Source organism: Humitalea rosea, from assembly GCF_003253705.1.
Lineage (GTDB): Bacteria > Pseudomonadota > Alphaproteobacteria > Acetobacterales > Acetobacteraceae > Humitalea > Humitalea rosea.
The window spans coordinates 224,676-282,346 of record NZ_QKYU01000001.1; the positions used below are offsets into that span (position 1 = coordinate 224,676).

Annotated in this window: 39 protein-coding genes, 1 tRNA gene and 1 pseudogene (2 of these 41 cut by a window edge); 35 read left to right on the plus strand and 6 right to left on the minus strand. The window is 71.3% G+C overall.

Annotation, left to right across the window (positions count from 1 at the left end; translation table 11 throughout):
* From C8P66_RS01000 to C8P66_RS01085, 18 genes and pseudogenes are all read left to right on the plus strand, one after another.
* A protein-coding gene (locus C8P66_RS01000; RefSeq protein ID WP_111396267.1) for a ubiquinol-cytochrome C chaperone family protein crosses the window boundary here: on the plus strand, positions 1–114 show its 3' portion. It extends 438 nt beyond the left edge of the window; only the last 114 of its 552 coding nucleotides appear in the window; its start codon lies off the left edge, out of view; it ends in the stop codon at positions 112–114.
* On the plus strand, positions 111–608 hold the full coding sequence (locus tag C8P66_RS01005) for a YceD family protein (protein WP_111396268.1): 498 nt from the start codon (positions 111–113) through the stop codon (positions 606–608). Before C8P66_RS01000 ends, C8P66_RS01005 begins: the two co-directional genes overlap by 4 nt.
* Positions 609–704: 96 nt before the next feature.
* Complete coding sequence (gene rpmF / locus C8P66_RS01010) at positions 705–908, plus strand: 50S ribosomal protein L32 (RefSeq protein WP_111396269.1); 204 nt, start codon at positions 705–707, stop codon at positions 906–908.
* A 33-nt stretch (positions 909–941) separates the two neighbouring features.
* Positions 942–2,009, plus strand: coding sequence for a phosphate acyltransferase PlsX (gene plsX, locus C8P66_RS01015; protein ID WP_111396270.1), 1,068 nt, complete (start codon positions 942–944; stop codon positions 2,007–2,009).
* A complete protein-coding gene (locus C8P66_RS01020; RefSeq protein WP_111396271.1) occupies positions 2,006–2,971 on the plus strand; it encodes a beta-ketoacyl-ACP synthase III in 966 nt (321 codons plus the stop codon). The genes plsX and C8P66_RS01020 overlap by 4 nt, the downstream gene beginning before the upstream one ends.
* 129 nt (positions 2,972–3,100) lie before the next feature.
* Complete coding sequence (locus tag C8P66_RS01025) at positions 3,101–3,406, plus strand: integration host factor subunit alpha (protein WP_111396272.1); 306 nt, start codon at positions 3,101–3,103, stop codon at positions 3,404–3,406.
* Positions 3,403–3,763, plus strand: a pseudogene (locus tag C8P66_RS01030) (MerR family transcriptional regulator); the annotation flags it as partial. The gene C8P66_RS01025 and the pseudogene C8P66_RS01030, both read left to right, overlap by 4 nt.
* Positions 3,764–3,964: 201 nt before the next feature.
* A tRNA-Pro gene (locus tag C8P66_RS01035) sits at positions 3,965–4,041 on the plus strand.
* Positions 4,042–4,344: 303 nt separating this feature from the next.
* Positions 4,345–5,136, plus strand: coding sequence for a D-glutamate cyclase family protein (locus C8P66_RS01040; protein ID WP_158537049.1), 792 nt, complete (start codon positions 4,345–4,347; stop codon positions 5,134–5,136).
* Positions 5,137–5,255: 119 nt separating this feature from the next.
* On the plus strand, positions 5,256–7,274 hold the full coding sequence (locus C8P66_RS01045) for a type VI secretion system Vgr family protein (RefSeq protein WP_158537050.1): 2,019 nt from the start codon (positions 5,256–5,258) through the stop codon (positions 7,272–7,274).
* A gap of 1 nt (position 7,275) precedes the next feature.
* Complete coding sequence (locus C8P66_RS01050; protein WP_111396276.1) at positions 7,276–7,863, plus strand: DUF6931 family protein; 588 nt, start codon at positions 7,276–7,278, stop codon at positions 7,861–7,863.
* Positions 7,864–7,867: 4 nt separating this feature from the next.
* Positions 7,868–8,170 carry a PAAR domain-containing protein gene (locus tag C8P66_RS01055; protein WP_111396277.1) on the plus strand — a complete coding sequence of 101 codons (303 nt, stop codon included), beginning with the start codon at positions 7,868–7,870 and terminating at the stop codon, positions 8,168–8,170.
* A 45-nt stretch (positions 8,171–8,215) separates the two neighbouring features.
* Positions 8,216–9,739 carry a type VI secretion system-associated FHA domain protein TagH gene (tagH, locus tag C8P66_RS01060; RefSeq protein ID WP_158537051.1) on the plus strand — a complete coding sequence of 508 codons (1,524 nt, stop codon included), beginning with the start codon at positions 8,216–8,218 and terminating at the stop codon, positions 9,737–9,739.
* Positions 9,740–9,787: 48 nt separating this feature from the next.
* A complete protein-coding gene (gene tssK / locus C8P66_RS01065) occupies positions 9,788–11,125 on the plus strand; it encodes a type VI secretion system baseplate subunit TssK (protein WP_111396279.1) in 1,338 nt (445 codons plus the stop codon).
* The gene (tssL, locus tag C8P66_RS01070) at positions 11,122–12,498 is read left to right on the plus strand and encodes a type VI secretion system protein TssL, long form (RefSeq protein WP_111396280.1); all 1,377 of its coding nucleotides are present in this window, start codon (positions 11,122–11,124) and stop codon (positions 12,496–12,498) included. Before tssK ends, tssL begins: the two co-directional genes overlap by 4 nt.
* On the plus strand, positions 12,498–15,956 hold the full coding sequence (gene tssM / locus C8P66_RS01075; RefSeq protein WP_111396281.1) for a type VI secretion system membrane subunit TssM: 3,459 nt from the start codon (positions 12,498–12,500) through the stop codon (positions 15,954–15,956). Before tssL ends, tssM begins: the two co-directional genes overlap by 1 nt.
* A 3-nt stretch (positions 15,957–15,959) precedes the next feature.
* The gene (tagF, locus tag C8P66_RS01080; protein WP_111396282.1) at positions 15,960–16,484 is read left to right on the plus strand and encodes a type VI secretion system-associated protein TagF; all 525 of its coding nucleotides are present in this window, start codon (positions 15,960–15,962) and stop codon (positions 16,482–16,484) included.
* A complete protein-coding gene (locus tag C8P66_RS01085; RefSeq protein WP_111396283.1) occupies positions 16,481–17,176 on the plus strand; it encodes a PP2C family protein-serine/threonine phosphatase in 696 nt (231 codons plus the stop codon). The genes tagF and C8P66_RS01085 overlap by 4 nt, the downstream gene beginning before the upstream one ends.
* Positions 17,177–17,237: 61 nt before the next feature.
* On the opposite strand, the gene C8P66_RS01090 is transcribed toward C8P66_RS01085, so the two are convergent.
* Both C8P66_RS01090 and tssH read right to left on the minus strand, forming a co-directional pair.
* Positions 17,238–17,717, minus strand: a complete 480-nt coding sequence (locus tag C8P66_RS01090; protein ID WP_111396284.1) for an Hcp family type VI secretion system effector — start codon at positions 17,715–17,717, stop codon at positions 17,238–17,240.
* Between the two features lie 111 nt (positions 17,718–17,828).
* Positions 17,829–20,465: a type VI secretion system ATPase TssH gene (gene tssH, locus C8P66_RS01095; protein ID WP_111396285.1), complete on the minus strand. Its 2,637-nt coding sequence runs from the start codon at positions 20,463–20,465 to the stop codon at positions 17,829–17,831.
* A gap of 174 nt (positions 20,466–20,639) precedes the next feature.
* On the opposite strand from tssH, the gene tssA reads away from it, so the two are divergent.
* From tssA to C8P66_RS01150, 11 genes are all read left to right on the plus strand, one after another.
* A complete protein-coding gene (gene tssA, locus C8P66_RS01100; RefSeq protein ID WP_111396286.1) occupies positions 20,640–21,770 on the plus strand; it encodes a type VI secretion system protein TssA in 1,131 nt (376 codons plus the stop codon).
* Between the two features lie 172 nt (positions 21,771–21,942).
* Entirely contained in the window at positions 21,943–22,449 is a 507-nt protein-coding gene (gene tssB / locus C8P66_RS01105) for a type VI secretion system contractile sheath small subunit (protein WP_111396468.1), read from the plus strand.
* Positions 22,450–22,453: 4 nt separating this feature from the next.
* On the plus strand, positions 22,454–23,950 hold the full coding sequence (gene tssC / locus C8P66_RS01110) for a type VI secretion system contractile sheath large subunit (RefSeq protein WP_111396287.1): 1,497 nt from the start codon (positions 22,454–22,456) through the stop codon (positions 23,948–23,950).
* A 21-nt stretch (positions 23,951–23,971) separates the two neighbouring features.
* Positions 23,972–25,471: a type VI secretion system contractile sheath large subunit gene (gene tssC, locus C8P66_RS01115; protein WP_111396288.1), complete on the plus strand. Its 1,500-nt coding sequence runs from the start codon at positions 23,972–23,974 to the stop codon at positions 25,469–25,471.
* A gap of 16 nt (positions 25,472–25,487) precedes the next feature.
* Entirely contained in the window at positions 25,488–26,285 is a 798-nt protein-coding gene (locus tag C8P66_RS01120; protein WP_111396289.1) for a type VI secretion system accessory protein TagJ, read from the plus strand.
* A gap of 4 nt (positions 26,286–26,289) precedes the next feature.
* Positions 26,290–26,832, plus strand: coding sequence for a type VI secretion system baseplate subunit TssE (gene tssE / locus C8P66_RS01125; RefSeq protein ID WP_111396290.1), 543 nt, complete (start codon positions 26,290–26,292; stop codon positions 26,830–26,832).
* Positions 26,829–28,658 (plus strand): type VI secretion system baseplate subunit TssF, encoded by a 1,830-nt coding sequence (gene tssF / locus C8P66_RS01130; protein ID WP_111396291.1) that lies wholly within the window; start codon positions 26,829–26,831, stop codon positions 28,656–28,658. The genes tssE and tssF overlap by 4 nt, the downstream gene beginning before the upstream one ends.
* Positions 28,655–29,617, plus strand: a complete 963-nt coding sequence (tssG, locus tag C8P66_RS01135) for a type VI secretion system baseplate subunit TssG (RefSeq protein WP_158537052.1) — start codon at positions 28,655–28,657, stop codon at positions 29,615–29,617. The genes tssF and tssG overlap by 4 nt, the downstream gene beginning before the upstream one ends.
* Positions 29,618–29,672: 55 nt before the next feature.
* Positions 29,673–31,154, plus strand: coding sequence for a class I SAM-dependent methyltransferase (locus C8P66_RS24655; protein WP_158537053.1), 1,482 nt, complete (start codon positions 29,673–29,675; stop codon positions 31,152–31,154).
* 115 nt (positions 31,155–31,269) lie between these two features.
* Complete coding sequence (locus C8P66_RS01145; RefSeq protein WP_111396294.1) at positions 31,270–31,944, plus strand: OmpA family protein; 675 nt, start codon at positions 31,270–31,272, stop codon at positions 31,942–31,944.
* A gap of 68 nt (positions 31,945–32,012) precedes the next feature.
* Positions 32,013–33,017: a hypothetical protein gene (locus C8P66_RS01150; RefSeq protein ID WP_111396295.1), complete on the plus strand. Its 1,005-nt coding sequence runs from the start codon at positions 32,013–32,015 to the stop codon at positions 33,015–33,017.
* Between the two features lie 7 nt (positions 33,018–33,024).
* Here C8P66_RS01150 and C8P66_RS01155 read toward each other — a convergent pair whose 3' ends face one another.
* The 4 genes from C8P66_RS01155 to C8P66_RS01170 are packed head-to-tail and all read right to left on the minus strand — an operon-like array spanning position 33,025 to position 52,224.
* Positions 33,025–35,244, minus strand: a complete 2,220-nt coding sequence (locus C8P66_RS01155) for a serine/threonine-protein kinase (protein ID WP_111396296.1) — start codon at positions 35,242–35,244, stop codon at positions 33,025–33,027.
* A gap of 42 nt (positions 35,245–35,286) precedes the next feature.
* Positions 35,287–38,280, minus strand: coding sequence for a CHAT domain-containing protein (locus tag C8P66_RS01160; protein WP_111396297.1), 2,994 nt, complete (start codon positions 38,278–38,280; stop codon positions 35,287–35,289).
* Between the two features lie 3 nt (positions 38,281–38,283).
* Positions 38,284–50,424 (minus strand): two-partner secretion domain-containing protein, encoded by a 12,141-nt coding sequence (locus C8P66_RS01165; protein ID WP_111396298.1) that lies wholly within the window; start codon positions 50,422–50,424, stop codon positions 38,284–38,286.
* Positions 50,425–50,445: 21 nt separating this feature from the next.
* Complete coding sequence (locus C8P66_RS01170) at positions 50,446–52,224, minus strand: ShlB/FhaC/HecB family hemolysin secretion/activation protein (RefSeq protein ID WP_158537054.1); 1,779 nt, start codon at positions 52,222–52,224, stop codon at positions 50,446–50,448.
* A gap of 563 nt (positions 52,225–52,787) precedes the next feature.
* On the opposite strand from C8P66_RS01170, the gene C8P66_RS01175 reads away from it, so the two are divergent.
* From C8P66_RS01175 to C8P66_RS01200, 6 genes are all read left to right on the plus strand, one after another.
* Positions 52,788–53,609, plus strand: coding sequence for an ABC transporter ATP-binding protein (locus C8P66_RS01175; protein WP_245903141.1), 822 nt, complete (start codon positions 52,788–52,790; stop codon positions 53,607–53,609).
* Positions 53,602–54,321 carry an ABC transporter ATP-binding protein gene (locus tag C8P66_RS01180; protein ID WP_111396301.1) on the plus strand — a complete coding sequence of 240 codons (720 nt, stop codon included), beginning with the start codon at positions 53,602–53,604 and terminating at the stop codon, positions 54,319–54,321. The genes C8P66_RS01175 and C8P66_RS01180 overlap by 8 nt, the downstream gene beginning before the upstream one ends.
* Positions 54,322–54,342: 21 nt before the next feature.
* The gene (locus tag C8P66_RS01185; protein WP_111396302.1) at positions 54,343–55,584 is read left to right on the plus strand and encodes an ABC transporter substrate-binding protein; all 1,242 of its coding nucleotides are present in this window, start codon (positions 54,343–54,345) and stop codon (positions 55,582–55,584) included.
* Positions 55,585–55,658: 74 nt separating this feature from the next.
* Positions 55,659–56,525, plus strand: coding sequence for a branched-chain amino acid ABC transporter permease (locus tag C8P66_RS01190; RefSeq protein ID WP_456303627.1), 867 nt, complete (start codon positions 55,659–55,661; stop codon positions 56,523–56,525).
* Between the two features lie 3 nt (positions 56,526–56,528).
* Positions 56,529–57,512: a branched-chain amino acid ABC transporter permease gene (locus C8P66_RS01195; protein ID WP_111396303.1), complete on the plus strand. Its 984-nt coding sequence runs from the start codon at positions 56,529–56,531 to the stop codon at positions 57,510–57,512.
* Between the two features lie 99 nt (positions 57,513–57,611).
* Positions 57,612–57,671, plus strand: the 5' end (the start) of a protein-coding gene (locus C8P66_RS01200) for a DUF1028 domain-containing protein (protein WP_111396304.1). It continues 645 nt past the right edge of the window; 60 of the gene's 705 nt are visible here — the first part of the coding sequence; its start codon is at positions 57,612–57,614; its stop codon lies off the right edge, out of view.

The window sequence follows — 57,671 nt, forward strand, 5'->3', positions numbered from 1 at the left end:
GCGCTGGCGGCGTATGCCGAGGCCCTGGCCGCGGCACTGGCGGCACAGCCCCTGGCGGGGCTGCTGTCCGGCCAGCTGCGCTTCCCCCCAACCCCGGGAGACATTGTTCCATGAGCATCCCCGAATTCCACCGGCCGCTGCCCTTCGCCGCGGTCAAGCGCACGCCCTACGTGATTGAGCTGACCCCGAGCGAGGCGGAGCACGCGGCCCTGGCGAGCCGCCTCGGCCTGATCGAGCTGCCGGCCTTCACCGCGAAATGGGAGCTGCGCAGCCAGGCGGACGACACCGTGGCCGCGAAGCTCACCATCACCGCCGAGGTGGTGCAGGCCTGCGTCGTCACGCTGGAGCCGGTGCCGCAGACCGTCGCGGATACCGTGTCCCTGCGCTTCCTGCCGCCCGGCCGCGAGCCCAGCGACAACGACCCCGACACGCCCGACGACATCCCCTGCGAACATGAGGTGATGGACCTGGGCGAAGCTGCGGTGGAAACCCTGGCTTTGCTGCTAGACCCCTATCCTCGTGCCGAGGGGGCAAGTTTGCCCGACTCGGTCACGGACAAGGATCTCGGACCCTTCGGGGCCTTGGCGAAGTTGAACCGCCAGGGCTGAGACGGTTCCTCGGCTTGCACGACGGGGGTGTGGGTGCTAACCCGCGCCCCTTCCTGAATTTTCTCAAGTTACAGACGAAAGAAGAGGCCCGGCACCATGGCCGTTCCCAAGAAAAAGGTTTCGCCCTCCCGCCGCGGCATGCGCCAGAGCCATCAGGCGATCAGCCCCGAGGCGCATGTCGAATGCTCCAACTGCGGCGAGACGAAGCGCCCCCATCATATCTGCTCGCATTGCGGGCATTATGACGGGCGCGAAGTCGTCGCGGCGGGCAAGGCGCTCAAGGCGTCGGTCCGACTCTAAGCCGGGCGCCGGGTGACGACCCAGAGAACGGCCGTGCCCGACGGCAATGCGAGCACTGGCCTCGCCGCCGCGCCTTTCGCGCTGGCGGTCGATGCCATGGGTGGCGATAACGCTCCGGAATCGATCCTCGACGGGATTGAGCTGGCGGCCGAACGCCATCCGGCTGCGCGTTTCCTGCTGTGCGGCGATGCCGAACGGCTCAGGCCCCTGCTCGCCACGCGCAAGCGGGCGTCGCAGGCCTGCGAGATGCGGCATGCGGCGACCTCCATCCCAGGCGACATGAAGCCCACGCAGGCGCTGCGCGTGCGCGGCTCCTCCATGCGCGTCGCCATCGACGCGGTGGCGGGCGGCGAGGCGCAGGGCGTGGTTTCGGCCGGCAATACCGGCGCGCTGATGGCGCTGGCCAAGATCGTGGTGAAGACGCTGCCCGAGATCGACCGGCCGGCCCTGGCCGCGATCGGGCCCTCGGCGCGCGGCGATGTCGTGATGCTCGACCTCGGCGCCAATGTGCAATGCGATGCCCGCAACCTCGTGCAATTCGCCATCATGGGCGATGCCTTCGCCCGGGCGGTGCTCGGCCTGACCAACCCGACCTTCGGGCTGCTCAATGTCGGCTCCGAGGAGTTGAAGGGCGATGAGCGCGTGCGCGAGGCGGCCGAAATCCTGCGCGACAGCCATATCGCCAGCGGCTTCTACGGCTTCGTCGAGGGGCATGACATCACCGCCGGGACCGTCGATGTCGTCGTGACCGACGGCTTCACCGGCAATGTCGCGCTGAAGACGGGTGAGGGCGCCCTGAAGCTGATGCGCGAATTGCTGCGACAGGTCTTCACCAGCAGCGTGCCCGCCCGCGTCGGCTACCTTCTGGCCCGCCCGGCGCTCGACCGCCTGCGCGAATGGATGGACCCGCGCCGCTACAATGGCGCGGTGCTGATCGGCCTGCGTGGCGTGGTGGTGAAGAGCCATGGCGGCACCGATGCGCTGGGCTTCGCCCATGCCATGGATGTGGCGATGGATATGGTGACGCACCGCTTCAACGACCGGATCCGCGAGGGGTTGGCCCTCCTCGCCGCGCGCCGCGCGACGGTCCCGGCGGCGTGATCCGCTCGGTCATCCTCGGCACCGGCGGGTATCTCCCCGACCGGGTGGTGTCCAACGACGCCCTGGCCTGCCTGCACAACCTCGACACCACCGACGCCTGGATCGCTGAACGCACCGGCATCCGCCAGCGCCATGTCGCGGCGCCTGAGCAGCAGGCTTCCGACCTTGGCCTGCTGGCGGCGCGTGAGGCGCTGGCCCAGGCGGGGATCTCGGCCGATGAGGTCGATCTGATCATCGTCGCGACCGCGACGCCCGACAGCGCCTTTCCCGCCACCGCCGTGCGCATCCAGCACAAGCTCGGGATCACCCAGGGCTTCGCCTTCGATGTGCTCGCGGCCTGCACCGGCTTCGTCTACGCGCTGGGCATCGCCGACAGCCTGCTTCGCACGGGCGCCGCGCGCTGCGCGCTGGTGATCGGCGCCGAGGTGTTCACCCGCATCCTTGATTGGTCCGACCGCGGCACCTGCGTGCTGTTCGGCGACGGCGCGGGGGCCGTGGTGCTGCGCGCCGAGGAAGGGCAGGGCACCGCCCAGGACCGCGGCGTGCTCGGTACCCATCTGCATTCGGATGGGCGCTTCGGCGATCTGCTGCATGTCGATGCCTCCGGTGCCCAGGACGTGGTCCGCATGGCCGGGCGCGAGGTGTTTCGCCACGCCGTCTCCAAGCTCGCCGCCGCGGTGGATGAGGCGCTGGAGGTCGCGGGGCTGACCCATGCCGATGTGCAATGGCTGGTGCCGCACCAGGCCAACAAGCGCATCATCGAGGCGATGGGCCGCAAGCTTGGCCTGCCCGCCGAGCGGGTGGTGATGACGGTCGATCGCCATGCCAATACCTCGGCGGCCTCGGTGCCGCTGGCGCTGGCCGAGGCGACCCGGGATGGCCGGATCAAGCGTGGCGACCTCGTGCTGATGGAGGCCATCGGTGGTGGCCTCACCTGGGGCGCCGCGCTCGCCCGTTTCTGATCAGCAGCTTACGGGGAATTCCTGATAATCTAATTCATGCTGAATCGCGGGGTCGTTCCGCGTGGTTGACGGGCGTCGCCGATCCCGGTTTTCTAACCGCTTGAATGGCTTGGCGGGGGATTTGGGGCCATGGAAGCGGAGACGCTGACGCGCGCACAACTGGCTGAGGCGATCTATGCCGCGGTCGGGCTGTCGCGGAATGAAAGTGCCGCCTTGCTGGAGGCCGTGCTGGAGGCGATGTCCGCGGCACTCGAAGCCGGGGATCAGGTGAAGATCGCCGCCTTCGGCACCTTCCTGGTGCGCGAGAAGGGCACCCGAATCGGCCGCAATCCCAAGACCGGGATCGAGGTGCCGATCTCACCCCGCCGCGTGCTCTCCTTCCGCCCGAGCCAGGCCCTGAAGGCGCGGCTCAATGGCGAGGCGGCGCCCGCATGACCCCAGCTGGTGACCCGCCGATCGGTGGAGATGAGGCCGAGGAGCCCCAGCCGGGCGAGACCGGCACCGAGGAGGGCGCCGAGGACGAGCTGCGCGAGGCCGAGGGCCCGGACGCGCGGGCACGGCCGAAGAAGGCCGCCACCGCCTTCCGCACCATCAGCGAGGTCGCCGAGGATCTTCATATTCCGCAGCATGTGCTGCGATTCTGGGAGACGAAGTTCCCTCAGCTCAAGCCGCTGAAGCGCGGCGGCGGGCGGCGCTACTACCGCCCCGAGGATATCGCCCTGCTCAAGCGGGTCGGCGACCTGCTCTACACCCAGGGCTACACCATCAAGGGCGTGCAGCGGCTGCTGCGCGACGGCGACCTGCCCGAATCGGTGGTCGTGACCGAGACGCTGGAACTGCCGCTGCCAGCGCCCCAGACCGCCGCCGGCCGCCGCGCCGCGGCCTTGCGCCTGGCGATTGCCGAGATCGAGGCGGTTATCGAGGCGCTTCGCGTGGCTTCTCGCTGAAGGCACGATTGCCCCCCGGCCTCGGGGGTGGTATCCGCCCCGCAGTCGGAGTGTGGCGCAGCCTGGTAGCGCACTTGTCTGGGGGACAAGGGGTCGTGGGTTCGAATCCCGCCACTCCGACCAATCACCAAACGCAGCGGACAGCCCCCCCCCCGCCGCTTGTCAGCAGATTTTACAGAGTTGACCCGATCGCGGTGGCGATCATCATAAGCCCTTGAAAAACCTGCGCGCCACGGCCTGGCGCGCGGTTTGCGTGGCACTGCCCTCCTGATGGGAAGGCCCGACGCGATGCCACTGCCACCTCACACGCCCTCAGCCGCATCCGCCCCAGGCCCGGCACCTGAACACCATTCCGTGTGACCCGCCATGCGCGCCTGCTCTGGCCCGTTCCTTGCCTCTGCTCCGCAACCGATGGAGGCAATGTGCATGCAGGACACCGCCTTGGACGGTGTGGGCCACGAGAGCGGCGCGATGGTCCGCGCGGCGGCGCGGGCTGGATGGGACGGGCTGACGCTGGGCCGTGCGCGGGGGTTCGTGCAGGTGAATCTGTTCGTGCTGCCCGAGGCGGTGGCCGATGAATTTGCCGCCTTCTGCGCCGCCAATCCGCACTCCTGCCCGCTTGTCGCCCGTGGCCGCGCCGGCGATCCCACCCTGCCTATGCTGGGGTCCGGGATCGATGTGCGGACCGACGTGCCCTCCTACCTGTCGCATGTGCCGGGCGAACGGGCGCATCGCCTGCCGGATCTGAAGCGGAACTGGCAGGCGGATCTGGTGCCCTTCGCCGTCGGCTGCTGGTTCGGGGCGGAGGCGGCGCTGCTCAATGCCGGCATCCGGGTTCGCGATGCCGAGCTTGGCGTGCAGGGCGCCTTGTTCCGCAGCGACCGCAAGGCGGTCACCGTCGGGCGCTTCGCCGGCCCGCTGGTGGTTTCCATGCGCCCCTTCCGGATCGCCGATATCCCGCGGGTCATCGACATCACCGCCCGCCTGCCGCGCTGCCATGGCGCGCCGCTGCATCGCGGCGATCCGGCCGTGCTCGGCATCGAGGCGCCCTGCAACCCCGATTGGGGCGAGCCGATGCCGCTGGAGCCCGGCGAGGACTGGCTCTACTGGGGCTGCGGCCTGACGGCGCTGACGGCGCTTGAAGCGGCCGGAGTGCCCTTCGCGAGCCACGCCCCGGGGGCGATGCTGGTCACCGACCTGACCGAAGAGTGCCTATGAGCCGTATTGGCCCAGGGGTCGCGTCGCTCACGAAACGCTGACACTGTTCACGCAGGCGTTCTTCACGCACCGTCCCGGCCCGGTCTATGGTCCAGGCCACAGCGAAACGAGGAACAGCCTTGTCCGAAGCGCAGACCCTGTCGCAGGCGGAACGGCTCTTGCGTATCGCCTCGCCGCTTGGCGCCGACACGCTGACCTTGCGCCGACTGCTCGTGCGCGAAGCCATCGGCCGGCCCTTCACGCTGGAAGCCGAGGTCGTCTCCACCAACCTCGACATCCAGCCCTCGGCGCTGATCGGCAAGCCCGTCACCTGCACCGTCGCGCGCGGCCATGTCGAACCGCGGCATTTCCACGGAATCGTGCGCGGCTTCTCGCGAATCGGCGCCTTCGGGCGGGAGCTTGCCGCCTATCGGCTGGAGGTGGTGCCGCGGCTCTGGCAGCTTTCGCGCACCGGCGATTGCCGCATCTTCCAGGAGCAGTCGGTCAAGGACATCGCGACCAAGGTGCTCGGCGAATCGGATGTGGCGCCGGTGCGCTGGGGTGGCTCGGTGCCGACCGGGGTGCGGGTCTATTGCGTCCAGTACAACGAGACCGATTTCGATTTCCTGCAGCGGCTGCTGGAGGAGATCGGCTGCGGCTATTTCTTCGAGCACAAGGACAATGACCACACGCTGGTGATCTGCGGCGCCAATGCGGATTACCCGCTGGTGCCGGGCGATCCGCAGGTGGTGCGGCCGCATGCCGATGTGTTTGGCGCGCTGACGGAGTGGCGGCCGCTCTCGGGGCTGCAGCCGGGCAAGGTCACGTCGCATGACTTCGACGGGCTGAAGCCGAACACGCTGCTCAAGAGCAATGCGCCCACCGTGCTCGGCACCCCCAATGCCGCGAGCTTTGAGGTCTTCCGCTGGCCGGGCGGGCAGGGGGTGCGGCCGGATGCCGATCCCTCCAAGCTCGGGATGGAGGGGTATGAATCCGGCGCCGACCTGATTTCCGCCGCCGGCAACGATCCCTCCGTTTTCGCCGGCGGGCGGCTGAAGGTGCTGGAGGGGCTGGATGTCACCGCCCCCACCACCTGGCTGGTGACCGAGGTGCTGCACGAGGCCTTCGACGAGACGCATCTCTCGGGCGGCAATACCGCCGAATACCGCAACGGGATGGTGGTGATGAAGGCGGACCGGCCTTGGCGCCCCGCTGTCGCGCGGCCGCGCCCGGCGATGCCGGGGCTGCACAGCGCCATCGTCACCGGCCCCTCGGGCGAGGAAATCCACTGCGACGAATTCGGCCGGATCAAGGTGCATTTCCTCTGGGACCGCGCCGGCAAGACCGACGACACCTCCTCCTGCTGGGTACGCGTCGCGCAGGGCTTCGCGGGCAAATGGGGCGGGTCCTGGCAATTGCCGCGGGTGGGTGACGAGGTGCTGGTCGGCTTCATCGACGGCGACCCGGACCGCCCGGTCGCGATCGGCAGCGTCTACAATGCCGAGCAGAAGCCGATCTACGCCCTGCCGGCCAACAAGACCCAATCCGGCATCAAGACGAAATCGAGCAAGGGCGGCGGTGCCGCCAACTTCAACGAGCTGCGCTTCGAGGACAAGAAGGGCTCGGAAGAGATCAATGTCCAGGCCGAGAAGGACATGACGATCCTGGTCAAGAACGACCGGACCGAGACGGTCGGCCATGACCACACCGAAACCATCAAGAACAACAAGACCGAAACGGTGAAGGTGGACCGCACCGAGACCGTCGAAGGCAAGCATACTGAGACCATCACCGGCGACCACACCACCGAAATCAAGCAGGGCAACGAAAAACTGACCGTAAAGATGGGGAACATGGATACCGAGGTATCCATGGGCAACCAATCCGATAAGGTAAAGATGGGGAACAAATCGACCGAGGTTTCCCTGGGCAACATCACCGAGAAGGCATCGCTCGGGAAGATCGAGGTCGAGGCGATGCAGTCCATCACCCTCAAGGTTGGAGGCAGCAAGATCGTGATCGACCAGATGGGGGTGACGATCGAGGGGATGATGATCAAGGTCGATGCGAAGCTCATGCTCGAAACCAAGGGTCTGATGTCGAAGCATGAGGCCAGCGCCTTGCAGATCATCAAGGGCGCCCTGGTGATGATCAACTGAGATGTCCGCCACACCCGTGAAGCTTGCCGTGCCGCTGGCGCCGCTGCTGCCGCGCCTGGAGCTGGATGCCGAGGGCCTGGCGGCCCTGGCCGGTGCCACCGATGCCGTGACCGGCGTGGAGCGCCTGGCGGCGGCCGGGCGGATGTCCGATGCCGCGCGCCTCGCAGCCCATGCCCTGCCGAAGCGCGAGGCCGTTTGGTGGGCGTGCATGTGCGCCCGCGCCGTGCCCGACCCGGCTTTGCTCGCCGCCGACCGCGAGGCGCTGGAGGCGGCCGAGCTCTGGGTGCGCCGCCCCGATGAGTCCGCCCGCCGCGCCGCGATGGAGATCGCGAGCCGCACCGGCTTCCGCAGCCCCGAGGCCTGGGCCGCCGTCGGCGCCTTCTGGTCCGGCGGCAGCATGGCGCCCGAGGGCCAGCCGGCGGTGCCGCCGGGCGAGCATCTGACCGGGGTCGCCATCGCGGGGGCCATCGTGCTCTCGGCGGTGCGGATCGCCCCGGCGCGGGCCGATGCGCGCTTCGCCCGCTTCATCGCCGCGGCCCGCGACATCGCCGCCGGCGGTGCCGGCCGCCTGCAGCCCGAGGAGGGCTGAGCCCATGCCCGGCCCCCCTGCCTCCCGCATCACCGACATGCATGTCTGCCCGATGGTCACGCCGGGCGTGCCGCCGATCCCCCATGTCGGCGGCCCGATCCTGAGCGGTATGCCGACCGTGCTGACCGGCGCGTTGCCGCAGGCGCGGGTGACCGACATGTGCCTGTGTGTCGGCCCGCCGGATGTGATCGTGAAGGGCAGCATGACGGTGCTGGTCGGCAGCCTGCCCGCCGCACGGATCGGGGACATGACAGCGCATGGCGGGGCGATCATCCTGGGCTTCCCGACCGTCCTGATCGGCGGCTAACTCCGGCGCTGCATGGCCGGGTCACGAGAAGGGAGCATCCCGCGCATGGTTCTGGTGCTTTCGGTTCTGCGGTGTCCCGACCGGGCGGTCCCCGAGCAGCGCCGCCTGCCGGGCGGGGAGATGACGCTCGGCCGCGGCGCGGAGTGCGACTGGCCGCTGCTGGACCCGGACCGCGTGCTGTCCAAGCGGCATTGCACCGTCGAATACCTCTCGGGCGGCTGGCAGGTGCGCGATCTCTCGACCAATGGCACCTTCCTCAACGGGGCCGGCGAGCCGGTCGGGCGGGACCGGGTCAAGCCCTTGCAGGATGGCGACCGGCTGCGGCTCGGCGCCTATGAGATCGAATGCCGGATCGAGCAGGAAGCGGGGCAGGGCGCGGGCGCCTGGTCCTCCGCCGGCCCCGATCCCATGGCCGATGCGCCCTCCAGCGACATCTTCTCGGCATCCTTGCCCGGGCTGTCCCCGGCGGGCGGCACGCCGGGCGGCGGGGCGCCCTTGCTGCCCGCCGATTTCGACCCCTTCGCGCCCGAGGACCACGGCCCGGTGATGCCGGACCATCAGCCGAGCACGCATGACATCTTCGCCCCGCCACGGGCGACGATGCCGGACCTGCTGCCGGATGACTGGGACGCGCCGGTGGCGCCACGGCCCAAGGCGGCCGATCCCTTCGCCGGCCTGCCGGACCCTTTTGCCGACCTGCCGCCGGAGGCCGCGCCGGCCCGGCCATCGCCCGCGCCGGCGTTTCCGCCCGCGCCCCGGGCCAATCCGATGCCCGATCCCTTGGGCGATCCGTTTGCGGATTTGCCGCCGGCGCCCAAGGCGCCCCCGGTCGCGCCCCCGATCGCGCCCCTGGTCGCGCGCCCGGTCGCCGCTCCGCCTCCAGCACCCCCGCCCCCCACCGCGCCACCGGCCTTTGCCGCCGATCCCTTCGCGGCCGACTCCTTCGCCACTGTCCCGCCGCCGATGGCACCGCCCACCGCACCGGTCTCCGCGGCCCCCGCCGCCGCGCCCGGTGGGCTGGCGGAGGCGCTGGCCTTGCTCCATGCCGCCGCCGGGCTGCCGCCGCCGCTGCCCGGCACCGACCCCACCGCCGCCCTCACCGCCGCCGGTGCCGCCCTGCGCGCCTCCGTCGGCGGCCTGCGCGCCCTGCTGATCGCGCGGGCCGATGTGAAGCGCGAGTTCCGCATCGAGCAGACCATGCTGCGCGCCGCCGGCAACAACCCGGTGAAATTCGCCGCGACCGAGGAAGCCGCGGTGCAGGCGCTGCTCGCCCCGCGCGGTGCCGGTCCCGCCGCGATCCGTGAGACCGTGGATGACCTGACCGCGCATCAGGTCGCGACCCTGGCCGCGACCCAGGCCGCCGCCCGGGCGCTGCTGACGCGCCTCGCGCCGACAGGGGTTGAAGCCGAGGTGCAGGGTGGTGGCATCATGCCCGGGGCGCGGGAAAAGCGCCTGTGGGAAGCATATCGAAAGCTTCACCAGCAGGTCGCCGACCAATTCGAGGATGATTTCGACAGCGCGTTCGGGAAAGCCTTCGCGCGGGCCTATGAAGAGGCATCACGGCGCTGAGGCACGGTATCGGCCGGGCTGGCGCGGGGCAGGGGGAACGGCACGGGGATGGCTTGGCAGGATAAGGTCGTTTGGCAGGAGGGCATGTTCCTCCGCGCCCAGCACTTCCAGCAGCAGGACCGCTACCTGGAGCATCTGCTCCAGGCGCGGGCAGCACCGCTGCGGCCGCATCCCTGGGGCGTCACCGAATATGCGCTGGACCGGGACCTGCTGGCGGCGGGGAAATTCGCCGTCTCCAATGTCGCGGGCGTGCTGGAGGACGGCACCCCCTTCGCTGTCCCCGGCAATGCCGACCAGCCGGTGCCGCTCGACCTGCCCGAGGGCACCCGCAACCAGATCGTCTATTTGGCCCTGCCGGTGCGCCAGCCGGGCAGCCAGGAGGTGACCGCGACCGAGGGCGCGGAGGCCGCCGCCGCCCGCTACGCGCTGCATCCCTTCGAGGCCTATGACACGCATTCGGACGCGACCCTGCCGGCCGAGCTTGGCGTCGGCCGCCCGCGCCTGCGCTTCATGCTGGAGAGCGAGGAGCGCGCCGGCTTCTCCTGCCTCGGCCTCGCGCGGATCGTCGAGGTGCAGGCCGATCGCCGCGTCCTCGTCGATGACCGCTTCATCCCGCCGGCCTTGCGGATCTCGGCGGTCTCGCCTCTGTCCAATGTGGTCGCCGAGCTGGTCGGCATGCTCGGCCAGCGGGCCGAGGCGCTGGGCGCGCGGCTGTCCCAGCCCGGCGCGCGCGGTGTGGCCGAGGTCGCGGATTTCCTGCTGTTGCAGACGGTGAACCGCTGCCTGCCGCTGCTCGCGCATTACGCCGATGCGGGGAATGTGCATCCCGAGACGCTGTTCTCGACCTTGATCCAGATCGCGGGCGAACTCGCGACCTTCACGGCCCCGGATAAGAAAGCCTCAACCTATCCGGCCTATCGTCACGATGATCTGCAACGCTCCTTCGCGCCGGTGATCGCGGATCTGCGCCGCAGCCTCTCGGCGGTGCTGGAGACCAATGCGGTCGAGATCCCCTTGCAGGAGCGCAGCCATGGCGTGCGCGTGGGGCCGATCCTGGACCGCAACCTGCTCCGCGCCGGGCAATATGTGATGTCGGTGATGGCCGACATGCCGGGCGAGCAGATCCGCCGGCAATTCCCGAACCAGGTGAAGATCGGCGCGGTCGAGCACATCCGCGAATTGGTGAACGTGGCGCTGCCCGGCATCGTGGTGCGGCCGTTGCCGGTGGCACCGCGACAGATTCCGTTCCACGCCGGGGCGGTGTATTTCGAGCTGGATCGCGGCAGTCCGCATTGGCAGCAGATGCAGACCAGCGGCGGCTTCGCGATCCATGTCTCGGGTGATTTCCCGAACCTCCGTCTCAGCCTCTGGGCGATACGCGCATGAGCGACAATCCGTTTGGCGAACCCGAGGATGCCGACCGCACGGTGGTGCGGGGAGGCGCCGCCAGACCCGCCGGCACGCCACCACTCGCCGGCCCCCCGGCACCGCCCCCGCGCGCCGCCGCCCCCGCGCAGCCGCGCCTGGCCGGTGAGGCCGAGGCGCTGCCCAAGGTCGGCCCCGGCCCCCTCGCCGCCGCCGCGGCACCGCTGCTGGAGATGCTGGCGCGGCTGGCCAATGCCGGCGTCGCCAGCCAGCCGAATATCGAGGAGCTGCGCGAACGCGCCCTGCGCGGCCTGCGCCAGTTCGAGGTGGATGCGCGCGAGGTCGGCGCCACGCCCGAGGAAATCCGCGCCGCGCATTACGTCGTCTCCGCCGCACTCGACGATGTGGTGCTGGGCACGCCCTGGGGCGCGCAATCGGCCTGGGCGCAGAAATCCCTGGTCTCCACCTTCCATCAGGAAACCCGGTCCGGCGAGCGGGTCTTCGACCTGCTGGCCGGGATGCAGAAGGACCCCGGCCGCTACAAGGGCGCGCTGGAGATCGCCTATCTCGCGCTGTCGCTGGGCTTGCAGGGCAAGTACCGGCTGATGCCGCGCGGGGCGGCCGATCTGGATCGGGTGCGGGAGGGTCTCTACCAGCTCCTCTCTCAGCTCCGCGGCCCTTATGAGCGCGACCTGTCGCCGCATTGGAAGGGCGCCAATGCGCCGCATCGCGGCCCCAGCCGCAGCGTCCCGGCCTGGGTCGCGCTGGCGTTCCTGCTGTTTGCCCTGGGGGGCGGCTGGTACTGGCTGTCGGACGGGCTCTCGGCCAATGCCGGCAACCTGTATGAGCGCATGGCCGCCCTGCCGCCCGGCATGCCGCCGGCGATCGACCGCAGCGCGCCGCCGGTGCCGCCGGCCCCGCCGCCGCCACCGCCGCCCGAACGCCGCCCGCCCGATGCGGTGCCGCGCCTGCGCGAGTTCCTGGCGCGGGAGATCGCGCAGGGGCTGCTGACCGTCGATGGCGATGCGCAGCGGCTGCTGATCCGCATCAAGGGGCGGGGGATGTTCCCCTCCGGCTCCAGCAGCGTCGATCGCGACTTCGTCGATATCCTGCGCCGTATCGGCGAGGGGCTGAAGGACGAGCCGGGGGCGGTGAAGGTGCTCGGCCATTCCGACAACCAGCCGATCCGCACCGTGCGCTTCCCCTCCAACTTCGCGCTGTCGCAGTCCCGCGCGGAGCAGGCCATGGCGCTGATCGTCGTGGCCAATGGCGATGCCTCCCGCTTCACCGCCGAGGGCCGCGCCGACGCCGAGCCGCTGATGCCCAACACGACCGCGGAGGGCCGCGAGGCCAATCGCCGCATCGAGATCGTGCTGCTGCGAGGGAACCGCTGATGCGCGCGTTTTTCACCATCCCGGCGCTGGGCGCGCTGCTGGGCGTTCTGCTGCTCGACGTCCTCATCTGGCTCTTCGTCCCGCTGCTCGGCGAGGTCTTCGACGCGTACTGGCTGCGCGGCATCCTCGTCGCGGTGCCGGTGCTGATCTGGGCGCTGGTCGTCTTCCTGCGCGGCCGCAAGCGCGAGAGCCGCGACGCCGGGCTGGTGGAGGCCGCCGCAGCACCCGATCCCAAGGCCCAGAAGGACGAGCGCGCGGCCGAGGAGGAGGCCGAGCTTCGCGCCAAGCTCACGGATGCCCTGGCCAAGCTGAAGACCGCGACGGGCGGCAAGGGCGCCTATCTCTACGACCTGCCCTGGTATGCGATCATCGGCCCGCCGGGTTCGGGCAAGACCACGGCGCTGATGAACAGCGGGCTGGACTTCCCGCTGGCCGAGGGCCGCGTCGCCGGCGTCGGAGGCACGCGCTTCTGCGACTGGTGGCTCTCCGAACGCGCGGTGCTGATCGATACCGCCGGGCGCTACACCACGCAGGACAGCGATGCCGATGCCGACAAGGCGGGGTGGGAGCGCTTCCTCGACCTCGTGAAGAAGAACCGGCCGCGGCAGCCGCTGAACGGCGTGCTGGTGGCCTTCGGCGTGGACATGCTGTCTCGCCTCGACAGCGCCATGCGCGAGTCCCATGCACGCAGCGTGCGGCGGCGGATCAAGGAGCTGGAGACCCGCCTGGGCCAGCGCCTGCCGGTGTATTTCCTGGTCAGCAAGGCGGATCTGCTGCCCGGCTTCACCGAATTCTTCGACGACCTCGACAAGACCTCCCGCGAGCAGGTCTGGGGCTTCACCTTCCCGGCCACGACGACGCCCGAGGGCGCGGTCGCCAAATTCGGCGAGGAGTTCAAGCTGCTCTCCGACCGGCTGGAGGCACGACTGTTCGAACGCTTGCAGGCCGAGCGCGGCCCGTCGCAGCGCGCGCTGATCGCGGGCTTCCCGGCCCAGGTCGCCTCGATGGAGGCGTCGTTGCAGGCCTTCGTGCAGGGCGCCTTCGGCGGCTCCAAGCTCGATCCGGCACCCTTCCTGCGCGGGGTCTATTTCACCTCCGGCACGCAGGAGGGCACGCCGCTCGACCGGCTGTCCGGCGCCTTGTCGCGCGCCTTCGGGCTGGACCCGTCGCGGCCGGCCGCGGTCATGGGGCAGAAGGGGCGCGCCTATTTCCTCGGGCGGCTGCTCAAGGATGTGGTGTTCAACGAGGCGCGGCTCGCGGCCAATGACCGCGGCACCGAATCCCGCCGCCGCTATGTGCAGATCGGCGCCTGGGCGGCGGCGGTGCTGTTGCTGGTCGGTGGCGCGGCCTGGGGCTGGTCGGCGATGAATGCCGAACAGGCGCGCGGCGCGCGGCTGGCCGCCGCCGTCGGCGTGGCGGAACAGACCGCCGCGGGCGCGCCGCTCGATCGCGTCACCAGCCCGGATCTGTCGCGGGTGCTCGGCTACCTCGAAACCGCCCGCGCCTTGCCGGAAGCGGCCAAGGGCGACGGCCCCGCCTTCGGCCTGAGCCAGGAGGCGATGCTGACCCAGGGCGGTGAGAGCGCCTATCGCCGCGCGCTGGACCGCGTGCTGCTGCCGCGCCTGCTCGCGCGGGTGGAGGCGCAGATCCGCGGCGGCATCCAGCGCCCCGAGTTCCTGTATGAGGCGGTCCGCGTCTATCTGATGCTGGGCGGGCAGGGGCCGCTCGACCGCGGTCTGGTCAAGGAATGGTTCGCGCTGGACTGGCAGACGGCCTTCCCCGGCGCGGTGAACCAGCCGGGGCGCGACGCGCTCGGCCGGCATTTGGATGCGATGATGACGGGCACGCTGGCGAGCTATCCGCTCGATGGCGCGCTGGTGGATCAGGCGCGGCGCGTCTTCTCCCGCCTGCCGATGGCGCAGCGGGTTTACGCGCGGCTGAAGCCGCTCGCGGAGAACGTGGCGCCCTGGACCCCGGCGCAGCCGCTGGGGGCCGCCGGTGTGCGCAGCTTCACCCGCGCCAGCGGACGGCCGCTGACCGAGGGCGTGCCGGGGCTCTTCACCATCGAGGGCCTCTATGGCCGGGTGCTGCCGCGCCTGCCGCAGGCGGCCTTGGAAGCCGCCAGCGAATCCTGGGTGCTGGGGCCCGAGGCCGCCGCCGGCGTCGCCAGCGACCCGCGTCGGCTGGAGGCGGATGTGCTGGCGCTCTATGCCGCCGATTACATCCGGGTCTGGGATGCGATGCTCGCCGACCTCGTGCTGCCGCCCTTCACCGGGCTGAACGAGGCGGCCGAGGGGCTCAATCTGCTGGGGGCGCCGAACAGCCCGATGAAGGACCTGCTGCGCTCGATCGCGCGCCAGGTCTCGCCGGGCACGGCGCCGGAGCCCGCCGCCGGGGCGGCCGTCGCCGGGGCGGCCCAGGCCGCCGTGGCCGCGACCGCGAGCCGCGTGGCCGCCGCCGTCGGCGCCGCCGTGGGCAGCACCGGGGCCGAGCCCGTCGCCCGCATCGTGGAGCCGCATTTCCAGGCGCTGCGCGACGCCGCGGGGGCGCCCATCGATGGCGTGCTGGTGATCCTGAACGACCTCTATGTCCAGGTCGCGCGGCTGGCCAATGCGCCGCCCGGCACCGCTTTGCCGCCAAGCCAGGGGCTGGACCCGGGCCAGCGCCTCCAGGCCGAGGCGCAGCGCCAGCCGCAGCCCTTGCAGTCCTGGCTCTCGGCCCTGGCGCAATCCACCAGCCGGGCCCGCATCGGCGGCGCCCAGGCGGCGATCGCAGCGGCGGGGGGCGCGCAATTGGCGCCGCTCTGCCGGGGGATGGAGACCCGCTTCCCCTTCCGCCGCAGCACGAGTGCGGCGGATATGCCGGTGGATGACTTCATCCGGCTGTTCTCGCCGGGCGGGCTGCTGGACAGTTTCTTCGCCACCAACATCCGCCCCTATGCCGATACCACCCAGCGGGTGTGGCGGCCGGTGGCGGCCGAGGGGCTGCAACCGCCGGTCTCCCAGGCCGATCTGCAGCAGTTCCAGCGGGCGGCGGCGATTCGCGATGCCTTCTTCCCCTCGGGCGGCGCCAATGGCTTCCGCTTCCAGTTGCAGCCGCGCGGCCTGTCTGGCGGCACCACGGCGGGGGTGCTGGAAGCCTCCGGCAACCGTATCGCGCTGGAGCCGGGGGGCGGCGGGCGGCCATTGGATGTGAGCTTCCCCTCGCAGAATCCGGTGACGCTGACCTTCGATCCGCCCTCCTCGGCGGGGCCGCTGGAATATGACGGCGGCTGGGGGACGTTGCGCCTCGTGTTCCTCGGGCGGCTGACGGCGACGCGGCAGCCGGACCGGTTCAACCTGTCCATCATCCAGGGCGACCGCAGCGCGGAGTTCATTGTGCAGGCGGCGAGCAGCATCAACCCCTTCGGCCTGCGCGAGCTGACCGAATTCCGTTGCCCCGAGCTGAAGCCGAACTGACCCATGGAAACCCCGCGCACCGGTGTGTTCGGCAAGCTGCCGGCGCATGGCGACTTCGTGCGTCGCGCCTTGCCGCGCAGCTTCATCACGCCCTGGGATGACTGGCTCTCCGCCGGCATCGCCGAGGCACGCGACACGCTCGGGGAGGGGTGGGAGGCCGCCTGGGACGCCGCGCCGATCTGGCGCTTCCGCCTTGCCCCCGGCGCCTGCGGGCCGGAGGCGGCGGTGGGTGTGATCGCGACCTCGGCCGATACCGTGGGGCGGCGTTTCCCGCTGACCCTGGCGGCGGTGCTGCCGGCGGCCGCACTGCCGCCACCGGAGGAATGGTTCGCGGCACTGGAAGCCGCCGCGGCCCGGGCGCGGGCCGGGGAGGTCGATGCCGACGCGCTGTTCGACCTGCTGCCGCCGCCGCCGCCGGACGACCTGGATGCGACCCTGGACGGGCGCAGCCTGTTCTGGGTCGCCGGTCGTTCGACCCAGGGCATGCCCGCGCATTTCGCCCCCCTGCTGGAGGCACTTCCCACATGAACTCCACCGCTGCCTCCCACCCCGGCGCGATCCGGCCGCGCAATGAGGACAACCTCGTGGACCGCCCCGACATCGGGCTTTGGGCTGTGGCGGATGGGGCCGGCGGACATGGCGCGGGCGATGTCGCCAGCGGGGCCATCGCCGAGGCGCTGGAGGGCATCCCGCCCGGCCTATCGGCGGCCGAGATGCTGGCGCAGGTGAGGCTGCGGCTATCGGCGGTGCATCTCCACCTGCAACAGAAGGCCGAGGCCCGCGGCGATGGCGGCATCATCGCCTCCACCATCGTCGTGCTGCTGGCCCGTGGCGGGCATTACGCCGCCCTCTGGGCCGGGGACAGCCGCGCCTATCTGCTGCGCGAGGGCGTGCTGGAACGCGTGACCCGCGACCATAGCCTGGTGCAGGAGCTGGTGGATGCCGGCACGCTGACCGAGGAGGAGGCGGAGCACCATCCGCAGGCCAATGTCATCACCCGCGCGGTGGGCGCGGATGGCGAGCTGGAGCTGGACAAGGTCTCAAGCCGCATCCAGCCCGGCGACCGGTTCCTGCTGTGCAGCGATGGCATCTTCAAGGAACTGCCCGAGGCACGGATCGCGGCGATGGTGGCCGAAGGGGCGGCGGCGGAGCAGATCGTGCTGGCCGCGGTCGCGGCCGGTGGGCGGGACAATGTGACGGTGGTGGTGGTGGATGCGTGAAGGGCCGCGGCTTGCGCCGCGGCCCTTCCCATTTGCGTAGCCGGCGCGGCGACGCGGCAACTCAGGCGAGCTTGGACTCGGCGATGTCGTAGATCACGTGGCCGGTGGTCTTGGCCGCGAACTTGTCGTCGATGTTCAGGTATTCGCTGTCGATCTTCGTGAAGTTCAGGCTGATGCTCTCCGACGGGCGGTCACCGCCGCTGGAGATGCTGTAGCCCGAGATCAGCGTGTTGGTCAGGATGTACTTCTGGAAGGCGACGTGCTTGCCGCTGTTGTCGGTCTGCGTCAGCTCGATCTTGACCGTCACGGCCTTGCCGCCGATCGACTCCTTGAACAGCAGGGGCGAGGAGATGTCGAAGGTCTTCGTCACCACGATCTCGCTGACCGAAGGGGCCGTCGCTTCGCGCTTGGAACCACCGCCGACGCCGCTCGAAATGCCGCGGCCGACGCCGAACTGGAAGGAGTGAACCTCGATCCACTCCTTGTGCGTGAGCTGGGTGGTTTCACCCTTCGCGACGGGGTGATGCATGAAAATGGCCATTGTCTCTCTCCAATTCTCGGTGCCGCGCCGTGTGCCGATCCGGGCCACGCGGCGGGCCGCCCGGTCGGTACCTCCGGCAGCGGGCCCATCCCGCTGCCTGTGTATGTGCCGTCAGTCGAGTTCGTAATGGAACCCGCCCTCGTCGTTCATCGCCACCCTGACCTTGCCGATCGCGCGGCCTTCGGCGAGCCGTTCGAGGATGCCGGCCGAGAGTTCAGGTAGCAGGGTTCTGTTGAGGATGTTCTCGATATTGCGTGCGCCGCTTTCAACTTCACGGCACCGCTCGACGATCGCCAAAGGCACTGCCGGGTCGACTTCAAATTCTACGTCATAGGCTTCACGAACGCGTTTGCCGATGCTCTTCAGCTTGAGGCCGATGATCTGTTTCAACACGTGATCGGCCAATGGGTAGTAAATGACCACGTTGCAGCGGCCGAGGAAGGCCGGTTTGAATACCTTCAACAAATCGGGCCGCAAGGCTTCCAGCAACTGCTCCGGTTCGGGGGACGTTTCGGGGTCGGCGCAGAGCTTGGCGATGGTGTCGGTGCCGGCATTCGACGTCATGATGATGACGCAGTTCTTGAAGTCGATGTCGCGGCCTTCGCCGTCCTTCATGTTGCCCTTGTCGAACACCTGGTAGAACACGTCCTGCACGCCGGGATGGGCCTTCTCCATCTCGTCGAGCAAGATCACCGAATAGGGCCGGCGCCGCACCGCCTCGGTCAGCACGCCGCCTTCGCCATAGCCGACATAGCCCGGCGGCGAGCCCATCAGCGTCGCGACCTTATGCTCCTCCTTGAACTCGCTCATGTTGATGGTGGTGAGGTTCTGCTCGCCACCATACAGCAGATCGGCGACGGCCAGCGCCGTCTCGGTCTTGCCCACGCCGGAGGTGCCGGCCATCAGGAAGACGCCGATCGGCTTGCGCGGATCGGCGAGGCCGGCGCGGTTGGTGCGGATCGCCTGGGCGATCGCGGCGATTGCGTGGTCCTGGCCGACAACGCGTTCCTGCAAGCGCGCGTTCAGCGCGAGCACGCCCTTCAGCTCATCGCCCGCCATGCGGCCCAGCGGGATGCCGGTCCAGGTCGCGACCACCTCGGCGACGGCCTGGCCATCGACGACGGGATGCACCAGCGGCTCCTCGCCTTGCAATGCGTGCAGCTCGGCGGTGACGGTCGAAAGCTCGGCGCGCGCGCCGACGCTGTCATGGCCATCGACCGGGGTTTCCAGCGCCTCGCGCAATTCGCGGATGCGGCCGACCAGGGCCTTCTCCTGTTCCCAGCGCGTCTTCAGCGCTTCGAGATCCACCTCGACCTCGGCCTGTTCGATGACCAGCGCGCCGGTGCGCTTCTCGTGGTCGCCGCCGGTCGCGACCTCGCGGCCGAGGGCCGACAGTTCCGTGGCGATCAGGGACAGGCGGCGGGTGCGATCCTCGATCGGCGCCGGGATGGCGGCTTGCGACATCGAGACGCGGGCGCAGGCGGTATCGAGCAGCGACACGCCCTTGTCCGGCAACTGCCGCGCGGGGATGTAGCGCGCCGAGAGCCGCACCGTCTCCGTCACCGCCTCATCCAGGATGCGGACGCCGTGGTGCTTTTCGAGCGTGGCCACGAGCCCGCGCAGCATGGCATTGGCCAGCGGCAGCGAGGGCTCCTCGACCTTCACCACCTGGAAGCGGCGGGTGAGGGCGGCGTCCTTCTCGAAGTATTTCTTGTATTCCGCCCAGGTGGTCGCCGCGACGCAGCGCAGCTCGCCGCGCGCCAGCGCGGGCTTGAGCAAATTGGCGGCATCGTTCTGCCCGGCGGCGCCACCGGCGCCGATCAGCGTATGCGCCTCGTCGATGAACATGATGACCGGCTGCGGCGAGGATTTCGCCGCGTCGATGACGCCCTTCAGCCGATTCTCGAATTCGCCCTTCACCCCGGCGCCGGCCTGCAGCATCCCGAGGTCGAGCGACATCAGCCGCACCTTGGCCAGCGCCTCCGGCACATCGCCCGAGGCGATTCGCAGCGCGAGGCCCTCGACCACCGCGGTTTTGCCGACGCCGGCCTCGCCGGTCAGGATCGGGTTGTTCTGGCGGCGGCGGGTGAGGATGTCGATCATCTGCCGGATCTCGGCATCGCGGCCGAGGATCGGGTCGATCTTGCCGGCCTTGGCCTGCGCCGTGAGATCCGTGCAGAACTGGTCGAGCGGCCCGCCCGCGCGCGGCGCGCCATCGGTGGGGGCCATGCTGCCGCCACCGGGCGGGGCGGCGATCGAGGCCTGCGCCTGTTCCTCGCTGTCCTTGGTCAGCGCATCCAGGTTCTTGCGCAGCGGGTCGATCGGGATCGCGGTCAGCGAGGGCGCGCTGTCCTTGACCGTGCGCGCCAGCGTCTCGTCGCTGAGCAAGGCGGCCAGCATGTGGCCGGTGCGGATCTTGCCCTGATTGCCTTCCAGGCTCGCGATCAGCCAGGCCTCGCGCAGCCAGGTCACGATGTCCGGCGACAGCGACGGCGCCCGGGCATTGCCGGTGCGCATCTTGTCGAGCGCCTTGGTCAGCTCGGTCATCACCCGCCCGGGATCGACGCCCGCCTGGCGCAGGATCGCCGCGACATCGCTGCCCGGTGTTTCGACCAGCCGCAGCAACAGATGTTCGATTTCGACGTTGTAGTGGCTGCGGGACAGCGTCAGCCCCGCCGCTGCCTCGAGCTGTCGGCGGCCAACATCGGTGAGGCGCCCGACAAGGGCCTTAAGGTCAATCGCCACCATGACACCGCATGCTCCCCGTCAAGCCGCTCGGAGGGCGGCGGCCTGCCACAAAGGCTAGTGGCCGTTTCGGCTGCGAGTCCAGGGGGGGCGCGATTGCGGTTGCGTGTGCAGTAACTATTGAGCGCGCTTGGCGGTGCCGTTTGTGCGGCCTAAGCTCCGGCAACGGGGGTGTGCATGGCGGACGAAGTGATCGACGTGGCCACGATGTTGGCGCCTCTGGCGGGGAATGACGGCGCCGGTGAGGACCTGCGCCAGGACTACTCCCCTGCGTCCCCATACCAGAAGTTGCGCGACGCCCGTGCCGAGGCCCGTGCCGAGGAGCGCGCCCGCGACAGCCAGGGCGATACCGAGGCACCGCCTGCCGATGGCTGGCGCGCGGTGCGCCGCATCGGCACCGAGGTGCTGCTCGAAAAATCGAAGGATTTTGAGATTGCCGCCTGGCTGACCGAGGCGCTGGTGCGCCAGGACGGTCTGCCCGGCCTCGCCGCCGGGGCGCGGCTGCTCGCCGGGCTGCTCGAAACGTTTTGGGACCCGGGCTTTCCGCAACCCGATGAGGATGGGCTGGAGGGGCGCGGCTCGCCGCTCGGCGGTCTCGCGGGGGGCGACAGCGACGGCACGGTGATGCAGGCGCTGCGGCGCATGCCGCTGTTCCGCCGGCCCTCGGGCGAGAGCCTCGGCCTGTACCAGTATGAGGCGGCGCTCGACACCGCGGGCCTGGCCGATGAGGCGCGGCGGGAGCAGCGCTACAGCCAGGGCGTGCTGGTGCTGGAGACGGTGGAGACGGAAGCGAAGTTCGACCGCCCCGGCCTGCGCGCGACGGTCTTGGCGGCGGAGGCGGCGCGGGCGGCGTGGCAGGCCTTCCAGGACCAGCTCGACGCGCGGTTCGGCTATGATGCGCCGCCCTCGCGCCGCGTGGCCGAGGTGCTCGACCGGCTGCGGGAGGTTGCGGAGACGCTCGCGGGCGGCCCCGCCGAGGTGCCGGTGGAGGAGATGGCCGCGGCGGCCCCCGGGGCCGAGCCCGTGGCCGGCGGCGGCGTCCCCGCCAGCGGGGGGGGCTTCGGCGTGCCCGCCGGCAACATCGCCGGGCGCGAACAGGCGCTGAAGGTGCTGGAACAGGTCGCGAGCTACTTCCAGAAGAGCGAGCCGCATTCCTTCCTGGCCTATACGCTCAACGATGCCGTCCGGCGCGGACGCATGACCTTGCCCGAACTGCTGGCCGAGGTGCTGCAGGATGAAACCGCCCGCACCGGAATGCTGACGGCGTTGGGTATCCGCCCGGGAGGACTCGACCCGGTGGAGGAATGAGGGCCAATCTTCACGCTGAGGTTAGCGGATCGGGTACAACCGCTCGTTGACGGGCGGTTTTCTGCGGACCTAGGCTCCGCCGGATACTCATCCTGGCGTCGGCAGGGCCGATGCCGCATGATCGTTGCTGAAACAGCTGTACGGCGCGAATTGCGCCGATTGGGGAGAGCCGATGGCAAGCGTACACGACAAGCTGAACCGCGTGCGCAAGCCGCGCGTCCACATCACCTATGACGTGGAGACGGAAGGGGCCGCGATCGAACGCGAGCTGCCCTTCATCGTCGGCGTCATGGGCGATTTCGCCGGTGATCCGGCCGAGCCGCTGAAGCCGCTGGCCGAACGCAAGTTCGTCCAGATCGACCGCGACAATTTCAACGACGTCATGGCGCGCATCGCGCCGGGGCTGAACCTGAAGGTGAACAACACCCTGGCCGATGACGGCAGCCAGATGGGCGTGAACCTGAAGTTCCGCAGCATGGACGACTTCGAGCCCGCCAAGGTGGCCGAGCAGGTGCCGGCGCTGAAGGCGATGCTCGATACCCGCGCCAAGCTGCGCGACCTGATGAGCAAGGCCGACAACTCCGACCAGCTCGAAGGGCTGCTGGATGAGGTGTTGCAGGACAAGGACAAGCTGAAGGCGCTCTCGGAGCAGCTCGGCCTCGGCAAGCAGGAGGGCTGAGACGATGAGCGGGACCGAAGCCCAACCAGGCGCTGCCGGCACCACCACCACCGAGGAAGGGGGCATCTCCTTCCTCGACCAGGTGCTCGGCGCGACCAAGCAGACCGAGCGCGACCGCGCCCAGGATCTGATCAAGGCGCTGACCGAGGAAGCCCTGAAGGGCACCATCACCTACAGCCGCAACCTGACCCAGACCTTCAACCGCGCGATCGCCGAGATCGACCGCAAGGTCTCCGAGCAGCTCAACCAGATCATCCACAACGAGAAGTTCCTGAAGCTCGAGGGCTCCTGGCGCGGCCTCAACCACCTCGTCATGAACAGCGAGACCGGGACCAGCCTGAAGATCCGGCTGTTGCAGGCCTCCAAGCGCGACCTCAACCGCGACCTCACGCGCGCGGTGGAATTCGACCAGTCCGGCTTGTTCAAGAAGATCTACGAGAACGAGTTCGGCACCCCGGGCGGCGAGCCCTATGGCGCGCTGGTCGGCGATTACGAATGGACCAACCACCCCGATGACGTGGAGACGCTGCGGCTGGTCTCCAACGTCGCCGCGGCCGGCTTCTCGCCCTTCATCTCGGCGGCGGGGCCCGGGATGTTCGGCTTCTCCGACTATCGCGAGCTGTCCAAGCCGCGCGACCTGTCGAAGATCTTCGAGACGCAGGAATACGCCAAATGGCGCTCCTTCCGCGACAGCGAGGACAGCCGTTTCGTCACCCTCGTGCTGCCCCGCGTCATCGCCCGCCTGCCCTATGGCGAGAAGACCAAGCCGATCGAGGAATTCGCCTACGAGGAAGCGCCGAACAATGCGGACGGCAGCGCGGCGGCGATGGAGCACCACGATTATTGCTGGATGAACGCGGCCTATGTGCATGCGGCACGTCTGACCGACGCCTTCGCGCAATACGGCTGGTGCACGGCGATTCGTGGCGCCGAGGGCGGCGGCAAGGTCACCAACCTGCCGACGCATGTCTTCACCTCGGATGACGGTGATCTGGACACGAAGTGCCCGACCGAGATCGCGGTGACCGACCGGCGTGAGGCGGAGCTGTCCAACAACGGCTTCCTGCCGCTCTGCCACTACAAGAACACCGACTACTCCGTGTTCTTCGGCGCGCAGACCACCCAGAAGCCGAAGAAGTACGACCGGCCCGAGGCGACGGCGAACGCCGCCATCTCCGCGCGCCTGCCCTACATCATGGCGACCAGCCGTTTCGCGCATTTCCTCAAGGTCATGGCGCGGGACAAGATCGGCTCCTTCATGGAGGCGACCGATTGCGAGCAATGGCTGAACCGCTGGATCCAGAACTACGTCAACCCGATGGAAGGGGCTGGCCAGGAATCCCGCGCGAAATACCCGCTGCGCGAGGCGAAGGTCGAGGTGAAGGAAATCCCGGGCAAGCCGGGTTCCTACAACGCGGTCGCCTATCTGCGCCCGTGGTTGCAGATGGAGGAACTGACCACCTCCATGCGCATGGTCGCGCGGATTCCGCAGAAGTCCTGACCGAAAAGGGGAGGGGGCGGCGTGGCTTTGCGTGACGCCGTCCTCTCCGGCCGTTTCTTCGGTGGCGGCGCTCCGGTGGGCGCCGTCGCCGATTTCCTGGCCGAGGCCGATCCGGGCGCCGTGCTGCATGGCTGGCTCGGCCCCGATCGTTTGCGCGCCATCGCCGCCGGCCCCGATCGCCGCGCGGTGCTGGAGGAGACGCTGGACCGCGACATCGCGGCCCTCGATGCCGCCATCTCCCGCCAATTGGATGCCATCCTCCATCACCCGCGGCTGACGCGGCTGGAGGGCTCCTGGCGTGGGCTGCATTGGCTGGTCGAGGGCTTCGTGCAGGACCGGCTGGTGAAGGTGCGGCTGCTGCCGGCGCGCTGGGCGGAGCTGGCCCGCGACCTCGACCGCGCGGTGGAATTCGACCAGTCCGCGCTGTTCCGGAAGATCTACGAGGAGGAATTCGGCTCGGCCGGTGGCGAACCCTATGGGATGCTCTGCGCCGATTACGAAATCCGCCCCGGCCCCGGCCTCGAACATCCGGTGGATGATGTGGCGGCCCTCGGCCACCTCGCCGCGGTTGCCGCCGCCGCCTTCTGCCCGATGGTGTTTCCCGCCTCGCCGGCGCTGGTCGGGCTGGACAGCTTCAACGAGGCGACCACCGCCTTCACCCTCAACGAGGCCCTGCGTGGCCCGGACCGCGCCCGCTGGCGCAGCCTCGCCCTGCGCGAGGATACCCGCTTCCTGTCGCTGGTGCTGCCGCGCACCCTCGGCCGCCCGGCCTGGGCCGAGGATGGCACCCGTGCCGATCGCTTCCGCTATCGCGAGCAGGCTTCCGCGCCCGGCAACCGGGTCTGGACCACGCCGGTCTTCGCCTTCGCCTCGGTCGCCGCCCGCGCCTTCGCCCGCTACCGCTGGCCCGCCGAGATCCGTGGCGCCGAGCCGGGCTGGGACGCGACCGGCGGCGTCGTCGAGAGCCTGGTGCATGAGCGTTTTCGCTCCGACCCGCCGGGCCCGCCGCCGCGCCCGCCCTTGGAACTCTCGCTGACCGATGAGCAGGAACGCCAGGCGGCCGAGGGCGAGTTGATCGCCTTCTGCGGGCTGGATGGGCTGCCCGAGGGCTCCTTCGGCGCCGTGCCCAGCCTGCATCGCCCGCCCAAGATGACGACGCAGGTCGCCGATGCGAACCAGCGCCTGTCCTCGCAGTTGAACAGCGTGCTCTGCGTCTCGCGCTTCGCCCACATCGTGAAGCTGATGGGCCGCGACATGGTCGGCGCCTTCATGTCCGCCGAGGATGTGGAATCGCGGCTGCAACAATGGCTGAACAAGCACATCAGCGGGCTGATCGGCGGCAGCGAGGTGGCGGCGCGCTACCCGCTGCGCGATGCCAAGGTGGAGGTGCGCGAGCGCCCCGGCCGCCCCGGTTCCTATGGCTGCACCGTGCTGTTGCAGCCGCATTACCAGTTGGATGAGGTCGGGGCCTCCTTCCGGCTTGTCACTGATCTGAGCGCGCCGCGCGCGGCCGCGGCCTGAGGGGAAGAGAAGAACAATGGCGACAGCAGGCGAAGCGTTCCGCGCGGGCGATCTGGCGGCGGCGGTGGCGGCGGCCCAGGCGGCGGTGCGCGCCGCACCCCGCGATTCCGGGGCACGCTGGCTGCTCGCGGAGCTGATGCTCTTCGCCGGCGATGCCGAGCGCGCCGACAAGATGCTGGATGCCGCGGTGCTGGAGGACCCGTCCCCCGCCGTGCTCGAATTCCGCAAGCTGCTGCGCGCCGAGGTGATCCGCCAGCAGGTCTGGAACGAGGGCCGCGCGCCGAAATTCTCGGGCGATGACGCGACGCCGGCGCAGCAGGCCGCGATTCGCGCCGCCGTGCTCGCCCGCGCCAATGCGCCCGAGGATGCCAGCGCCGAGGCGCTGGCGGCCGAGGAGGCCCGGCCCAAGCTCTCCGGCACCGCCGAGCTTGCCGATGGCACCACGCTGGACTTCGACGATTTGCGCGATGCCGATGATTTGCTGGCACCGATGGTGGAGGTGCTGACCACCGGCGGCGACCACATACTGGTGCCACTGGAGCGCGTGGCGCTGCTGGAATTCGAGACCCCGCGCCGCCCGCGCGACCTCGCCTGGCGCCGCACCACCATCGAGCTGAAGGATGGCACCGAGGGCGTGGTCTATATGCCCACGATCTACGCCGCCCCCACCGGCCAGCCCGATCCGCTGCGGCTCGGCCGCGCCACGGAATGGACCGAAGGCCCCGGCCCCGTGCGCGGCCGTGGCCAGCGCGTGTTCCTGATCGGGGAGGAAGCCGTGGCCCTGGCCGATCTCGCCGCGCTGCGCTTCGGATAGGCGGATGGGCGAGCGCTACGGTTCCGAACGCGGCGGCGAACGCAGCGGGGGCACCGGCGGGGTGCGCGGCGGCGGCTTGCGCGTCCGCCTGCCGCTGCTGGACCGCCTGCTGGACAGCGATCCGGGCGCCGAGCGCGACCGGCCACTGACCCCGGCGCTGGCGCTCGAAACCCTGCGCACCGCCGTGCGGCGCGATCTTGAGGCGCTGCTCAACGCCCGCCGCCGCCGCTGGCCCTTGCCGATGAGCACGCCGGAGCTGCTGGCGTCCCCGCTCGGCTATGGCATCCCGGATGCGACCTCGGGCGCCTATGCGCTGGAGGAACGCCGCCAGGCGCTGGCGCTGGAGGTCGAACGCGTGATCCGCCGCTTCGAGCCGCGGCTGCTCTCGGTGAAGGTGACCCTCCGCGAATCCGGCAATGAGCTGGACCGCACCCTGCGGCTGAAGGTCGATGCCGTGCTGCGTACCGACCCGATCCCCGAGCCGATCAGCTTCGAGACCGTGGTCGAGGCGGTGTCGCATGAGGTCCGCGTGGCCGAACCGCGATGAGCGAGAGCCTTCTCCCGTTCTACAACCGCGAGCTTGCGGCGCTGCGCCGCCTCGCGGGCGAATTCGCCGAGGCCTATCCCAAGGTCGCCGGCCGGCTGCGCATCACCCCCGATGGCACCGTCGATGACCCGCATGTGGACCGGCTGCTGGAGGGCGTCGCCTTCCTCGGCGGGCGGGTGCAGCAGCGGCTGGAAGACGAGCTGCCGGAAATCACCGACACGCTGCTCGAACTGCTCTCGCCGCATCTGCTGGCGCCGGTGCCGAGCATGACGACGGTGCGCCTCGCCCCCCGCGCCGAGGCGCGCGGCCCCGCCCTGGCGCCGCGCCACATGCCGCTGGAAACCGAGCCGGTGCGCGGCGAGGTGCTGCGCTACGTCACCTGCCACGCCGTCACCGTCTGGCCGGTGCTGATCGAATCGGTGCGGCTGATGGGGCTGCCGCTCGCGGCCCCCGCCAATCCGCGCGCGCCGGGGGCCGCGGGCTGCCTGCGCATCACGCTCAAGACCCAGACGCCGGATTTGACCTTCGCCGAGGTCGGGCTGGACCGGCTGCGGCTGCATCTGCGCGGCGCGCCGCAGGTGGCGGCGGGGCTGCATGAGCTGCTCTCCACCGCCTGCGTCGGCATCGCTTTGGCCGATGGGCCGGGCGATCCGAGCCCGACCCTGATCGGGCCGCAGAACCTCATCCCCGCCGGCTTCGAACGCGACGAAGCGGCACTCCCCTGGCCGCGCCGCGCCTTCGACGGGCACCGGCTGCTGACCGAGTATTTCGCCTTCCCGGAAAAATTCCTCTACCTCGACCTCTCGGGGCTGGAGGCGCGCAGCCTGTTGCAGAACAGCAACCAGCTTGAGGTCTTCATCTACCTCTCGCGCAGCGCGCCGGAACTCGAACGCAGCGTCGCGACCGACAGCCTGGCGCTGCATTGCACGCCGGCGGTGAACATCTTCACCCAGCGCTGCGAGCCGATCGCGCTGGATGGCACGCAATCGGACTGGCTGGTCATCCCCGATGCGCGGCGCCCCGCCGCCCTTGAGGTCTATGGCGTGCAATCGGTGCGCGAGAGCCGCCCCGATGGCGCCCGCCGCGCCGTGCTGCCCTTCCACCGCCTCGCCCGCGACGGGGCGGCGGAGGAGGAGGCGGCCCCCGCGCAATGGATCGCGACCCGCCGCCCGGCCCCGGCGCCGCTGACCGGGACCGAGACGCGGCTGTCGCTGCGCGATGCGGGTTTCGACCCGCAGGCGCCCGCCGATGGGGTGCTGACGATCGAGGCGCTGTGCATCAACCGCGACCTGCCCGAGCTGCTGCCCTTCGGCGGCGGCCAGCCCCGGCTGCGGATCGCTGATCCCAATGCGCCGGTGGCGGCGGCCGGCTGCGTCTCCGCACCGACGCCGACCCTGCGGCCGCCCTTGCGTGAGCGTGGGGCGTGGCGGCTGGTCTCGCATCTGGCGCTGAACCATCTCGGCGTGATGGGCGGCGAACAGGCGGCCCTCGCGCTGAAGGAGATGCTGCGCCTGCATGATCTGCGCGACGCGCCGGAAACCCGCAGCGCCATCGCCGGGCTGGTCGCGGTTTCGGCGGGGCCGGGCCTCGCGCGCATCCCCGGGCAGCGGCCGGGCGTGTTCGTGCGCGGGCTGGATGTGGTGCTGACCTTCGAGCCGCAGGCCTGGAATGCCGGCGGGCTCTATCTGTTGGGGGCGGTGCTGGAACGCTTCCTGGCCTTGCAGGTCTCGGTCAATGGCTTCGTCCGCACCAAGGCGATGCTGCGCGGGCGCAGCACGCCGGCCGCGGTCTGGGCGCCCCGCAGCGGCACGCGCGTGCTGTTGTGACGGAGGAGACGCCCTGGGCCGCGCCGCCGGCGCCGAGCCCGATCGCGCGGCTCGCGGCCGACCCTGGACGGTTCGACCTGGATCAGGCGGCCTTCATCATCGCCCCGCATGGCGACCCGGTGGAGCTGCCCTTCCGCAGCCTTGCCCGGCTCGGCCTGCCGCTGGCCGAGGTCGTGGCCGCCGATCCCGCGACCGGGGAGATCACCGCCCCCACCTTCGGCCTGGTCGGGCCGGGCGGCACCTTGCCGCGCCACTACACCGCCACCGCCGGGACCGAACTTCGCAAGCGCAGCCGCGCGCTGCTCGCCTTCATGGAGCTGCTCTCCCGCCGCTTCACCGGCATGTGGGTCAGGGCCGGGTCCAAATACCGCCCCGCGCGCGATCCGGTGCCGATGGAGCGCGCGCTGGATGCCGCGACCGGCATGCTCACCCCGGGGCTGCAGAACCGGCTGGCGCTGCCCCAGGCGGCCATCCGCTACCACGCCGGGCATCTGGCCGCCCGCACCCGCAGCGTCGAGCGGCTGCGCGCCATGCTGGCCGAGGAGGCGGGCAGCGAGGTCGTGATCGAGGAATTCGCCGGCGGCTGGCTGCGGCTGCCGGCCTCCGAGCAATCGCGCATGGGCGGCCCGCATGGCCGCCTCGGCGTCGATGTCGCGGCCGGTGCCCAGGTCTGGGACCCGCAGGCGCGCTTCATCATCCGCCTCGGCCCGATGGAGGCCGGGGACTTCGCGCGGCTGCTGCCGGGCACGCCGCTGTTCGGCCGGCTCTGCGACCTCACCCGGCTGTTTGTCGGCCCGGAGCAGGATTTCGTGCTGAACCCCATCCTGCTGCCAGCGGCGGTGCCGGCGGCGCGCGTGGGCGCCGGGGGGGCGCGTCTCGGCCTGACCTCCTGGATGCAGAGCCCGGCGCCGCGCCGCCGCCCCGCCGCCGATGCCTTCCTCCGCCCGACGGCGGCATGACCAACCAACACTCTCTGCCAACACTCCTGCCAGCATTCCTGAAGGACCGGGCCTTATGACCGACTGGAGCCACGGCTATGTGGCCGACAGCCCCTATACCGTCTCCTACCAGCCGTCGCAGACGCCATCGCATCTGGCGATGGTCTGCGCGATGATGGGGGTGGCCTGGGAGCCGCGCGCCACCATGGTCGTCGCCGACATCGGCTGCGGCCGCGGCTTCACCACCAATGCCCTGGCCGCGGCCAATGCGGGCTGGACCCTGGTCGGGCTGGACTACAACCCCGCCCATGTGGCCGAGGCCGATGCCTTTGCCCGCCGCGTCGGGCTCGACAACGCGATCTTCGTCGAGGCCGACCTCTCGGCCATGACCGATGCGGAGATGGACCAGATCCCGCTGATCGACGTCGCCATGCTGCATGGCGTCTGGACCTGGGTCTCCGAATCGGTGCGGGCAGGGATCGTGCGGCTGCTGTCGCGGCGGCTGAAGCCGGGCGGGATCGCCTATTTCGGCTACAACGCCTTGCCGGGCTTCGGCGCCGACATGGCCTTGCAGCGGCTGTTCCGCCATCTGGCCCCGATGCAGCAGCGCGGCACGTCCGCGGAGCGCGCCGCCGGGGCCATCCCCACCATCCGCGCCTTGCATCAGGCCAAGGCCAAGCATCTCGCGCCCACACCGATGCTGCTGCGCCTGGCCGAGGATGAGACGCCGGTCGATTCCGCCTATCTGGCGCATGAATTCATGACCGCGCATTGGCGCCCGGTCTTCCATGAGGACCTCTGCGCCGATCTGGCCGGTGCCAAGCTCGAATACGTCGGCAGCTGCACCCTGTCGCACAACATCGCCGATCTGGTGTTCGAGCCGGCGCAGCGCGCGGTCTATGACACCCTGCCCGAGGGGCCGGCGCGCGAATTCCTTAAGGACCTTTGCCTCGCCAACCCCTTCCGCCGCGACGTCTTCATCCGCGGGCGGCGGCCGGCCGATCCGGTGGCGGCGATGGACCGCCTGTCCGTGGCGCTCTGCCGCCCGGCGCCGGAGGCCTCGCCCAAGCTCCAGACCGCCGTCGGCGTGGCGGAGCTCTCCCCCGAGATGTGGGCGCCGATCCGCGCCGCCTTGCTCGGGGGGGCGCAGCGGATCGGCGATCTGCGCCGCCTGCCGGAAGGCCGCCAGCCCAACCCGGCCGAGCTGCTGACGGTGCTGGAGGGCACCGGCTACGTCCTACCGGTGCTGCGCCAGCCGGAGACGAGCGAGGTCACCATCCGCTTCAACCGTGTGGCCGCCGAGGTCTATGCCGAGAATGGGCTGGCGCCGGGGCGTTTCGCCCTGGCCTCGCCGGCGGCCGCGGGGGGGCTGAATTGCACCTCGCTCGAACTCGCGATCGCCGCCTTGCCCGATATCGCCGAGGAGCCGACCGCCGCGGAGATCGCGCTGCGCCTGCTGCCCAACATTGAGGGGGAGGCGCTGGACAACGCGATCGTGGTGATCGCCGAGATCCTGGCGGAACGAATCCCCGTGTGGCGGCGGTTCGGCATCCTCTAGACCGCCCGGATCATGCTACAGTGATGCGATGACATATTGATCGGCGGGCCCCGTGGGGCGAGCCTTTATCCAGGCGCCGCGCAAAGCGGCCCGTCCAATCCAGAGGGAGCCCAGCATGTCCCGAACCACAGCCTTCACCCTTGTCGCAGCCATGGCCGGTGCCATGGCTGCCGGCAGCCCGGTGCTCGCCCAGTCCGACCCCGCGGCGCTGTCGCTGATCGAACGGCTGCGGCCGAGCGTGGGCGGGCCCTCCGGCACCCGCGGCATCCGCGTGCCCTCGGCCGATCCGGGTGCCGCGCTGCCGCCGGCCACGACGCCGGTGCTGGTGCCCGCGGCCCCCGCCTATTCAAGCCCGCCGGCACGCCCGCCGCGCCAGCAGCAGGCGATCCAGGCCGCCCCACCGCCCGCGGCGCCGCGCGAGACGACCGCCCCCCCGGGTGTCGCCGCGGCCTCGATCACCGTGCTGTTCCCGACCGGATCGGCGGCGCTGACGCAGCAGGCGATGGCGGCGCTGGCCCCGCTCGGCCGGGCGCTGACCTCGCCCGATCTCGCGCCCTACCGCTTCCGGATCGAGGGCCATACCGACACCACGGGTGATGGCTCGACCAACCTCGCGCTGTCCCAGCGCCGGGCGGAATCGGTGCGCGACTATCTCTCCAAGACCTATGGCGTGGCACCGGCGCGGCTTGAGGCCGTGGGCCTGGGCGAGAGCGAATTGCTGGTGCCGACCGGCGACAAGGTCGATGAGCCGCGCAACCGCCGGGTCCAGGTGCTGAACCTCGGCGCCTGATCACCGCCTGAACGCCGGGGCACGACGCGCGCGCCCCGGCGCCACCATGCTGTTTTTGGGGAGCGGAAATGGCCCTGCCGCTGGACGAGGACGCGACGGTGCGCCTGACCCTTCCGGTCGTGCCGCCCATTGCGCCTTCAGGCGAGGCTCCCGTCCGGCATGGCCGGCGCGCGCTGCTCTGCACCATCTGCGCCGGGCTCGCGGTCGGCGCCGGGGCGGGGGGCTGGCTGTGGTCGCGACGGCGGCCGGCCGAACGCCTACAGGCCGAGTCGCCGCCGGTGGCGGCGGCCCAGGTCGCGCAACCGCCGCCGCCCTTGCCCGCGCCACCGCCGAGCCTGGACCGCGCCGGGCTGCTCGCGCATCGGGCGGTGGTGCCGACGGCCCTGCGCTGGTCCGCCAATCCCCTGGTCTGGGTGCTGGATTTCCCGAGCCTGGAACAGCAGGGCCAGGCGATGAACCGCGCCGCCGCGCTGATCGAGAAAGCCCACACCCCGCGCGACCGCGTGCTGGACGATGCCGCGCTGGCCGCCGCCATCGCCGCCGACCGGCGCACCCCGGCGACCTGGTACTACGGCCATGATTATCGCGGCTCCAGCCTCGCCCGCCTGTTCGACCTGGCCGAGGAGGCGAAGCTGGTCCTGACTCCGTCGGAGGCCTGGGTCGGCGAGCAACTGCGCCTGGCGATGCGGCTGGAGCCGTCGCGGGACCTCGCCTTCCTGACCGTGGTGGCCGAGGGGCCGGGGGTCGATGCCTCGATCCGCGACAGCGTGCTGCTGCATGAGCTTGGCCACGGGCAGTTCTTCACCCAGCCCTTCTTCGCCGCGCATGTGCTGCGGGTCTGGGACCAGGGCTTTACCGAGGCCGAGCGCGAGGCGGTGCGGCGGTTCCTCGCGGCAGATGGCTATGACACCGCGCAGGAGGAGCTGATGGCCAATGAGGCCATGGCCTATCTGCTCTACACCCCCGACCGGCGGCTGTTCGACCCCGTCCGCGACCTCGGCTGGTCCGATGCCCAGGCGGAGCAACTGCGTGCGACGCTGCGGCTGCGCGCGCCGGCGGAGCCCGCGATCTGACGGCGGCTCAGCGGCGGGCGGTTTCCACCACCAGCGGCCGCACCGCCACCTTCTGCCCCGCCTGCCGCGCGGCGTTCAGCGCCGAGGACAAGGCGGCCAGGTAATCCGCCTGCGGCTCGACCACCGGGCGCGGCGTCGTGAACAGCGGCCGCTCGGTCGCCACGGCGATCATCAGATCGGTGCCGAAGGGTTCATCGACCTCCCACCCCGGGAAATTCCCGCGCGGTTCGCCGAGGCGGACCGTCGCTCCGGCCGCCTGCGGCGTGGAGGGGCTGAGATGCGCAACCTCCCCCGAGGACATGAAATAGGCGACGTAGAGATGCGCCGGCCAGTCCGGCATGGTGATGTCGAAGCGCAGCAACTGGCCTTTCAGCAGCGGCATATTGCCCACGACGCTGACGCGGGGGGCGGTATCGGGCGTCGCCAGAACCGGGCGCAGCACGTCGAAGGCGGGGCAATAGGGGCCGTCGAAGGCCTGCACCGCGAGCCGGGTGGCGGCCAGCGGAATGTCGCGGGTCGCAAGGGCCCGGCGCAGCGCATTCTCATCCCCCCGCCGCACCACGCCTTGCAGGGTCAATGAGGTTTCATCGGACGAGGCGGCCACGAGCCCGCAGGCCGGGGCCGCCGCCGCGGCGGCCGCGGCGGCGGCGAAGTCGGGGCGCGGCGGCACCAGCAAGGCGAGCTGAGTCGGCGCCGTGGGCACCGCGGCCGTGGGCGGTGGGGCCGCGGGGGGCTGCGCGGGTGGGGTTGCGGGCGCCGGGGTCAGCTGCGGCAGCGGCGGCGTGGCGGGTAGCGGCTGGGCAGTCTTGACCGGTGCGGGCGCGAGGGGCGCCGGCGCCACCGGGGTAAGGGCCGGGGTTGGCGTGATGGGCGGCGCCGGGACCGGGGCGGGCGGGACCGGCACCGGGGTGATCGGCGTCGGGGCCAGGGCGCCGGGGCTGGTCGGGGTGGGGTTGCCCGTGACGGCCGTGACCGGGGCCGCGGGTGTCACCGGTCCCGGGACCAGCGCCCGCGGGGCCGGGGCGGCGGGCGCCTGGGTCGCGGGCGGGACGGCGACCGGTGCCGGCGTCTCGATCGCGGGCTGGGCCGCGCTCACCCGGGTTTCGGCCGATGGCGTCACCGGGGTGGGGGAAACGGGCGTCGGCACAGCGGCCACCGGCGCCTGGGTGATCGTGAGCGGCGGCTGCGGCGGCACCGGGGACAGCGTCTCGCCCCCCAGCATCAGGAAGCCGACCACGGCCGCCGCCGAAAGGGCGGCGACGCCCCCGCCGATCAGCAGCAGCGGTGGCCCTTTTCGTGCCGCCGGGGCCGGGACGGGCGGCGGCGGCGCCGGGGCGACGGCGGGGCGCGGGCTGCCGGAGACCATGGTGGCATCGGCCTCGGACGCCATCGGCAGCGGGGCAGGGGCGGGCGCCGTCATGGCGCCGGCGATGGCCTCGGCGAAGGCGCTGGCACTCGGCCAGCGATCCTCCGGCCGCTTGGCCAGGGCCTTGGCGATCACCGCATCGAAGCCGCGCGGCGCGGTGACGGTCAGCGAGGACGGCGGCGTCGGCTCGGTATGGATTGCCTTGTGCATGACCGAGGAGAAGCCGCCCTCGAACGGCTTCTCCCCCGTCAGCAGCTGGTAGAGCATGACGCCGGAGGCCCAGATGTCGGCCCGCGCATCCACCGGCTCCCCACGCAACTGCTCGGGCGCCATGTAGCTCGGCGTGCCCATCACGGTGCCGACCTGCGTCATCGAGGAATTCTCGAGCCGCGCGATGCCGAAATCGGCGATCTTCACGGTGCCGTCGGCGGCCAGCATGATGTTCGCGGGCTTGATGTCGCGATGCACGACGCCGCGCTTGTGGCTGTAGTCGAGCCCGGCCAGCATCTGCCCCATCACCCGCAGCGTCTCGGGCATCGGGAAGCGGTCGCCGCGGTCCAGGATGTCCTTGAGCGTGCCGCCCGCGACCAGCTCCATGGCGATCCAGGCATTCTCGCCATCCTCGCCATAGTCATAGACCGCGACGATATTGGGATGGTTCAGCCGGCCCGCGGCCTGGGCCTCGCGCTTGAAGCGGGCCATGGCCTCGGCGCCCTCGACGTCGCCCATCGCCGGCTTCTTGACGATCTTCAGCGCCGCCCGGCGCTCGATCACCGGGTCCCAGGCGTCCAGCACCGTGCCCATGGCGCCGGCGCCCAGGCGTCCACGGATCTCGTATTTGCCGACAACCTCGACCGCCATACGCGCGCTATCCCCCCAAGCCTCGCTCGGCCCGGCCGCAGCCTACAGCCGCGCGGGCATTTCCGCAGCAGCGGAACGCACCGGTGTGGCGACTTCACGGCGGCCATCGCCCAAAAGGGCGAAAGGCGCCCAATAATACGGGTGGGCATAGGCCGCGGGAAGCCGCCGCCCGGCCTCGTCCAGCAGCAGCTGCTGCGCCCCCTGCAACGCCGCGGCGGAGGAGGCGCCCCCCGCCTGGCGCCGCAGCGTATCGGCGACGATCAGGGTCGCGGCGGTGTCATCCACCGCCCAATGCGTGATCATCAACCCCCGTGCCCCGGCATAGAAGAAGGCGCGGGCGAGGCCCGACAGCGCCTCGCCGCCGCCCGCCCCGCCGGGGCCGCCGGTGTTGCAGGCCGACAGGATCACCAGATCCGCATCCAGCTTCAGCCCCAGCACCTCGGAGGCCGTCAGGAAGGCCGCGCTGGCATCCGCAGCACCCGCGGGGGTGGAGAGCACGATGGTCGGCTCCGGCAGGCAGGACAGCTCGCCCGGCAGCAGCGCATGGGTCGCGAGATGCAGAATGCGCGCCTGGTCCAGCCGCGCCGTCAGCAGCGCCGCCTTGGTGGCTTCGGGGCCGAGGCGGATGGCGTCCGGCGCAGCACCCAGCAATTGCCCGGCGATGCTCACCTCCGCCCGCGTTCCCGGCAGCCGCCCAAGGCCCGAGGCGAGCCGCGCATCCTCGGCGCAGCGATCGGGGGGGAAGCTGTGGGCAAGCTGCGTCGCCGTCGCCGGCACGAAATCGCCGAAGCCGGCATAGGGCAGGGGCGCGCTGCTGCCCGCCGTCGCCGCGCGCAGGGAGACGAGGGTCTGCGGCCCCGGCACATGCTCCAGCGCGAAGCGGCGGATCAGCCAGGGGGCGGCGCCGAGCGCCGCCGGATCGGCGGGCCCGGTCAGCAGCATCCCGAAGGGCAGCGAGAGCAGCGGCCCGTCGGGCGCGACGACAAGGCGCGTCGCCCCGGCCAGCGCCGGCTCCAGCGGGCCGAGCAGCCCGTCATACAGCGCCCGCGCCGTGGTGACATCGAAGCGCCCCGGGCCGCTGGCCCCGGCATTGGGCGCGGTCGCCTCGCGCAGGGTGCCGACCATGCGGGCGGCCGTCGCCTCGTTCAGCCCGGTGCGGGCGGCCATGACCCGGTCCCGCAGGATGGCGAAGACATAGCCGTGGGTCTCGCCCAGCAGCATCGTCACCATCGCCTCATCCGGGCCCAGCACCCGCTGCACCGCCCCGGCATCGACGCTGGCCAGCAGGAGCTGGCGGAAGCTCGGCGCGGCGGCGGCGACCTCGGCCTCCGCCTCGCCTCGCTTGCCCTGCGCCTCGGTGATCCGGCGGTCGAGCTCGGGGCCGGGCGTGGTGCCGGCATCGCGCTCGGTGAACAGCTGGCGCATGTCACGCTCGGCGTCCTGGAGCTTGCGCACCGCCTCGGCCACGCGCGGATCGCCCGAAGCCGCCCCGAGGCGGGCCGTCGCCTGTTGCACGAAGCGCACCGTGCCGCTGCGCTGGGCAAGCTGGGCGGCGCCGAACATCTCGATCTGGAGCGCCGCGCGATCGGCGCCGGAGCGCGCCGCCTCGGCGGCCAGCGTGTCCAGGTAGGGCATCACGACATTGCCCGGCAGGCTGATCTGCCGCGCCCGCAGGATCGCCGCACCCGAGCGGAAGGCGCTCAGCGCGCCGGCGGCATCCTCGCTCGCCGCCCGCTGCTGCCCGACCAGGAACAGCGTCACCGCCTCCGGCCGTTCGCCGGGCGCGGCGATGGCGAAGCGGGCGGCGGCGAGGTTCAGCAGCCGGGCGGATTCGCTGGCGCGGCCGGCACGGATCTCGGCCTGCCCCGCGGTGCGCAGGGCGCGGCCCGTCAGCATGTTCGCCTCCAACCCGGCGCGGCGCAGCAGGCTGCGGCCCTCGGCGACCGAGGTCGCGGCATCCTCCGGCCGGCCCAGCCGGGCGAGCACGATCCCGCGCGAGCGCCGCGCCTCCGCGAGGCCGAGGATCGCCGATTGCGAGACCGGATCGGCCAGCACCACCAGCCCGTCGCTGCGCTCGCCCTCCACCAGCCCGCGCGGCAGCAGCGTCGCATAGCGCGCCTCGGCCTGGTTCAGCAGCGGCAGCGCCGCCGCCGGATGGCCGCCGTTCAGCGCGTGCAGGGCGCGGTAATGCAGCAGCCGCGGCACCGCGACCGGGTCGGCTGCACCAGGGGCCAGGGCATCGGCGCGGCGGAACAGCACCTCCGCCTCCGCCAGCCGGCGCTGGTTGGAGAGGTTCAGCGCGAGATGCATCAGCGGCGTGACGGTGTTCGGATTGCCGGCGCCAAGGGTGCGTTCCTGCACCGCCAGCGCCTGACGATAGGCTTCCTCGGCCGCACCGAAGGTCTCGGCCTGGTTCAGTTCGAGCCCGAGCGACATCAGCTCGTCGAAGCGGCCGACCTCGCTGGCGCCGAAGCTGCCGGCCGAAAGCCGCGCCACGGCGAGTTCCAGCGCCTCGGAGCGCGCGCCGGTGCTGGCGGTGCTGGTCTGCCCGCTGGCCAGGCGCTCGATCACCGGGACCACGGTGGAGACGCCATCGGCCAGCACGGGGCCGCGCGGCCCCTCGATCACCATCGCGACCTGCGGCCAGCCGCCGGCCTTGCGGGTGCAGGCGAGCAGCAGCGCCCGGGCGCCCCCGGCAATGCTGGTGGCGGTGGGGGCGGCGCAGACGTAGCGCTGGTCCACCCAGGCGCGCCAGGCGCCGCCGCTGGCCAGCGCCTCCAGGCTGCCGGCCCCGCCCGGCAGATCGACCAGCCGGGCCGCGGGCTGCGTCCAGCCGCCGCAGAAGACCTCACGCGTTTGCAGCGGCGTGGTGTCGGTCGGGATGGCGCGGCCGGTCTGCACCGTGCAGGCCTCGCCGCGCGCATCCTGGCCGGCGGCGGTCGCGGTGACGGTGCCGCTGCCGGCGACATAGGCGCTTTCGGGCGGGGACTGGCAGGCGGCGAGCGCCAGCAGGAGGAGGAGGCCGGGGGCGCGCATGGCTCAGTAATCCTCCTCGGCGATATTCGGCAGCAGCGCGTCGGGATCGCGCGGCGTGGGCGCCAGGCGCAGGTCGGGGATGCTGGTGAGCACCACCGGCAGCGGTTGCAGCACCGCCAGCGTATTGCAGGCGGTGGCGCCGATGACGCAGGCGTTGAAGCGGTAGAATTGCTGCGAGCCCGGCGTGAACAGCCCCGTCGTCAGGAAGCGCGAGACATCGCCGCGCGTCGCCGACAGCCCGCCCTCAAGCCCGCCGAGGTTGCCGGTGAACTCCGCGGCCCCGCTGCCGCCATGGATGCCGAGCCGCCCGGCATCGATCGTGCCGGAGGATTTGCCGCCATCGATCAGCAGGAAGATCGCGCTATCCCCCGCCGCGACATTCAGCACCACCTCGCCGGCCGGGCGGACATCGGCCACCGGGGTGAAGGCGCTGGGCGAGGTCCGCGTCGCGACCTGGGTGCCCTGTTCCTGCGGCCGCCGCCCGGGCACGTCGGGCACCGCCGTCGTGGGCAGCGCGGTATAGGCATCGGCGCGCTGCCGGGTTTCGGTGACCAGCACCGGCAGGCGGGTGACCTGCTGCGGGGTGATCGTCAGCAACCCGGGCATATAGATGCCGCCCCCGGCGGCGAGGAAGGCGCCGGTGCCGAGCGCCATGCTGACAGGCGCATCGAGGGTGATGGTGCTGCCCACGGCCCCCGGGCTGCCCGCCACCGCCTCCACCACATCGGCGGTGAACCGGCTGTTGCCGAGGCGCAGCGTGTCGCGCGCCGTCATGCGGAACACCCCGCCGGCACGGGCGGTCAGCGCCTCGATGCTGGTGGTCTGGCCCGACAGCACGGCGGAGGTGCCGAGCGTGAAGGTCACGCCATTCACCGTAAGGTTGCCGCCCGCCAGGGCCTGGACGACATCGGCGGTGAAGCGGCTGTCGGTGAGGGTGATCGCGCCCCCGGCGCTGAGCCCGAAGGTGCCGGTCGCGATCCCCGTCAGCCGGGTCGCGGTCAGCGCCTGGCCGGCATCGAGGGTGACGGTGATCGGGTCCAGCGTGACATCGGTGAAGGTGAGCCCGCCCGCGGCCGAGATCGACAGCGTCTTGGCCGCCGAGAGCGAGGCATTGCGGAACTCCCCCGCGCCGCCCGCCGCGAAGCGCGCATCGCCGCCGTTGGAGGTCACGGTGTCATAGGCCATGGCCGCGCCCGAGGTCGCATCGAGCGTGGTCGAGCTCAGGGTCGTGCCGGTCAGCGTCTGCGCCCCCCCGGCCGCGAGTTGCAGCGTGCCGGCGGCAAGGCTGCTGCCGACCAGGCCGAAGTCGCCCGCCGATGCGATCCGCAGCCCGCCGCCGGAGGTGGCCACAAGCTGGGTCCCGGTGAAGCCCGCGCCGGAGGAGACCAGCCCGGAGCTGCCGAGGGTCAGCCGTACCCCATCCAGGGCCAGCCCACCCCCCGACACCGCCTCGAAGCCCGCGGCGGTGATGGTGCTGGCGGCGAGCCCGAGGCCGCCCCCGGCGCCGAGCCGGAAGCCGCTTGTGGTGGTGGCGGTGAGGCGCGTGCCCGCCAGATCCTGCCCCGCCGAGATCGCGGCCGCGCCCGCATCCAGCCCGGTATCGGTGAGGGTGAGCCCCGCCGTCGCCGCGATCGTCAGCGCCTCGCTGGCCGTGAGCGAGGCTGTGCGGAAAGTGCCGGAGCCGCCCGCGGCGAACCGCGCGGTGCGCCCGCCGGCGGTGACGGTATCGACCGTGAGGTCGCCGCCCGCCGCCGCATCCAGCGCGGTGGTGGTGAAGCGGTCGCGGGTCAGCGTCTCAGCCCCCCCGGCCGCGAGTTGCAGCGTGCCGGCGACAAGGGTGCTGTCGCTCAGATCCAGCCCGCCCGCCGATTGGACCCGGAGCAGCCCCGGCGCCGTGGCCGTCACCCGGCTCCCGCTGAAGCTTGCGCCGGAGAGCAGCCCGGAATTGCCCAGCGTCATCTGGACCCCATCCAGCGCCAGCGCGCCGCCCGCCAGGGCCTCGAAGACATCGGCGGTGAAGGCGCTGGCGGTCAGCCCGACGCTGCCCCCGGCGCTGAGGCGGAAGCCGCCCGAGGTGGTGCCGGTGAGGCGCGTGCCCGCCAGATCCTGCCCGGCCGCGGCCAGGACGGTGCCCGCATCCAGCACCACATCGGTGAAGGCGAGGCTGGCCGCCGCCGAAACGGTCAGGCTGTCGCGCGCCGCGATCCGCGCGCCGGCAAAGCGGCCGGCGCCGCCGCTGGTCAGGGAGGCATCCCCGGCCAGGGCCTGCACCGTCGCCGCCCCCAACGTCATCGCCCCGCCGGCATCCAGCGCCACCGCGCCGGTGGCGCCGGTCACGGCCACGCCATCGGGCAGGGTCATCGCGCCATCGGCGCGGATCACGAGGCCACCGCCGCCCGTCACCGGGCCGGTCACGATCAGATCCCCGGCCGAACGCAGCGTACTGGCGCCCCCGGCGGTGAAGCTCGCAAGCTCGGAGATGCCATTGGCATGGCCGCCGAGCGCCCCCAGCGTCACCGCCCCCGTGGCGGCGACCGAAAGGCGTGGCGCCTGGATATCCGCCCCCGCCGCCGCCTGGGCGATGGTGCCGCCGTTCAGCACCAGCACGGGGGCCGCGATCAGCCCCGCATGCTGGGTCAGGCTGCCGGTACCGGTCAGCGTCGCGGTGCCGCCGCTGGTGGCGAGGCTGCCGCTGCTGGCGAGGTCGCGCCCGGCGGTGACATCGAGCCCGGTCGCGGCCGAAAGCGTCGAGGCCCCGGCCAGGACCACATCCCGGTCCGCCGCGAGGCTGAGGCCGCCGCTGGAGGAGATGGTCGCGGCGCCGGCGATCGCATCGCGCCCGGCATCCACCACGACGCTCGCGCCGGTGACGCCGGCGCCCGCATCCAGCCGCGCATCCTGCCCTGCCTGGATCGTGGCACTGGCGCCGGTGAGGCTGCCGCCCGTCACCACGGCATCCGTGCCCGCCAGCAATTCCACGGCGGTGCCGGCGATGCTGCCGGTGAGGGTGGCGGAGCCGAGGTCGGCGGCGGCGGTCGCGGTGTTCAGCGCGGTCAGGCTGCCGGCGATGAGGAGATCGGCATCGGTGCTGCGCAAGGTCGCATTGCCGCCGGCGCTGGCAGCACTCTGCGCCGCGGCCAGGGTCAGATCGGCGCCCGCGCCGCTCGCGATGATGGCCAGATCCCCGCCTGCCTGCAGATCCGCCGCCAGGGTCAGCGCGCGGGTCGAGGTGAGGCTGACGCCGCCCGTGGCCAGAAGCCCTTCGGCCAGGCTGGTGCCCGGCGCGCCATCGGCGGTCCGCCCCACCACACGGTCGATCTGGTTGGAGCCGTCCAGCGCGATGCTGGTCCCGCTGGCGGCGAAATCGCCAACCATGATGCGGCCGCCGGTCTGCGAAATCCCGGCCCCGCTGCGCAGTTCGAGCCGCTGCACACGCTCCCCGGGAATGGCGCTGGTGGCGTCGGTCGCGGCGTCGCGCAGCCCGGCATCGCCGAGCACGGTGATCGCGCCGGCGGTGTCGGCGCCAATCCGCAGCAGGGCGATGGGGGAGGCGGCCTCCCCCATCGCGGCCAGTTCGGCGGTATCCAGCGCCAGCCCGGCGGTATCGAGCCCGCCGCCGAGCAGGATGGCGCGGCCATCGCTGCGCGGCCGCAGCAGCACGGTGCCGCCCGGCGCCCGCAGCGTGCCCGCGCCGGCCTCGATCGCCAGCCCATCGGCGGTCAGCGCCAAGGTGCCGCCGCCCGCCATGGCCAGGGCGAAGCCACCCGGCCCGCGATCCAGCCGCAGCGGCCCGGCGCCGCCGACCGGCATGAACCGCGCATCCAGCAGCGGCACGCCCGAGGCATCCGCCAGCCCGACCGCGATGGCGGTGTCGCCCCCGGTCGCGAGATCGGTGATGCGGCTGATGCGGTTGCCGAGCGCGGTCAGGCTCACCCCGCCCGCGATACTGCCGGAGAGGGTCGGGGTGCTCAGCGTGCCGGCGGCCTGGGTCACGGCTTGCCGCGTGCCATCCGCCGCGATGCCGGTTTCCAGCCGCAGTTCCGCGACGCGGGCCGAGGTCGCATCCGACACCGCCACATCGCCGCCGAGGGTGATCGCGCCCGTGCCGGTGCCCGGCGTGGCGCCGGCCAGGCCGATCTGGAGCGTGCCGGCGCCGCCGCCGCTGTGGCGGGTATCGACCTGGGCGATCTCGGCGGTGGTCAGCGCGAAGCCGGTGCCGGTGGCGCCGAGCAGGATGGGGGCCGTGCCATCCTCGGCCAGCGGCGCCAGCAGCACGGTGCCGCGCGAGGCCATCAGCCCGGCGCCCAGCTCCAGATCCGCGGCGCGCAGCTCCAGCCGGCGCACAACGCCCGCATCGACGGCGACGCTGGTCTCGCCGCCAACCGAAACCTGCCCGGTCACCGACAGCAGCGGCACGCCGCTGGCCAGGCGCAGGACCACATCCTCATCCTGGCCGATCCCGGCGCCCGCGGTGAGCGAGGCCCCGGTGCCGAGGCCGAAGCGCGGCGCCAGCACCTGGATCTGGTTCGCCGCCAGCGGCAGCAGGATATCGCCGGTCGCGGCGCCGGCCAGACGGGTCACGGTCAGCGCGCCGGCCTGAGAGATGGCGGACCGCGCCGCATCGCCCTGCGCGCCGGCATAGAGTTCAAGCTGGCGCGCCGCCCCGGTCACGTCCGTGGCCGCGACGATGGTGATCGCCCCCGCCGTGACCGGCCCCGCGCCAAGAACCGTCTGGGAGCCGCCGATGGCCGCGAGGCCGGTGCCGTTGCCGGCGATCACCTGATCGTCGCTGGCGCCGATCCGCAGCAGACCGAGGCCGGGGCCGCCGGCGTTGCTGGTGTCGATCCGCGCCAGGATGCCGGCATCGATCAGCAGGCTGGAGGCCTGCGCCCCGCCAAGGGCGACGGCCCGGCCGCGCGTGCGCGGGGCGATCTCGACCGTGCCGAACGTGCCGCCCAGCGACAGCGCATCCGCCGCGGCCCCCGAGGGCGCCGAGACGGTGCCGTTCAAGGCCAGCGTATCCGCGACCAGCGTGATGCGGCCGCCGACCGGCACGGCGAGGCCATTGGTCCCGACCGTCAGGGTCCGCCCCGCCGCCTGGGCGAGGGTGAGGCTGCTGCCCGGCACCGCGCCCAGCACGCGGGCCGAGACGCTGCCGATCTTGTTGTCGGCGCCAAGCCAGATCGCGGCGGTGCCGGCGGTGGTGACCTGGGCATCGAGGTTGGTGACGGTCAGCGCCGCCGTGCGATCCCCGGCGATCGCGTCGGATTGCTCGATGCCCACGCCGGAACGCAGCACCAGCGTCTCGGCATTGGGCGTGAAGCGGCCAAGGCGCAGCATCCCTGCCGTATCGGAGCCGAGGGTGAGGGTGGTGCCCCCCGTGACCGGGGTGCCGAACTTGCTGGCGGGGGCATAGAAAGCGAGGTGCCCCAGCTCCAGCGGCGTCAGCGACAGCGCGCTGCCGGCGGCGGGCTCCGGGATGCGGCCGATCGACAGCGCCTGCCCGGCCAGGATCGGGCGCAGGGCGATGGCGCTGCCCTCGGTGCCGATCTCGGCGCGGAGGTCGAGGTCATCCGCCGCGACCGTGATGGTGCCGCCGCTGCGCAGGCCAAACCCCGCGCTGGTGCCGGTGATGCGCGGCGCGGCGCTGCCCGAGGCGGCCCCGGTCGAGGCGTCATAGCCCTGCACCAGCGCGCCCCCGGCGCGGCCGAGCCGCAGCGCGATATCGCCCCCGGCGAAGAGGTCGCGGACCACCGCGATGTCATTGTCGGCGGCGGCCAGCGCGACCTGCCCGCCGATGCTGCCGGACAGGGCACGCGCGCCGATGGCCGCGCCATTGGTCTGGGAGAGGTCGCCCGCCGCCTGCAGCCGCAACTCTCCGGCATCGGGCAAGGTGACGGCCTCATTCACCCGGATAGAGCCGGTGGAGACGAGGAGGGTGCGGCCGGGCAGCGCGGTGCCGGCGGGCGCCAAGCCGGGCAGGGCGCCCAGCGTATTGATCTGCGCGAGTTCGGCGGCGGAAAGAAACAGCCCGACCTCATCGGCCGTGGCGCGCGAGCCGAGCACCACATCCGCGACGCCGGTATCCAGCCGCGCGATCCGCAAGGTCCCGCCATTGGTCGAGACCGCCGCCTGGAGATCCAGGTCATCGGCGGTCAGCGTCACGCTGCGCCCGGCGCCGGTGACGATGGCATCCCCGGCCCGCGCCCCGGCGGTCTCGATCGCATCCGCATCGGCGATGACGGTGCCGGCGGCACCACCCGTGGCACGGATCGCCCCGGTGACGAGCAGCGCGCGATCCGCCTCGGTCGCAAGCCCGGTGGCGAGCGTGGTGGTGAACACGATATCGCCGCCGGCCAGCAGCGCGGTCGCGGCGTCACCCCCCATCGCGGCGCCGAGCAGCGGCGAGGTCGCGCCCACCGCCGCGAGGCCGCGGATCAGGTTGCCGGTGCCGCCCAGCGTCACCGCGCCATTCGGCGCCAGGGCGGCAAGCCGCCCGGCGGCGATGCTGCCGGCCGATTGCGTGATCGCGCCCGCGCTGGCGCGCAGCACCACCTGGCTGGTCGCGCTCCCGGCCGCCAGCGCGCTGCCGAGGGCGGCGGGCGCGGTCAGGTCGGCGGCGAGGTCGAGGCTGCCGGCGGCAAGCTCGATCCGCCCGAGGCGGGAGGCGATGCTGGCATCGCCACGCAGCCCCACGCTCAGCGTGCCGGAGACGGTCAGCGCGGCGGCGCCGTTGCCGAGGCCGAAATCGGCCTCGCCCAGCGCGGTCGCGGCGGTGCCGGCGCGGAAGCCGGCCAGCGTCGCGACGCTGGCGCTGTCGATGACGCTGCCCTTGCGACTCTCGCCGCTCAGTGTGGAGACAATCAGCGTGCCGGTGGATTGGCTGATGCGGCCGGTGGCGGTGCCCTCGACGCCGGCGAACAACTCCAGTCGCCCGACGCGGCCAGTGAAATCGGCCCCCGTGCCCAGCAGGATATCGCCGGCCGTGCGCGGCCCCGATGCCGCCGCCCCGGTATCGCCCAGGAAGGCCTCCTGCCGCCCCAGCGAGAAATCCGTGGCCCAGAGCGCATTGCCGGTGACGGCGCTATCCGTGCTGCGCCCGATGATCACGCGGGCGCTGGCATCGCCGGCATCGCCGAGGGCGGCGGCCAGCGTGGAGGAGATCACCAGCCCCGCCGGGGTGCCGGCATCGCCCAGGGTCACGCCGCGCCCGGCGGTGACCGGCAGCAGCTCGATATCGCCGCCGGGGGCGGAGACCAGCGCGGCCCCGCTGGCGGTCATGGTGTCGGCGACCAGGGTCACGCGGGAGGGCACGGCGCCGGTGCCGGCCCGGATCGTGCCCGTCACATCCAGGGCTTGGCCGGGGGCGAGGCGCAGGACGATCGGCCCCGCCGCCGTCATCCCCCGCACCGAAAGGCTGGCATTGTCGGCGCCAAGCCAGATGTCGCCGGTGTCCGAGGTCGCGCTGAGGGCGGTGACGGTCAGGCCGCCGCGCGTGCCGCCGGCGCCACCGGCGCCGCCGGTGCCGGCCGCCTCATCGGCGACGGTGCCCGAGAAACCGCGCTGGCGGATGAAGCCGCGCGCCGCGAGGGTCAGCAGCCCCGGCGCGCCCGCGCTGCTGAGGTCGATGTCGCCGCTGTACTGGCGGATGCTGCCGGCGCGGATGCCGGCGGCCGAGGGCGCCTCGCCAACGACCAAGGTATCGGCGCGCACGGCGCCGAGCAGGGCCGCGCTCAGCGCCAGCTCCTGCGTCCCGTCATAGGCGGTGACGTCGTCGATTCCCCCGACCCGGGCCAGCGCCACATGCCGCCCATCCGTCGCGGGTGCCAGGTTGACGGTGCCGCCCGGGGTGCTGATCAGCCCCTTGTTGTAGGCGATGCCATCGGCGACCAGCTCGATCCGCCCGCCGCTGCGCGCGGTCAGCCCACCGGCCGTGAGGCCGAGGGTCACATCATCGTTCAGCAGCAGCCCGGCCGCGGCGGTCCGCAGCACCAGCCGGTTCTGCGCATCGCTGGTCGCGGCCCGGCCGGCGGCAATGCGGCCGAGGCTGGAGAAGGCATTGTCCCCACGGTCCAGCAGGATCTGCGCGGCCGCCGCGAGATCCATGCTGCCGGCAACGCTCACCGCCGCCGTCTGGGTGATGGCGCTGCCGGAGGTGACGTTCAGCCCCGCCGCCGTCCGCACGCCATCCAGCACCACGTCCGGCGCATCGATCGTCAGGTCGGAGACGCCGGCGACGCCGGCCGGCCCGGTCCGCACCGTCAGCCCGGCATCGCTGCGCAGCGCCACCGCGGCGCGGGCGGGCAGGCTGCCGGCGGTGACGGTGGCATCCGCGATGAGATTGCCGGCCTGGGTCAGGGTGGTTGCCCCGGCCGAGACCGTGGTCAGCACCGTGGCGCCGCCCGGCGCGGAGAGCACGCCGGTGGCGCTTTGGGTGATGGTGCCGGTGGTGGCCTCCAGGCCGATGCTGGCGGCGATCTGCGGTCCTGAGATCAGCAGGCTCGGCCCTTGCAGCCCGATCGCCTGGGGATTGCCGATGCCGCCCGCCGCCAGCGCCAGAGCGGTCAGCGCGGTCGAGGAATGGACGGAGAGCGAGCCGCCGCTGCTGCCCGTGACACTGCCGATGCGGTTGGCCGCATCCTCCAGCACCGCGCCGGCGGCGGTGGCGATGGTCAGCGCCGTCGTGCCGGTGGGCGCGAGGCCGGTCAGCGCCTGGGTCTGGGTCAGCGTGCCTGCCGTCGTGGTCAGCGTGATGCCGGGTGCCGCGATGCCGGCGAGGCCATCGACGGTGCCGACCACCAGCGCCCCGGCGGTGAAGCCGACGCTGGCGATCGCATCGGCCGCGACCTCGGTGGTGCCGGTGGTGGTGATGGCGATGGTGCCGCCGAGGGCCGTGGTCTCGGCGCGGATGGCGGCGATGGCATTGGCCTGGCCGAGGGCGATCGCGCCCGTGGTCAGCGCGGTCAGCCGGTCGGCGGTGATGGTCCCGCCCGACTGGGTCAGGCCCGTCGCCTCCACGCGCAGGGTCTGGGCGGCGATGGTGCCGGTGGCATCGATCCCGCCCGCCAGCGCGCGCAGCGTCAGCGCCGCGCCGACATCGGCGCCATCGAGGAAGAAGGCCCCGCTCTGCGTGTAGCTCGCGGCTCCGGTGCTGTTGAGGCTGAGCCGAGAGACCGCATTGGTGGCCGAGGCCGCGGTGAAATCGACGCTCCCGGCCCGGGTGGCGCCGCCGGACAGGCCGCGCGTCAGCAGGCTCGTCGCCGTGAGGCTGCCGGCCACCGTCTGCGCGATCGCGCCATTGGCGTGCAGCGACAGGATGGCGGCGGTGACCGGGGCCGCGATGTCGATCGTCGTCGCACTTGCGAGCAGCACATCGCCGGGGGCGGCCGCGCGGCCGAGCGCCGCGTTCACCGCGATGGCCCCGCCGGAGACGAGCTCGATCCGCCCCGCGACCGCGGTGGCGGAGGGCTGGAAGGCGGCGGCCACGGTGACCGAACCGCTGGTGACCGGCGTGCCGATGGTGGTCTCGCCGATCCGCAGCGTGGTCGCCTCGACATTGGCCTCGATCTGGGCGGGATCGATCTGCAAGCCGCCGGCCGCGCCGATGGTCACGGCAGAGCCGGCGGTGTGCGGGCCGATCTCCAGCGTGCCCGCGGTGGTCACAAGCCCGCCGAGGTCCAGCGCATCGCCGCGGAGCGAGAGGGTGCCGCCCCCGGTCGAGCGGATCGCCGTGTTGCCATTGGTGCCGGTGACGCTGCCGATCACGAGGCTCGACGCATCCAGCGCGATCGCGCCGAAGGCCTGCACCCCAAGGCCGCCGGCCCCGCTGTCCTGGACCGTCAGGCCCGTGCCGGCGGATAGGGCGATGCTCGTCGCGGAGGCGCGCGTCACCATCATGGCGCCGGAGGTCGCGACGTTCAGCGTGCCCCCGGCCTCGGCGAAGAGCGTGCCGATGTCGTTGCCGCTGTTCGGCAGCAGCAGGTCGGCGGTGGCCGAGGCGCGCAGCGCCGTGCTGCCCGAGGCGTTCAGGAGCGCGACGCCGAGGATCTGCGTGATGCTGCCCGCGGTCGCGGTCAGCGCAATCGATTCTGCGAAAAGCGAGCTGGTGCCATCGACGATCCCGACCGCCAGCGACGGCGCGGTGAGCGTGATGCTGCCATCCGACGCCGCCTGAACGCGCCCCAGCACCAGGTCGCGCGTCGAGGCGAAGGTGAGTGAGCTGGGCAGGCTGCCCTGGTTCCGGAAGCGCTGCACGTCATTGGCTTCGGGCAGGTCGATGAGGCCGAAGGCCTTGACCACGAGCGTCCCGGCGGTGACCAGCCCGCCCGCGGTCTGCGTCAGGTCGATGAAGCCGGTCAGATCGACGCTGGCCCCGGCCTGGCCGACCGGCCCGGACAGCGTGAGGTTGCCGGCCGTGGTCGCGAGGGTCACCACCGGCGCAACCGCCCGCAGGACGTCGAGCGTGCTGCCGTTGTTGAAGGTCAGCCCCTTGGTGGCGATGGCGTCCAGGCTCCCGATGCGGTTGAGCTCGGGCAAGTTGACCAGGGTCGCGCCGCCGGTGCCGCCGGTGCCACGGATCGTGAGGGTGTCAGCCGAGATGATGGCCCCGGCCGCCTGGGCGATGTTGCCCCCGGCGAAGAGCTGCAGATCGCCATCCCGCGCGACGGGCGCGCTGAAGGTGATGTCGTTGGTTGCTTCCAGCCTGACGGTGGCGACGCCCGCCGCGCTCACCAGCGCCGCATCGACCTGGGTGACGCCGGCAACCCCATCGGTCGCCGCGACCACGCGCAGCCCGGGCTGATCGACCGGCACCGCCCCGCCCCCGGTGGCGACGACCTCGATGCTGTCGGGATCGAGCAGCAGGGTGCCGCCGCGCCCCTGCGGTGCCGTGACATCGACGATGGCATCGAGGGTCATGCCCTTCTGGCCCGACAGCTCGACGAAGCCGCCATCGCCCCCCGAGGGGCCGCCGCGCGCGGAGAAGATGCCTTCGGCCTCGGTGGTGGTGGCGGCATTGACGGCGATGGTGCCGCCGGTGCCCGCGACCGTCGCATCCGCCCGCACCACGGCGCCGCGCGCGACGCGGGTGCGGCTGCCCATGCGCTGGTTGCGACCGACGCCGGTGGTGCCGATGTTGACCCGGCCGCCGCCTGTACCGCCCGAGACATCGACGCGCGCCGTGGCATCGAGGCTGGTCGTGGTGCTCCCGCGGAGTTCGACGCTGCCGCCGCGCTGGCCGGCGCCGCCGGTCGCGGTGACGGTGCCGCCGACGCGCACGCCCCCGCCCTCGGCGCGGATCGCGACCTGGCCGGTGCGGCCATCGACGGTCTCGGCGCTGGCGCGGCCGGTGTGGCGGACCAGATCCTCGACCAGCCCCGAGGCCGCATGTGCCGAGATCAGGATCGAGCCGCCCGCGGCATCGATGGTGCCGCTGTTGGTGACCAGCGCCTGGGCGCCATTGGGCGCGGTGCGGACGGCCTGGGTGACGTCGATCGAGAGCAGCCCGTCACCCGCCAGATCCAGCGCGAAGGCTTCCGCGCCCTGCAAGGCGACGCGGCCGAGGCGCGCATGGATGGTGCCGCTGTTGGAAACACCGGGAGCGACCAGGGCCGCGATGCCGCGTTCGGCGACGGTGATGCTGCCCTGGTTCTCGATCCGCGCGCCAGGGCGTCCGGGCTGGTCGAAGACCATCCGCCCGCCCATGAAATTCTCATTGGTGATGTTGGCGGTGGAGGCGATCAGGCTGGCGATGTTGACCTGCGCCGTGCCGGTGAAGACGACGCCCGACTGGTTGACGATGGCGATGCCGCCATTGGCGGTGATGCGCCCGGCGATGACCGAGGGATCGGGCGCATTGACCCGGTTCAGTGTCCAGGAGGCGGCGTTGGGCTGCTGGAACTGCACCGCCTGGTTGCTGCCGACGTTGAAGCTCTGCCAGTCGATCGCGGCGCGGTTGCTGCCCTGCTGGATGGTTGTGGTGGTGGGGTTCTGCGAGATCGCCGCCTGCCCCGAGACGACGATGCCGCCGGTCGGCGCGGTGTTCGGCGCGATGCTCTGGCCAAGGGCGGGGGCGATGGCGATCGGCAGCAGGGCCGTGGAGCCCAGCAGCCAGACCCGGGTGCGGCAGAGATCGGACTGGGCCATCGCGGACTCCTCGGGTTCGGCTCAGAACCGGGCCAGGAAACGGGTATAGACGGCCTGTTCTTCGAGCGGGGGCAGCGCCTCCGAGCCCGCATCGACCCGGCGGCTGACGCGTTTCACGCCCTCCAGCTCGAACTGATAGGATTCGTTCAAGGTCAGGCGCAGGCCGAGGCCGAAGGAGGAGACGCGGCGGTTGGGATCGGTGTTGTTCTCGAAGGCACGCCCGAAGTCGCGGAAGGCGTAGAGCTGCGAGGCGATGGTCAGCGGGCCGAAAGGCGTGTCAGGGATCTCGAAGCGGCGATCGATCTGCGCCTCGAACGAGGCGCCGATGGCGCGATCCCCGGTGACCTGCCCGGAGTAGAAACCGCGGCCCAGCCGGTTGCCGCCGAAGTAGAATTTCTCGGACGAGGGCAGCACGTCATCGCTCCACTGCCCGGCGACGCTGGCCTGGAGCGACAGGCTCGCCGCGTCATCCAGCAGGAACAGCGGCTGGTTGCGGGTGACGTCGAAGTTGACCTTCTGGAAGCCGAAATCGCTGCCGGGCCGGCCGGCGGTGACGCTATTGGCCCCGGTCGCGCCGAAGGCCTCAAGCCCGCGGCTGACGCGGATCAGGCCGAAGCTGCTGGCCTGGGGCAGGAAGGGGATGACGCTTTCCAGCAGGGAGCCATCGAGCGCCAGGCGCAGCGCCCGCACCGAATCATAGGATTGCCGCGCCTGGAAGGGGGTGAAGCCCTGCTTCACCTCGCTCTCCAGCGCATCGAGCCCGGCGCTGACGTTCAGGTTCACCGGCCGTGAGCGGATGATCGGATAGATCAGCGCGGCGCCCAAGACGCGCGTCGCGCCGGCATAGCCGTTCTGGGCGAGGCTGCCGTCCGGCCGCGCCCGCCCGGCCCCGGCGTAGAGCCGCATCCGCAGCCCGGAGCCGCCGATGAAGAACTCCTCGCTGACCTGCCCGAAGCGCTGGGTATCGCTCTCGGACTGGTACAGCGCGAGTTCGGTGCGCTCGCCGAGGGAGGTGAAGGAATTGGCCGAGATCGCGCCCAGCACCTGCCAGGGGCCGGTCAGCTCATAGGCGCGGTTGTCGGTGGTGACATAGCCGCTGACACTGCGGCGGGAGACCTGCGCCACGAGTTGCAGCGCGCCCGGCTCGCCGGCGACCGGGCGCAGCAGCCCGCGCACGGTGACGCCGGGGATGTCGGAGGCGAGCAGCAGCGCCCGCTCGATCGCCGCCCCGGTCAGCGGGCGGACTTCCGTCAGCGGGTTGAGGAAGCGCAGCACCTGGGTGCCTGCCGGGCCGATATCGCCCTCCAGCTTCACCTCGGAGACATAGCCCTCGACCACGGTGAACCGCAGTTCGGCGCCCCCGGGGGCCGGGGCGCCGGGGGCCGGGGCGACGGAGGCGTTGACGGCGGCGAAGGGATAGCCCGCCTCACGCCAGATCCGCAGCAGGTCGAGCCGCGCCTCCTCGATGCGGGAGAGCGGGATGGTGGCGCCCTCCAGCCCCTCCACCGCCGGGCGCAGCCGGGCGGCGGGGATGGTTTCCGAATCGGGCAGCACCACCCGGCCGATGGTGATCCGCTGCGCCGCACCCGGCCCGGTCTGGGGCACCAGCGGCGGTGGGGCGATCGAGGGCGCGAGGCTCGGCGGGGTGGTGGGCGCGAGGCGCTCGATCGGGCTTGCCGTCGGTGGCGCGGGCGCTGTCTGCGCACGCGCGCCAGCACTGAGCGCGGCCAGGGCGAGGACGGCGACCCAGGGGAGGGGGTGCGTCGCCCATTGCCCGGCTGCTGACAGCCGAGACGACATCCGCCGAACCGACATCCGCAGCGCCATGACCAACCCTTTGAGTAACACTTGCACAACGTAACATCCTGTCGCCGGAGCGCAATCGCCAAGCAAAACACGATCGCCAAGTCCTGGCCTCTCGCCAGTTCTGGCCATCTGTTGCGATGCGGCATTCAGCCTCCATGCGGTGCCGTGGTCATGGCCGGGCCGCGCTGGGCGTCGCGGATTTTTCATCCTTGCCGTGGCGCGGTGCCGTCGGGCGGGGCGGGCGGCCGCGTCCGGGCGATGATGGTTTCATGACATGGTTTCATGACGCGGCTTCATGACATGAACGCAACAATTATGCCTCGGCCAATCCATCGCCGGTGACGGCCCCGCCGCCGGGGGGCAGGACAATAAATCGATTGTTACCATCCTCGGGTGTTTCGACGGCGGATTCTTGTCTTCGCTTGCAAGCCGGCCACGGTCCAGGCATCAATGGGTCACTGGGTCACTGGGTCACTCGAGGCCGTGGCCCGACACAGCGTGATCGCCCAAAAATACCCGTAAACCAACGGGCCATCACATCAGGGGGGGAGGACTCGGTGTCGAATACGACGACCGAAAGGACAGCCGGCATTTCGTCGGGGCAGCAACCGGCATTGTTGGAGACGCGCGGCCTCACGAAGGAATTTCGTGGCTTCGTCGCTGTCTCCGACGTGAACCTGTCGGTTCAGCCGGGCACCATCCACGGGCTGATCGGCCCGAATGGTGCGGGCAAGACCACCTGCTTCAACCTGCTGACCAAGTTCCTGCAGCCGACCCGCGGCACGATCCATTATAATGGGCGCAACATCACGCGCATGGCGCCGGCGGATATCGCGCGGCTGGGGCTGATCCGCTCCTTCCAGATCTCCGCGGTCTTCGCGAGCCAGACGGTGCTGGAGAATGTCCGGCTCGCGCTGCAACGCGAACGCGGCGCCTCCTTCGACTTCTGGCGCAGCGAGGCGCCGCTGCGGGCCTACAATGAGCGTGCCATGGCGCTGCTCGAGGATGTCGGGCTGGCCGAATACGCGACTGCCACCGCCGGCAGCCTGCCCTATGGCCGCAAGCGGGCGCTGGAGATCGCCACGACCCTGGCCATGGACCCGAAGATGATGCTGCTCGACGAGCCGACCGCCGGCATGACGCATGCCGATGTGGACCACATCGTGGAGCTGGTGAAGCGCGTGGCGCAGGGGCGGACGGTGCTGATGGTTGAGCACAACCTCAAGGTCGTCGAAGGGCTCTGCGACACCATCACCGTGCTGACCCGCGGCCGGGTGCTGGCCGAGGGACCCTATGCCGAGGTCTCCCGCAATCCCGAGGTGATCGCGGCCTATCTCGGCACCGATCCCGAACAATCCGGGGCCATGGCGCATGCTTGACGCGACGACGGCGCCGCCGCTGCTGAAGATCGACGCGCTGGAGGCTTGGTACGGCGAAAGCCATGTGCTGCACGGCGTCGGCATCGAGGTGCGGCAGGGCGAGGTGGTGACCCTGCTCGGCCGCAACGGCGCGGGCAAGACCACGACCCTGCGCTCCATCATGGGGCTGGTCGGGCGCCGCACCGGCTCCATCGCCTATGAGGGGCGGGAGATGATCGGGCTGCGCTCCGACCTCATCGCCCGCGCCGGCATCGGCTATTGCCCCGAGGAGCGCGGCATCTTCGCCAGCCTCGATGTCACCGAGAATCTGATGCTGCCGCCGGTGGTGCGCGCGGGGGGGCTCGACCTGCCGACGATCTACGCGCTGTTCCCCAACCTGAAGGAACGCGCGCGCAGCCCCGGCACCAAGCTTTCGGGCGGCGAGCAGCAGATGCTCGCGATCGCCCGCATCCTGCGCACCGGCGCCAGGCTGCTGCTGCTGGACGAGCCGACCGAGGGCCTGGCCCCGGTCATCGTGCAGCAGATCGGCGCCATGATCCGCGAGATCAAGCAACGCGGCTTCACCGTGCTGCTGGTCGAGCAGAACTTCCGTTTCGCGCAGACCGTCGCGGACCGGCATTACGTCATGGAACATGGTCGCGTGGTGGATATGGTCCCGAATTCGGACATGGCGTCGAACGTTGAACGCCTGCACGAATACCTTGGCGTCTAAATAACAATCCTGGAGGAAAGCATGGAAAACTTCGACCGCCGCACCATCCTCGCGGCGTTGGCCGCGGCCCCGGCCATCGGGACTGTCATGACCACGCGCAGCGCACGCGCCCAGGCTGCCAACACCATCAAGATCGGCGTGCTGAACGACCAGTCCGGCCTGTACCGCGACCTGTCCGGCCCCGGCTCGACCCAATGCGTCCGCCAAGCGATCGTCGACAGCGGCATCACCGCCCGTGGCATCACCGTCGAAGTGCTCCAGGCCGACCATCAGAACCGCCCCGACGTCGGCTCGACCGTGGCGCGCCAGTGGATCGACCGCGACGGCGTCGATATCATCGTCGATGTGCCCTCCTCGGGCGTGGCGCTGGCGGTGAACACGCTGGTCAGGGAACGCGACAAGGTCTACCTGAATTCCGGTGCGGCGACCTCGGACCTGACCGGCTCGGCCTGCGCGCCGACCACGATCCACTGGACCTACGACACCTGGATGCTGGCCCAGTCCACCGGCGGCGCGATGGTGCGCGCGGGCGGGTCGTCCTGGTTCTTCATCACCGCCGACTACGCCTTCGGCCACGCGCTGGAGCGCGACACCGGCGCCTTCGTCCGCAGCCAGGGCGGCAGCATCATCGGCTCGGTCCGCACGCCCTTCCCGGGCACCACGGATTTCTCCTCCTTCCTGCAGCAGGCGCGGCGTTCGGGCGCCAAGGTCATCGCCCTGGCCAATGCGGGCGGCGACACCAGCAACTCCATCAAGCAGGCCGCGGAATTCCGCATCACTCGCGGCGGCACCAAGCTGGCGGGGCTGCTCGTCTTCGTCACCGACGTGCATGCGCTCGGGCTTGCGACCGCGCAGGGGCTCGTGCTGTCGGAGACCTTCTACTGGGATCTGAACGAGCGCACCCGCACCTTCACCCAGCGGGTGAACCTGCCCGATGGCATGAAGCCCTCCATGGTGCAGGCCGGCTGCTATTCCTCCGTGCTGCACTACCTGAAGGCGGTCGCCGACATGGGCGTGCCCGCGGCCAAGGCCTCCGGCGCCGCCGCCGTCGCGCGCATGAAGGCGATGCCGACCGACGACGACTGCTTCGGTGCCGGCAGCATTCGCTCCGATGGGCGCAAGCTGCACCCCTGCTATTTGTTCGAGGTGAAGACCCCGGAAGAGAGCAAGGGCGCCTGGGACTACTACAAGCTGCTGGGCACGACCCCGGCCGACCAGGCCTTCCGCCCGCTCGCCGAAGGTGGTTGCAGCCTGCCGGCCTGAACCGGCACGCCGCTTTGTGAACTGACCTCCGCTGAACTGATGACCGCTGAACTGATGACCGGGGCCCCAACGCCGTGATCGAAGATATCCTTTCGCAAATGGTGCTGGGGCTGGTGAACGGCGCCTTTTATGCACTGCTATCGCTTGGGCTTGCCGTGATTTTCGGCATGCTCAACGTCGTCAATTTCAGCCATGGCGCCCTGTTCATGATGGGCGCCTTCGTCGCCTGGATGCTGCTGAACTGGCTCGGGATCGGGTATTGGTGGGCGCTGCTGCTCTCACCCCTGATCGTGGGCACCTTCGGCGTGCTGTTGGAGCGGCTGATGATCAGCCGTCTCTACAAGCTCGGCCATCTCTACGGCATGCTGCTGACCTTCGGCCTCGGGCTGATCATCGAGGGGGTGTTCCGCAACGAGTTCGGCTCCTCGGGCCTGCCCTATTCGCCGCCGCCGGAGTTCCGGGCGCTGACGGTGGATTTCGGCTTCATGATCCTGCCGGGCTATCGCGCCTGGGTGGTGCTCGCCTCGCTCATCGTCTGCCTCGCCACCTGGGTCGTCATCGAGAAGACGCGGCTCGGCTCCTATCTGCGGGCCGCGACGGAACGGGCGGAGCTGGTGCAGGCCTTCGGCATCAACGTGCCGCGCATGATCACCCTGACCTATGGTGGCGGCGTGGCGCTGGCCGCCTTCGCTGGCGTGCTGGCCGCGCCGATCTATTCGGTGAACCCGAACATGGGATCGAACTTCATCATCACGGTCTTCGCGGTGGTGGTGATCGGGGGGATGGGGTCCATCCTCGGCTCCGTCGTCACCGGCTTCGCGCTCGGGATGATCGAGGGCTTCGCCCGCGTGGTCTATCCCGAAGCCTCGGCGACCGTGGTTTTCGTCATCATGGCCGTGGTGCTGCTGACGCGCCCGGCCGGCCTGTTCGGGAGGGCCTGAGACATGGCTGACGGCAGCGGTTTCTCGCCCGCCCCCGCGGCGGCCAAGGATGTCCTCTTCGGCTTCACCTTGGCGCAGCTGCTGGCCTTCGGGCTGATGGTCGCCTTCGTGGTGATCAGCCCGTTCATCCTCTACCCCGTCTTTTTGATGAACGTCCTGTGCTTCGCGCTCTTCGCCTGCGCCTTCAACCTGTTGATCGGCTACCTCGGCCTGCTGAGCTTCGGCCATGCCGCCTTCTTCGGCATGGGCGGCTATATCTGCGGCCATCTGGCCAAGGTGCTCGGGCTGCCGCCGGAGCTTGCGATCATCGCCGGCGGTCTGGTCGCGGCGGCACTTGGCGCCGGCATGGGGTGGCTGGCGATCCGGCGCACCGGCATCTACTTTGCCATGGTGACCCTGGCGCTGGCGCAGATGGTCTACTTCTTCTGCCTGCAGGCGCCCTTCACCCATGGCGAGGATGGCATCCAGTCCATCCCGCGCGGCAAGCTGCTGGGGTTCTTCGACCTCAGCAACGACTTCACCCTCTATTGGCTGGTCGCGGGCATCTTCCTCGCCGGCTTCCTGATGATCCACCGGATCGTGCATTCGCCCTTCGGCCAGGTGATGAAGGCGATCCGGGAAAACGAGCCCCGCGCCATCTCGCTCGGCTATCGCGCGGATGACTACAAGCTGATCGCCTTCATCCTCTCGGCCGGGCTCGCCGGCGTGGCCGGGGCGACGAAATCCATCGTCTTCGGCATCGCCACCCTGAACGACGTGCATTGGAACATGAGCGGGGAGGTCGTGCTGATGACCCTGCTCGGTGGCCTCGGCACGGTGTTCGGCCCGGTGGTGGGGGCGGCGGTGATCATCACCATGCAGAACTACCTTGCCGAATTCGGCGCCTGGGTCACGGTGATGCAGGGCGGGATCTTCGTGATCTGCGTGCTTGCCTTCCGGCGAGGCATCATTGGCGAGATCGCCAATTTTCTGCGCGTTCGGCTGTAGCAGCCGCCTCACAGGGCCTCATTCCGGCATATTCACGGCGGCGATGCCAATGCATAGGGTGACGCATGCACGTTTCCCTTCGATGACATTGCCGCCGCGATGACCTGGTCGATCCTGGCGCGGGACCCGGCGACCGGCGCCCTGGGGGCCGCCGTCACC

Excerpts from the sequence above, each read along its gene's own strand:
- C8P66_RS01005 (WP_111396268.1), top strand. The coding sequence starts at position 111 with ATGAGCATCCCCGAATTCCACCGGCCGCTGCCCTTCGCCGCGGTCAAG.
- rpmF (WP_111396269.1), top strand. The coding sequence starts at position 705 with ATGGCCGTTCCCAAGAAAAAGGTTTCGCCCTCCCGCCGCGGCATGCGC.
- C8P66_RS01025 (WP_111396272.1), top strand. The coding sequence starts at position 3,101 with ATGGAAGCGGAGACGCTGACGCGCGCACAACTGGCTGAGGCGATCTAT.
- C8P66_RS01040 (WP_158537049.1), top strand. The coding sequence starts at position 4,345 with ATGCAGGACACCGCCTTGGACGGTGTGGGCCACGAGAGCGGCGCGATG.
- C8P66_RS01050 (WP_111396276.1), top strand. The coding sequence starts at position 7,276 with ATGTCCGCCACACCCGTGAAGCTTGCCGTGCCGCTGGCGCCGCTGCTG.
- C8P66_RS01055 (WP_111396277.1), top strand. The coding sequence starts at position 7,868 with ATGCCCGGCCCCCCTGCCTCCCGCATCACCGACATGCATGTCTGCCCG.
- tagH (WP_158537051.1), top strand. The coding sequence starts at position 8,216 with ATGGTTCTGGTGCTTTCGGTTCTGCGGTGTCCCGACCGGGCGGTCCCC.
- tssK (WP_111396279.1), top strand. The coding sequence starts at position 9,788 with ATGGCTTGGCAGGATAAGGTCGTTTGGCAGGAGGGCATGTTCCTCCGC.
- tssL (WP_111396280.1), top strand. The coding sequence starts at position 11,122 with ATGAGCGACAATCCGTTTGGCGAACCCGAGGATGCCGACCGCACGGTG.
- tssM (WP_111396281.1), top strand. The coding sequence starts at position 12,498 with ATGCGCGCGTTTTTCACCATCCCGGCGCTGGGCGCGCTGCTGGGCGTT.
- tagF (WP_111396282.1), top strand. The coding sequence starts at position 15,960 with ATGGAAACCCCGCGCACCGGTGTGTTCGGCAAGCTGCCGGCGCATGGC.
- C8P66_RS01085 (WP_111396283.1), top strand. The coding sequence starts at position 16,481 with ATGAACTCCACCGCTGCCTCCCACCCCGGCGCGATCCGGCCGCGCAAT.
- C8P66_RS01090 (WP_111396284.1), bottom strand. The coding sequence starts at position 17,717 with ATGGCCATTTTCATGCATCACCCCGTCGCGAAGGGTGAAACCACCCAG.
- tssH (WP_111396285.1), bottom strand. The coding sequence starts at position 20,465 with ATGGTGGCGATTGACCTTAAGGCCCTTGTCGGGCGCCTCACCGATGTT.
- tssA (WP_111396286.1), top strand. The coding sequence starts at position 20,640 with ATGGCGGACGAAGTGATCGACGTGGCCACGATGTTGGCGCCTCTGGCG.
- tssB (WP_111396468.1), top strand. The coding sequence starts at position 21,943 with ATGGCAAGCGTACACGACAAGCTGAACCGCGTGCGCAAGCCGCGCGTC.
- tssC (WP_111396287.1), top strand. The coding sequence starts at position 22,454 with ATGAGCGGGACCGAAGCCCAACCAGGCGCTGCCGGCACCACCACCACC.
- C8P66_RS01120 (WP_111396289.1), top strand. The coding sequence starts at position 25,488 with ATGGCGACAGCAGGCGAAGCGTTCCGCGCGGGCGATCTGGCGGCGGCG.
- tssE (WP_111396290.1), top strand. The coding sequence starts at position 26,290 with ATGGGCGAGCGCTACGGTTCCGAACGCGGCGGCGAACGCAGCGGGGGC.
- tssF (WP_111396291.1), top strand. The coding sequence starts at position 26,829 with ATGAGCGAGAGCCTTCTCCCGTTCTACAACCGCGAGCTTGCGGCGCTG.
- C8P66_RS24655 (WP_158537053.1), top strand. The coding sequence starts at position 29,673 with ATGACCGACTGGAGCCACGGCTATGTGGCCGACAGCCCCTATACCGTC.
- C8P66_RS01145 (WP_111396294.1), top strand. The coding sequence starts at position 31,270 with ATGTCCCGAACCACAGCCTTCACCCTTGTCGCAGCCATGGCCGGTGCC.
- C8P66_RS01150 (WP_111396295.1), top strand. The coding sequence starts at position 32,013 with ATGGCCCTGCCGCTGGACGAGGACGCGACGGTGCGCCTGACCCTTCCG.
- C8P66_RS01155 (WP_111396296.1), bottom strand. The coding sequence starts at position 35,244 with ATGGCGGTCGAGGTTGTCGGCAAATACGAGATCCGTGGACGCCTGGGC.
- C8P66_RS01160 (WP_111396297.1), bottom strand. The coding sequence starts at position 38,280 with ATGCGCGCCCCCGGCCTCCTCCTCCTGCTGGCGCTCGCCGCCTGCCAG.
- C8P66_RS01165 (WP_111396298.1), bottom strand. The coding sequence starts at position 50,424 with ATGGCCCAGTCCGATCTCTGCCGCACCCGGGTCTGGCTGCTGGGCTCC.
- C8P66_RS01170 (WP_158537054.1), bottom strand. The coding sequence starts at position 52,224 with ATGTCGTCTCGGCTGTCAGCAGCCGGGCAATGGGCGACGCACCCCCTC.
- C8P66_RS01180 (WP_111396301.1), top strand. The coding sequence starts at position 53,602 with ATGCTTGACGCGACGACGGCGCCGCCGCTGCTGAAGATCGACGCGCTG.
- C8P66_RS01185 (WP_111396302.1), top strand. The coding sequence starts at position 54,343 with ATGGAAAACTTCGACCGCCGCACCATCCTCGCGGCGTTGGCCGCGGCC.
- C8P66_RS01195 (WP_111396303.1), top strand. The coding sequence starts at position 56,529 with ATGGCTGACGGCAGCGGTTTCTCGCCCGCCCCCGCGGCGGCCAAGGAT.